At 56.8% G+C, this 51,770-nt stretch carries 43 protein-coding genes; 24 read left to right on the forward strand and 19 right to left on the reverse strand.

The window, feature by feature from the left end; all coding sequences use genetic code 11:
- The first annotated feature begins 246 nt into the window (after positions 1-246).
- The 3 genes from BUB78_RS16620 to BUB78_RS16630 all read left to right on the forward strand — a co-directional run bounded on the left by BUB78_RS16620 (position 247) and on the right by BUB78_RS16630 (position 5,616).
- A complete protein-coding gene (locus tag BUB78_RS16620; protein WP_073199998.1) occupies positions 247-3,168 on the forward strand; it encodes a right-handed parallel beta-helix repeat-containing protein in 2,922 nt (973 codons plus the stop codon).
- Positions 3,169-3,442: 274 nt separating this feature from the next.
- Complete coding sequence (locus BUB78_RS16625) at positions 3,443-4,849, forward strand: hypothetical protein (protein ID WP_139279382.1); 1,407 nt, start codon at positions 3,443-3,445, stop codon at positions 4,847-4,849.
- Positions 4,849-5,616 (forward strand): glycosyltransferase, encoded by a 768-nt coding sequence (locus BUB78_RS16630; RefSeq protein WP_073200002.1) that lies wholly within the window; start codon positions 4,849-4,851, stop codon positions 5,614-5,616. Before BUB78_RS16625 ends, BUB78_RS16630 begins: the two co-directional genes overlap by 1 nt.
- A 4-nt stretch (positions 5,617-5,620) precedes the next feature.
- On the opposite strand, the gene BUB78_RS16635 is transcribed toward BUB78_RS16630, so the two are convergent.
- Genes BUB78_RS16635 through BUB78_RS16665 form a run of 7 tightly spaced genes read right to left on the reverse strand, consistent with a single transcriptional unit; the run spans position 5,621 to position 12,099 of the window.
- A complete protein-coding gene (locus BUB78_RS16635; RefSeq protein WP_073200004.1) occupies positions 5,621-6,601 on the reverse strand; it encodes a glycosyltransferase family 2 protein in 981 nt (326 codons plus the stop codon).
- Positions 6,594-7,637, reverse strand: a complete 1,044-nt coding sequence (locus tag BUB78_RS16640) for a glycosyltransferase (protein WP_073200005.1) — start codon at positions 7,635-7,637, stop codon at positions 6,594-6,596. The genes BUB78_RS16635 and BUB78_RS16640 overlap by 8 nt, the downstream gene beginning before the upstream one ends.
- Complete coding sequence (locus BUB78_RS16645; protein ID WP_170865091.1) at positions 7,634-9,130, reverse strand: O-antigen translocase; 1,497 nt, start codon at positions 9,128-9,130, stop codon at positions 7,634-7,636. Before BUB78_RS16645 ends, BUB78_RS16640 begins: the two co-directional genes overlap by 4 nt.
- Positions 9,130-10,011 (reverse strand): hypothetical protein, encoded by an 882-nt coding sequence (locus BUB78_RS20455; RefSeq protein WP_139279383.1) that lies wholly within the window; start codon positions 10,009-10,011, stop codon positions 9,130-9,132. The genes BUB78_RS16645 and BUB78_RS20455 overlap by 1 nt, the downstream gene beginning before the upstream one ends.
- The gene (locus BUB78_RS16655; RefSeq protein ID WP_073200010.1) at positions 10,008-11,108 is read right to left on the reverse strand and encodes a DegT/DnrJ/EryC1/StrS family aminotransferase; all 1,101 of its coding nucleotides are present in this window, start codon (positions 11,106-11,108) and stop codon (positions 10,008-10,010) included. The genes BUB78_RS20455 and BUB78_RS16655 overlap by 4 nt, the downstream gene beginning before the upstream one ends.
- Complete coding sequence (locus tag BUB78_RS16660) at positions 11,105-11,545, reverse strand: sugar 3,4-ketoisomerase (RefSeq protein WP_073200012.1); 441 nt, start codon at positions 11,543-11,545, stop codon at positions 11,105-11,107. The genes BUB78_RS16655 and BUB78_RS16660 overlap by 4 nt, the downstream gene beginning before the upstream one ends.
- The gene (locus BUB78_RS16665; RefSeq protein ID WP_220084022.1) at positions 11,542-12,099 is read right to left on the reverse strand and encodes a GNAT family N-acetyltransferase; all 558 of its coding nucleotides are present in this window, start codon (positions 12,097-12,099) and stop codon (positions 11,542-11,544) included. Before BUB78_RS16665 ends, BUB78_RS16660 begins: the two co-directional genes overlap by 4 nt.
- A gap of 243 nt (positions 12,100-12,342) precedes the next feature.
- On the opposite strand from BUB78_RS16665, the gene BUB78_RS16670 reads away from it, so the two are divergent.
- From BUB78_RS16670 to BUB78_RS16690, 5 genes are all read left to right on the forward strand, one after another.
- Positions 12,343-13,497: a Coenzyme F420 hydrogenase/dehydrogenase, beta subunit C-terminal domain gene (locus BUB78_RS16670; RefSeq protein ID WP_245813547.1), complete on the forward strand. Its 1,155-nt coding sequence runs from the start codon at positions 12,343-12,345 to the stop codon at positions 13,495-13,497.
- A 95-nt stretch (positions 13,498-13,592) separates the two neighbouring features.
- Positions 13,593-14,762 (forward strand): polysaccharide pyruvyl transferase family protein, encoded by a 1,170-nt coding sequence (locus tag BUB78_RS16675; RefSeq protein WP_073200016.1) that lies wholly within the window; start codon positions 13,593-13,595, stop codon positions 14,760-14,762.
- 215 nt (positions 14,763-14,977) lie between these two features.
- Positions 14,978-15,460 (forward strand): glycosyltransferase family protein, encoded by a 483-nt coding sequence (locus BUB78_RS16680; RefSeq protein WP_073200071.1) that lies wholly within the window; start codon positions 14,978-14,980, stop codon positions 15,458-15,460.
- Positions 15,457-15,966 (forward strand): glycosyltransferase, encoded by a 510-nt coding sequence (locus BUB78_RS16685; RefSeq protein WP_073200019.1) that lies wholly within the window; start codon positions 15,457-15,459, stop codon positions 15,964-15,966. The genes BUB78_RS16680 and BUB78_RS16685 overlap by 4 nt, the downstream gene beginning before the upstream one ends.
- A 28-nt stretch (positions 15,967-15,994) precedes the next feature.
- Positions 15,995-17,359 (forward strand): nucleotide sugar dehydrogenase, encoded by a 1,365-nt coding sequence (locus BUB78_RS16690; RefSeq protein ID WP_245813549.1) that lies wholly within the window; start codon positions 15,995-15,997, stop codon positions 17,357-17,359.
- A 3-nt stretch (positions 17,360-17,362) separates the two neighbouring features.
- On the opposite strand, the gene BUB78_RS16695 is transcribed toward BUB78_RS16690, so the two are convergent.
- The 6 genes from BUB78_RS16695 to BUB78_RS16720 form a co-directional block, all read right to left on the reverse strand.
- Positions 17,363-17,995: a rhomboid family intramembrane serine protease gene (locus BUB78_RS16695; RefSeq protein WP_245813551.1), complete on the reverse strand. Its 633-nt coding sequence runs from the start codon at positions 17,993-17,995 to the stop codon at positions 17,363-17,365.
- A 117-nt stretch (positions 17,996-18,112) separates the two neighbouring features.
- On the reverse strand, positions 18,113-19,708 hold the full coding sequence (gene xrtD, locus BUB78_RS16700) for a VPLPA-CTERM-specific exosortase XrtD (protein WP_073200021.1): 1,596 nt from the start codon (positions 19,706-19,708) through the stop codon (positions 18,113-18,115).
- A gap of 184 nt (positions 19,709-19,892) precedes the next feature.
- The gene (locus tag BUB78_RS16705; protein WP_139279384.1) at positions 19,893-21,305 is read right to left on the reverse strand and encodes a hypothetical protein; all 1,413 of its coding nucleotides are present in this window, start codon (positions 21,303-21,305) and stop codon (positions 19,893-19,895) included.
- Between the two features lie 9 nt (positions 21,306-21,314).
- Positions 21,315-21,923, reverse strand: coding sequence for a polysaccharide biosynthesis/export family protein (locus BUB78_RS16710; protein WP_073200026.1), 609 nt, complete (start codon positions 21,921-21,923; stop codon positions 21,315-21,317).
- A gap of 144 nt (positions 21,924-22,067) precedes the next feature.
- Positions 22,068-24,494, reverse strand: coding sequence for a tetratricopeptide repeat protein (locus BUB78_RS16715; protein WP_073200028.1), 2,427 nt, complete (start codon positions 24,492-24,494; stop codon positions 22,068-22,070).
- A 129-nt stretch (positions 24,495-24,623) separates the two neighbouring features.
- Positions 24,624-25,268 carry a sugar transferase gene (locus BUB78_RS16720; RefSeq protein ID WP_245813552.1) on the reverse strand — a complete coding sequence of 215 codons (645 nt, stop codon included), beginning with the start codon at positions 25,266-25,268 and terminating at the stop codon, positions 24,624-24,626.
- 571 nt (positions 25,269-25,839) lie between these two features.
- On the opposite strand from BUB78_RS16720, the gene BUB78_RS16725 reads away from it, so the two are divergent.
- Genes BUB78_RS16725 through BUB78_RS16740 form a run of 4 tightly spaced genes read left to right on the forward strand, consistent with a single transcriptional unit; the run spans position 25,840 to position 29,989 of the window.
- Positions 25,840-26,703, forward strand: a complete 864-nt coding sequence (locus BUB78_RS16725) for an ExeA family protein (RefSeq protein ID WP_073200033.1) — start codon at positions 25,840-25,842, stop codon at positions 26,701-26,703.
- Positions 26,700-28,259 (forward strand): GumC family protein, encoded by a 1,560-nt coding sequence (locus BUB78_RS16730; protein ID WP_073200035.1) that lies wholly within the window; start codon positions 26,700-26,702, stop codon positions 28,257-28,259. The genes BUB78_RS16725 and BUB78_RS16730 overlap by 4 nt, the downstream gene beginning before the upstream one ends.
- Before the next feature lie 30 nt (positions 28,260-28,289).
- Entirely contained in the window at positions 28,290-29,102 is an 813-nt protein-coding gene (locus BUB78_RS16735; protein ID WP_073200037.1) for a tyrosine-protein kinase family protein, read from the forward strand.
- Positions 29,102-29,989, forward strand: coding sequence for a glycosyltransferase family 2 protein (locus tag BUB78_RS16740; RefSeq protein WP_084732922.1), 888 nt, complete (start codon positions 29,102-29,104; stop codon positions 29,987-29,989). Before BUB78_RS16735 ends, BUB78_RS16740 begins: the two co-directional genes overlap by 1 nt.
- Positions 29,990-30,050: 61 nt before the next feature.
- Here BUB78_RS16740 and BUB78_RS16745 read toward each other — a convergent pair whose 3' ends face one another.
- Together BUB78_RS16745 and BUB78_RS16750 are read right to left on the reverse strand one after the other, a co-directional pair.
- On the reverse strand, positions 30,051-30,893 hold the full coding sequence (locus BUB78_RS16745) for a VPLPA-CTERM sorting domain-containing protein (RefSeq protein ID WP_084732923.1): 843 nt from the start codon (positions 30,891-30,893) through the stop codon (positions 30,051-30,053).
- A gap of 303 nt (positions 30,894-31,196) precedes the next feature.
- Complete coding sequence (locus BUB78_RS16750) at positions 31,197-32,837, reverse strand: hypothetical protein (protein ID WP_139279385.1); 1,641 nt, start codon at positions 32,835-32,837, stop codon at positions 31,197-31,199.
- A gap of 214 nt (positions 32,838-33,051) precedes the next feature.
- Between BUB78_RS16750 and BUB78_RS21265 the strand changes: the two genes are divergently transcribed.
- Positions 33,052-33,141, forward strand: a complete 90-nt coding sequence (locus BUB78_RS21265; RefSeq protein ID WP_073200040.1) for a VPLPA-CTERM sorting domain-containing protein — start codon at positions 33,052-33,054, stop codon at positions 33,139-33,141.
- A 193-nt stretch (positions 33,142-33,334) separates the two neighbouring features.
- Here BUB78_RS21265 and BUB78_RS16760 read toward each other — a convergent pair whose 3' ends face one another.
- Positions 33,335-34,336: an NAD-dependent epimerase/dehydratase family protein gene (locus tag BUB78_RS16760; protein WP_073200041.1), complete on the reverse strand. Its 1,002-nt coding sequence runs from the start codon at positions 34,334-34,336 to the stop codon at positions 33,335-33,337.
- A gap of 788 nt (positions 34,337-35,124) precedes the next feature.
- Between BUB78_RS16760 and BUB78_RS16765 the strand changes: the two genes are divergently transcribed.
- Together BUB78_RS16765 and BUB78_RS16770 are read left to right on the forward strand one after the other, a co-directional pair.
- Positions 35,125-35,550 (forward strand): hypothetical protein, encoded by a 426-nt coding sequence (locus BUB78_RS16765; RefSeq protein ID WP_220084023.1) that lies wholly within the window; start codon positions 35,125-35,127, stop codon positions 35,548-35,550.
- Between the two features lie 519 nt (positions 35,551-36,069).
- Positions 36,070-37,116 carry a tyrosine-type recombinase/integrase gene (locus BUB78_RS16770; RefSeq protein WP_073200043.1) on the forward strand — a complete coding sequence of 349 codons (1,047 nt, stop codon included), beginning with the start codon at positions 36,070-36,072 and terminating at the stop codon, positions 37,114-37,116.
- A gap of 70 nt (positions 37,117-37,186) precedes the next feature.
- Here BUB78_RS16770 and BUB78_RS16775 read toward each other — a convergent pair whose 3' ends face one another.
- Together BUB78_RS16775 and BUB78_RS16780 are read right to left on the reverse strand one after the other, a co-directional pair.
- A complete protein-coding gene (locus tag BUB78_RS16775; protein WP_073200045.1) occupies positions 37,187-38,242 on the reverse strand; it encodes a ParB N-terminal domain-containing protein in 1,056 nt (351 codons plus the stop codon).
- Positions 38,243-38,368: 126 nt separating this feature from the next.
- On the reverse strand, positions 38,369-39,766 hold the full coding sequence (locus BUB78_RS16780; protein ID WP_073200047.1) for an AAA family ATPase: 1,398 nt from the start codon (positions 39,764-39,766) through the stop codon (positions 38,369-38,371).
- A gap of 414 nt (positions 39,767-40,180) precedes the next feature.
- Here BUB78_RS16780 and BUB78_RS16785 point away from each other — a divergent pair, with 414 nt between their 5' ends.
- The 9 genes from BUB78_RS16785 (at position 40,181) to BUB78_RS16825 (ending at position 51,492) form a co-directional block, all read left to right on the forward strand.
- A complete protein-coding gene (locus BUB78_RS16785; RefSeq protein WP_073200050.1) occupies positions 40,181-41,191 on the forward strand; it encodes a replication initiator protein A in 1,011 nt (336 codons plus the stop codon).
- A gap of 260 nt (positions 41,192-41,451) precedes the next feature.
- Positions 41,452-41,661, forward strand: a complete 210-nt coding sequence (locus BUB78_RS16790) for a hypothetical protein (RefSeq protein WP_073200052.1) — start codon at positions 41,452-41,454, stop codon at positions 41,659-41,661.
- A 349-nt stretch (positions 41,662-42,010) separates the two neighbouring features.
- Complete coding sequence (locus tag BUB78_RS16795) at positions 42,011-42,715, forward strand: VPLPA-CTERM sorting domain-containing protein (RefSeq protein WP_084732924.1); 705 nt, start codon at positions 42,011-42,013, stop codon at positions 42,713-42,715.
- Between the two features lie 140 nt (positions 42,716-42,855).
- On the forward strand, positions 42,856-44,202 hold the full coding sequence (locus BUB78_RS16800; RefSeq protein WP_073200055.1) for a leishmanolysin-related zinc metalloendopeptidase: 1,347 nt from the start codon (positions 42,856-42,858) through the stop codon (positions 44,200-44,202).
- A gap of 329 nt (positions 44,203-44,531) precedes the next feature.
- Positions 44,532-46,256 carry a type I secretion system permease/ATPase gene (locus BUB78_RS16805; protein WP_073200085.1) on the forward strand — a complete coding sequence of 575 codons (1,725 nt, stop codon included), beginning with the start codon at positions 44,532-44,534 and terminating at the stop codon, positions 46,254-46,256.
- Positions 46,257-46,267: 11 nt separating this feature from the next.
- A complete protein-coding gene (locus BUB78_RS16810; RefSeq protein WP_084732926.1) occupies positions 46,268-47,581 on the forward strand; it encodes an HlyD family type I secretion periplasmic adaptor subunit in 1,314 nt (437 codons plus the stop codon).
- Positions 47,582-47,738: 157 nt separating this feature from the next.
- Positions 47,739-49,127 (forward strand): efflux transporter outer membrane subunit, encoded by a 1,389-nt coding sequence (locus BUB78_RS16815; protein ID WP_170865094.1) that lies wholly within the window; start codon positions 47,739-47,741, stop codon positions 49,125-49,127.
- Between the two features lie 173 nt (positions 49,128-49,300).
- On the forward strand, positions 49,301-50,287 hold the full coding sequence (locus tag BUB78_RS16820; RefSeq protein ID WP_073200062.1) for a glycosyltransferase family 2 protein: 987 nt from the start codon (positions 49,301-49,303) through the stop codon (positions 50,285-50,287).
- Entirely contained in the window at positions 50,284-51,492 is a 1,209-nt protein-coding gene (locus BUB78_RS16825) for a glycosyltransferase family 4 protein (RefSeq protein WP_073200064.1), read from the forward strand. The genes BUB78_RS16820 and BUB78_RS16825 overlap by 4 nt, the downstream gene beginning before the upstream one ends.
- Here the strand turns inward: BUB78_RS16825 and BUB78_RS20965 are convergent.
- The coding region (locus BUB78_RS20965) for a hypothetical protein (RefSeq protein ID WP_220084024.1) at positions 51,489-51,770 on the reverse strand (282 nt) is incomplete at its 5' end. The two genes, BUB78_RS16825 and BUB78_RS20965, sit on opposite strands and share 4 nt — an antisense overlap.

Here is a 51,770-nt window from a genome sequence, read left to right on the forward strand (position 1 = left end):
GTAGCTACCATCGAGAAACTCCCCACAAATCAAAGAAGCCTCTGAATCGCAGATCAGGCGTCATGCCGTAAGTGTGGGAGCGGCGCACCGCTTACTGATGTCCCCTGAGGGGTGGCAAATTTCTGCCATTTTGCCAGCGCCCCGAAATTACCTCATTGTAGTCACGCGCCTGATCAGATTATTGCGAATATTCCCGTGTATCACAAAGTTGCAGCGGTAGTGCTGGGAAAAACTCACGGAGTTGCTATGTCTGACCTGATCATTAATGTCTCCACGCAGGATGAGCTTTATGCAGCGCTTGATAAAGCTACCGGGGGCGAAACGATCGTTTTGAGCCCGGGCGATTATGGTCGGATAGAACTGAGTACGGGGCAAACTGGCGGCGTAGACGCTGTTTATGGTTCAGAGGTGAAGATTATTTCTGCCGACAGCGAAAACCCGGCATCCCTGTCCGGACTACATCTCTTCGGTGCCGCCAATCTGTCGTTCGAGAATATTAAATTTGACTATACAAGTTACGAAGCCGCGCCGGTGTACTCTTATCCATTCGAGATCACTCATAGTGAGAACATTGCAATACGGAATTCCATCTTCGATGGCGATCTTGCTTATGGGTTTGGCACGGAGGCCGATGGCAAGGGCACTGGTAAAGGCTTGCAGGTTGCAGGTGTCGACAACTTCGTTCTTGAAGGGAATGAGTTCTACAACTGGCATCGTGCTGCCGTTTTTTTCAGTTCTGACAATCTCACAATCCTGGACAATGAGGTCTATGGAATCAGATCAGATGGGTTCGATTTTAATGAGATACATTCCGCTCTAATTGAGGGGAACCATTTCCACGATTTCGATGCTGCGCCTGGGACCGGGGATCATGGTGACATGATCCAGTTCTGGACCAACGGCAACACCACTCCAACTACTGACATCGTGATCCGGGGCAACATTCTTGATGTTGGTGATGGAGACGGCACACAAAGTATTTTCATGCGCAATGGCATGGTTGACCAAGGTGTGGCTGGCGCAGAAATGTTTTATCAAAACATTCTCATTGAGGAAAACCTCATCCTCAATAACAGTTCACACGGTATCACGGTTGGTGAGACAAATGGCCTTATCATTCGCAACAACACTGTTCTTGATGCGGATACCTCGCTTTCGTCCAGCGTCAACACCCCTAAGATAAATTTGGCGCCTCTGTCCACCAACGTGACAGTTGAGGGGAACGTAGCTGCCGCTATCACTGGCTATGTTGATCAGCCGAACTGGGCTGTATCGAACAATGTTCTTGTTCAGAACACGGATCCCAATGCTCTGGGATATTACGAAAGTGAATTTATAAATTCATCGCTCAGTGGAGACATCACCGGCTATATCGTCGATCCGAATGGCACAATTGCACAACTTGATGCTGGCGCAAGTCGTCTGCATCTTGACACTACTCCGGATACCATTCGAGCGGCATTTGATGCCTCAAGTGATGGTGACGCCCAAAATACAGTCATTTTCGACGCGGGTTTCACATACGGGCCGACAGGTAAAATGTCCGCCTCCGACGCCCAGTTCATCTGGGACTTTGGCGATGGGACCACTGCTGTAGGTCAGGTGGTAAGCCATGAGTATGTCAATGCCGACCGCTATGAGGCAACTCTGACAGTGGTCATGCCGGACGGAACAACGGCCAAGGCCGTGAGTGAAATCGGCATTATGGGGGCGGATGTCCTCTCCTACGATCCGCTGACCGGTCTGTTCAAGGCCGAAGGATACGGCATAGCAACAGAGATCGAGGGTAGTGATAGAACATCGGTAACTCTTGACAGCAGCCAAGGCGTGGATCTCGGCGGTGCCGGTGCGCAGCTTGGAATTGGGAAAGAGCACCTGTCCAGGCTTTTTGGTGCCAATTCGTTTGACATGTCGATGACGTTGCGGGCCGATACACTGGGCAGCATCGGTGAGGTGGCCCGTGTTCACGGCAGCTTTGTTCTCTCTATTGCCCCCCGCGGTGAGGTGAACCTCACTTTATGGACGGACACGCAAGCAGCGCAGGTAAACACTACCGGTGTCACTGTTAACGACGGTATGGACCATGAAATCCGGGTCGCTTTCGATGGTGCGACGAACAGCCTGATGATCTATGTTGATGACCAGCTTGCTGGAGCAACTGAAGTTGAGGGGGCGATGCGCGGAGATTATCCGCGACCTCTAGAGTTTGGCAATCCTTGGGGCGACGCTGAGGATAACTTTGATGGCACGCTGACGGCTTTTGATCTGGAAGTGGGTAATCAGGATTTTCCGGAGTACGCGGGGGAACCGGCGGTGATTATTAGTGTTTCGGAGCCACTCAGCACCGTTTCGGCTGAAGATACCGGTGCGAACGATCCAGTGCAGGATAATTCTCCGACCACGGGTTCACCGCTGGAAGAGCCTACGGCGACCCCGGAAGCCACAGAGGACCCGGACGCGGTCAACAGTGCAGATGAACCGGTTGATGAGGTCCCCACGGAATCGAGCGCTCCGACCACAGTGCCGGAGGACGCGAATACGGAGGTGCCGGTTGATGACACATCTCTGCAGCCGCAAGAGCCTCTATATACAGCCAAGTTCTCAGATGTGGGCCTTAGCGAGAGCGGGATCGCGCTGCTTTACGACGCGCATGTCGTGCAAAACCCTGACGGAAATTCAGCGGTCGTACTGGATGGTAAAGGGGATTTCGTCTCTTTGGGTCGCATTGAGGCCCTTGAAGATTCACAACAGCTCAACCTCTCACTTGACTTTCAGCGCTCGGATTTGAACGGTGGTACTGAACGTATGGTCTGGAACCATATGAAGTTTGGGATTTCGGTGAAGGACGACCTCTTGAGCATTCATGTGGCCAGCCCAGGCGAGCACTTCCACAAGGGGTTCGAAATCGCTAATGCCGCAATCGACGATACTGAGCTGCACTCCCTTAACGTGGCGGTTGATGCCGAGGCGGACCGCTTGCAGGTGGTGCTTGACGGTAACGTGGTGCTAGACGAGCGGGGCGCTGATTTGGATTTCGTCGGTGCTGGTGGCTATGAGTGGGGCTGGACTATCGGCAGCGCTTGGCAACGAGACTATGAAGGTAGCGTTAGTGCGTTTGAACTCGACGACGTGGCTGTCTTCATAGACGATGCAGCAGCGCTTCTATAACTGGCATTACTCTACAAAGAGCGACAAGTTTTGCGGTATTCCATTCGGTTCTGGTTGGGTACGAAACATCCTTCCAGACTGATGGATCTTGCGAAAATATTGGGGTATTTAAAAAAGGAACATGTCGCCATTGACTTTGGTAAACATTTTCATTTGCGCGAAAGTATGCAACTGGATATCTCCTTGAGCCATTGGACGCACGCAGGAGACTGATTGCCGTATCTTAAGGCCCTCGTTACCCAGAGTGTATCCGCGAAGATGAAAAGGCAATAGTGTGTTAGCTGAACGTACCGGACGGCATGAGGTGCCGAAGCAACAAAACAGACCTCATGGTACTGCAGGCAGCCAAGCCCGCCTTTCTATCTGGGTTTGGCTTTTCATTATTGGCCTGATCATTCCGCTTTTCATATACGTCGGACCTCTTCGTCTTTCAGTCTACCGTCTGGTTCTGCTTGTAATCTTCTTTCCAGCCCTCTTCTTTTGGCTGAGTGGGCGCGCCGGGTCCATCCGGCTTCCGGATATTTGTGTTCTGGGTATCTGTCTGTGGTCGACTGTCTCCTATTCCGTTGTGCATGGCTTTGCGCCTATGATTGAGACGATCGGTATCTTTTGGGTCGAGACATTAGGAGCCTATCTCGTCGGGCGTTGCTATATCCGCACGCCCGAGGCGTTTTATTCGGTTATACGGTTATTGTTCTGGCTGGGGATACTTGTCCTTCCTTTTGCGATCTACGAGGCCATGACGGATAAGAACCTTATTCTCACTGTTTTTGGAAAAATTGGTCCCACCTATTTTCCGAGTAACATGGATCCCCGTTGGGGCTTAGATCGGGTTCAAGGGCCGTTTCCTCACCCAATCCATTTTGGCGTGTTCTTTCTCTCGCTTTCAGGAGCTGTCTACTATGTGCTCGGCTATGGTCGACGTTGGATTGGGCGGGTTACGCGAATGATTTTTATCAGTTTTCTTGGAGCGGGCTGTCTTTCCTCCGGACCGCTGGTTGCTTTGATAGCGCAGATCAACATTATCATTTGGGACGGAGTAATGAACTCTGTAAGACAGCGCTGGTATATTCTCACCGGACTCTCGGCGCTTGGGTTCATTATCGTCGACATGATCTCAAATCGCACACCGTTTCACGTGTTGGCTACCTATCTCGCCTTCAATGCGCAAACTGCATATAGCCGAATATGGATATTCCAATGGGGAACGAAAAATATATTCGACAACCCAATTTTCGGGCTTGGCTTGAACGATTGGGAGCGCTCACCCTACATGACAGACAGCATCGACATGTTCTGGATCGTCGGCGCGATCCGCCATGGTATTCCGGTTTGGATTCTCTCGTTGGTTCTTTTCTTCTCGATATTCCTTTCTGTCGCCTTCCGAAGCAACCTGAGCGAACGTGTGAACTGGTACCGTACCGGCTACCTGGTGACGATGTTCGGGATGTTTATGGCTGGATGGACTGTTCATTATTGGGACATCACTTACGCTTTCTTCATGTTCCTCTTGGCGAGTGGTGTGTGGATCCTCGATTGGCAGGGTGAGGAGGATGGAGTGCAGGTACGAAATTCTGAACCGGTGGTTTTGGGCTACACGCGATTTCCCGCAGGAGGGCTCAGTTCCACGAGAACAGCCGGGTCGCATCAGACTGCAGTCTTAGAAAAAGGTGACGCATAATGGACTGGTGCTGCATTGCCGCTGTCAATGATGAGGCGATTCTGTCGGAGAACCTCTGTACCTCCCCGGCTCTACGGTCAGACCCCGAGCGTCTGACCGTCCTCATGGACCAAAAATCCGCGACAATTGCTTATAATGCAGGACTAGAAAGGACAACCGCGCGCTACTGCGTGTTTGCGCATCAAGATGTCTATCTGCCTGACGGATGGGTAGAACGCTTGGCTGAAGAGATCGCATCTCTCGACCGCATGGACAGCAACTGGGCCGTAGCCGGACTGTTCGGTGTATCTATTGAAAATGGGGAACATGTCGGACGAGTCTGGTCGAGCGGCATAGGTAAGGAGTTGGGGAATTCATTCGAACTACCGATTGCAGTTCAGTCAATTGACGAGCTTCTGATCATCCTTGATCGAAGCAAGGGGCTCTGCTTTGATGAAAAACTGCCCGGCTTCCACCTCTACGGGACCGATATTATCCAAGAGGCCCGCGCCGCAGGTTTCGGAACCTATGTCATACACGCCCCGGTTGTCCACAACAGCCAACGGGTTAAGACTCTTCAGGGGCCGTTTTTGCACGCGCATGACTATCTATCGAGAAAATGGCGGGCGAACTTACCAATCGTAACCCCAGTGACCAAGATTACCTATTCCGGTCTGAAAGCACGTTGGCTTGCACTCAAACTGACTATCAGACGTAGGAGAGAGAAGGTCGGACAGAGACCGCGGTATGATCCCATGGTAATTGCCAAAAAGCTTGGCTATGAGTGATTGCCTATCGAGCGAGCTTCTTTCTTTTCTTAAGAATGATACCGTAGCCATAAGACCTAAACAATAATGCAATCAGGGCTTTCGCGCTTCCTCGTATTTTTGATGGATGATACGAAATAGATTTTCGCAAGCTTGTCTTTTCACCTGGCGCACACTGTTTTTTTTGAGCTGCAGCCAGCGTGAAGTATGCGCCACTTAACGAGCGTGCGACAAATTTTGTCTGGCTCTTGTTGAGACCCTCGCCCAGAACGCTTTGAATATACGCGACCCGTGCTTCGGCGGCCTCTACTGGGTTCGTTTGCTCAATATCCGTGAGAGGCGCAATATCCTCATCCAGCCGCCGCGCGACTCCGAGAGTGTCTCCTGTAACTATCCAAGGCCCTGCGAGGGCCAAATGGCAAAATAGTGGAGCGTCCTCATAGATTCTTACACTAGATTGAAAACCACCCACTTTTTGGAGCGCGGCTTTGTTCAAAGCTGTCACCGGTGGATGAATGCCAGATATTGCGTAACGCAAGCAATCTTGAACCAGTTGCCCTTTTCCCTTGGGGAAGTGCCACTTTCGTAGTGTAAATACGCTCACTTCATAGTCTGTCGAGACGAGGTCCATGTCGCCTGTGTGCCCGATCACGGCTTGGGAAACACTATTGAGGTCGCGATGCAGTATAGCCAGTCGTCCCGGGTACCACAGATCGTCAGAGTCTAAAAAAGCGACCCATTCTCCACACGCGTGCCTAATACCTGCGTTGCGTGCCGCACCTGCACCGGCATTGGATTGTTGAATCACAAAAATACGGTCACCATATCCTGCGAGCACCTCTAGCGTGTCGTCTGTTGACCCGTCGTCAACCACGATCACTTCATCCGCAGGTGGATCTTGCGCCAGCACGCTGTCGATCGCCTCGCCTACGCAATGAGCACGGTTGTAGGTGGGGATGACGACAGAGACGGATATCCGGCGGCCGGTAGCAGTAGATTCAAGCATCCCGGGCCGCCTGCGATACTGCAGATTTCTGTTTCTGGCCTTGTGCTATGCGCCAATCACTATAGCTAATATATAGCCTATCGAAGGTGTAACGCAGCCAATCCTTGATAGGACGCAATGTCTTCTGCCCATACGATATGTGGAAGGCACGGAAAACCATCGCAACTCTTTCGATATACCTTGCTTCGGCCAGCGCCACTTGGAAACCAACAATTTCTGCGCGGATATGGCATGTTTCCTTGATATCCCCGCCTTCAGGCAAATCAAACTTTTCAATTTCTCTGCAAATATAGTGGTCTATCTCAGTATCCCATTTGCGCAGTTTATGTGAAATTCCATAAAGGTATCCTGTCGCGCTCAGGTTTCCGGTTGAGCCTGAAATCCCTTCATTATTGTGAAGAACGAGGGGTTCATCAATATATCCAATGCCACCGAGTGTGGACGCCCTGAAAGGAATGATCCGATCCTCTGTCGAAAGGCCGCTTCCAAGTGGACCATATTTATCGAAGACTTCTCGGCTCCACGCTGCTGATGCTCCGATAATATGCGATTTCTCAGCAATAATTGTTCTTGGCGTCGGGGTCTTTATTATCCGCTCTGGTGGCCTGCGCAGTCCGATTGGCTTTCGCTCGGCTGTGGTTGACATAACCGCACTGTGAACAAGGCTTAACGTCTTCTGGCTTTCCAGCCATGCCCTCGCCAGCCTCTCGGTTCTGTCCGGAACTGAGATGTCATCGCCCGCATTCACCACGATGAATTCGCCCGAGACCAGCTCCATAACCCGATCGATATGTGGCACCAACCCCAAGTTCGGCTCGTTGCGATTCAGCACAATCTTGTGCGGCCCGTCATAGGCGGTGGCCATTTCCTGCATGATCTCATAGGTGCGATCGGGCGATCCGTCATCTGACAGGATAATCTCCAGTGGCTGATAGGTTTGCGCGAACGCACCCTCAATCGCCTCGCGGATGAACCGTTCCTGATTATAGGCAATGACCACAAAGGTCACCAGCGGTCGCTCGGTCGTTTCGGTCATTTGATATCCCTTATCGGCCAACCAATCATTTCATATATTCGTGCTACCCTTGAAACAAGGCGTCCATGAGACCCGATTTTGGTGATTACTATATGTCCACCGACAAAGGCGGTGATCAGTCCCAGAGCTGCCGAGGCCCCTGCCCCTGCAAGCGGTGCCGCGCGCGCCAGCGCCAAAAGCGCCAGCGCCAGCCCGGCATGGCCTGCGACCAGCCCCAACGACAGCCCTTCCCAGCGAAACCCGTGCAGCTGGCGAACAAGGATTGCGATCACCGCGAAAAGGATCACATAGGCCAGCAGAAAGGCGATCCCGGTCACCTCGAGCCCCAGAAAGGGCAGGCCGAACCAGATCGCCGGCAGGAACAGGACGTTGAACAGCAGTTGCGTGACCAGAAAAATCCCCGACCGTGCCGCCGCCACGAGTGCAAAGCCAAGCGGCCATGACGCTAGCTTGAACACATTGCCCACCGTCTGCCATTGCAGAAGCGTCGCGGACGCGTCAAATTTGGCCGAATACAGCAGGCGGATCAGCCAGGGCGCGCAGCCGATCAGCACCAGAAGCAGCGGGCCGCCAAGCGCCAGCCCCAGCTGGATCTGATCGTTCATCAGCTGGTTGGCGGCGTCACGGTCATGAATCACCTCGGTCAGGCGCGGGAAATAATCCGTCCCCATCGCTTGCAACAGAAAACCCACATAGATCATCGACACGCTCCAGGCTGCGGCGAACTGCCCTGCGGCCTCAAGGCCAAGTTCCTGCGTGATCCGCGTCCGCACCAGCAAAAGCGTGCCCGTCGTTGCCAGCCCGCCAAGCGTGAATACCACCCCTAGCGCGACCATCGGCCGCCAAGCCTGCCATATCTCGCGCGGCGTCATTCTGACGCTCGTCGGTGGAGGCAGGCGGCGTGTATAGTGCCAGGCCACCAGTATGCTGGCCAGGGGCGGCAGCAGGATCAGCCAGATCAGCCCTGACAGACCCAACAGCCAGACGGCCAGCAGTCCACTGGCGCTGCCAAAAAGCGTGCTCCAGACGGTTACCCGGCCCAGATCGCCGATCCGCCGCATCCCCTGCAAGAGCGCCGTCTGCGACCCCGCCACCAGAAACAGGAACACTGCCACGCCCACCAGTCCCACCTCGGTCGCATGATCGGTGCTATCCAGCAGCCAGAGCGCCAGCGTGTCGCGCGCCAGCCAGATAGCGGCCATGGCAACCAGCCCCTGAAGCACGAGCGCGCCAAACAGCACCCGGCGCACCCGTGACAGTGTCACTTCCTCTCCCTTGGCGCTTGAGATTTCCCGAACACCACTGGTTCCAAGCCCCAGCCCCGCACTCATAGAGGCCATCTCGTGCAGGTTGTTGAACACGCTCAAGAGCCCGATCCCGGTGGGGCCCAGCAGGATCGCCACCAGTTTCGCGCGGACGATGGTGATGAGGATCCGCACCGCCTGCGCGCTGCCGATGATCGCCATGGATTTCAGAAGGCCACGGGCGGACATCAAGCACTTCCTTCTATTTCGGCAATGATTTGTCTCAAGTATTTCGTGAGCTTTATCGCACCTTCTTCGTTAGGATGATCCGTGTCTCCCATTCCTTCATCACCGACTACATTTCCCTCAAAGCAATCGATAATCTTAGTGTTCTCCAGTTTAATCGAATAAAGGTCTTTGAAAAGTTCATGCTTTGAAGGCAGGCATGCGCGGTAATCACTTCGCGCAGGTGGTATTACAATGTACAACGAGTGCTTATTAAGGCTTATAAGTTGCAGAAGACGCTCGAGCCAAATAAGCTGGTTTTGATGCCTGCGATTTTCTTTAAGATGAACAGCCGCACGCTTTTCGACGTCGACGTCCTCAAGAAAAAAAGTCTTCTTTTTGTATCCAAACTGCCCTTCTGAAAACTCTTCAGAAGAAATCTTTCTGCACTTTTGGACAATACGCATCTCTGCAAGCTTATTAATGCAGCTTCTATCTTGGTAAGGAACGCTCAGGTAATATTTATATGCGACTGTACGATATCTCTCACTTGTATTGATCAGAGAAAAGCCAGGTGAAAACACTCCAAAAAAAAGAACCACTCTCCTTAAGTTTCGCAACTTTTTGTGATGGGTGCTATAAAGTTGAAAGGCAGTATAAAGGTCGCCACTGGTTAGCCCAAGATTGAAAGACCCCGGGAACTCTGGGGTGAAGAGCCCATAGTCGGCATGTGAATCTCGAAGCGCAAGCGTCTCAATGTGCTCCGAGTTTTCTTGAAATGCATAGCTCTTACCTGCAACATATTTCAGAAACGTGCTGTTATCAAAGCGGTTTAAGCGATGTCTTCTCAGACGCCTTAATAATCGTCTGAAAACTGAATTAGATCCATAAATAACAATACTCACCTTGCACCAGAAATTTTATTGAAGTGTTGGATTACCTTGTCGATTTCCTTCGCCATCTGCGGCCCCATCGGCAGGCTCAGAACCTCGCCCGCGAGCTGTCGCGCCAGTGGCAAATCGTCGGGCGCCAGCCCCATTCCCGCATAGGCGGCCTGCATATGTGGCGGGATCGGATAATGGATCAGCGTGCCCACCCCGGCATCAGTCAACCGCGCCTGCAAGGCGTCGCGCGCCGGGTTGCGCACGACATACAGATGCCAGGCCGGATCGGCCCAATCGGGCACATGCGGCAAGATCAGGCCGCTGTCGACCAGGCCCGCGTGATAGGCTGCGGCCACGGCCCGGCGACGATCGGTCCAGGCGTCAAGATGGGCAAGCTTAACGCGCAGTACCGCCGCCTGCAGCGGATCAAGCCGCGAATTCACGCCTTGTACCTCGTTAACGTATTTCTCTCGGCTGCCGTAGTTGCGCAGCACCCGCACCCTGTCGGCCAGGTCGGCGCGGTTGGTGGTTACCGCGCCGCCATCGCCAAGCGCACCGAGGTTCTTGCCGGGATAGAAGCTCCAGCAGACGATATCGCCATGCGCACCGATGGTTTGGCCCTTGTAGCGCGCGCCATGGGCCTGTGCGGCATCCTCGACCACGGCCAGGCCATGGGCGCGGGCGATCTCTAGGATAGGGTCCATATCGGCGGGCTGGCCATAAAGATGCACTGGCAGCAGGACGCGGGTACGCGGTGTGACCGCGTCCGCAATGCGGGCGGGGTCGATATTATGGGTGGTCGGATCGGGCTCCACTGGTACGGGCATTGCCCCCACCGCCGATACTGCAAGCCAAGTGGCAATATAGGTGTTCGAGGGCACGATCACCTCATCCCCCGGCCCTACATCCAGCGCGCGCAAGGCTAGGATCAACGCATCGAGCCCATTGGCAAGCCCCACCGCGTGATCCGCCCCGCAATAGACGGCCCATTCCGCCTCGAACGCGTCAACTTCGGGGCCAAGGATATACCAGCCACTGTCAAGCACCCGGGCCACGGCGGTGTCGATTTCGGTTTTCAATTCCAGATAGGCGGCACGCAGATCGAGAAAGGGGATCATGGGTACACACTGTCCCGTACAGCCGCTTTGAAAGTGTCGTAGTCGCGAATGTAATCCCCCTCATCATACGGATGCGATGCTAGGACCATGCAAACGGCCCCTTGGCTAAAACTGTCCATTTCCCGCCAGATCAGCCGGTCGATCAGCACTCCCTGACGCGGGTCGCGCAGCCAGTAATCCGTTGTCTCGGAACCGGTGTCGATGCGCAGCCTGAAACTGCCCGAAAGCGCGAAGACCACCTGTTGCAAGGCACGGTGGGCATGGCCACCGCGCTCAGAGTCGACCGGGACGTTGTAAAGATAATAGACGCGAGCAATGGAAAACGGCACATGGTTACCCCCTTCCACAAAGGTCAGGTCGCCCCTAGGGTCCGAGATTACCGGCAGGCGGATCAGCCGCGCGCTGCCCGGCAGTTTGCCTGATGCAGCCTGTGTCATGTCGGCTGCTCCTGCAAGATATTCATGAAACTGTCCCTATTCCTGCGGAAATCGTCCCGGCTCAGCATAAAATAAAGGTTCTCAGTATCCGCGCCGGTCTCTGTCATGCCGAAGCGGCGGTAAAAGGCGGTAGCATGGGTGTTGTCTTTGCGGACATCAATCAGCGCCCGGTGCAGGCCCAGACCCTCAAACCCAATCCCGAAAGACAGCACCGCGCTTTCCAGCGCCGCCTTGGGCGGCTTGTTGTGGTCAAGGATCCAGCTGCCCCAGGTAAAACTGTCGCCCGCGATGTCGTAAAGTCGCACCACCCCGCAGGGTGTTCCATCCAGGCGTTCGATCACATAGTAGAATTCCGCCCCCGCCGCCTCGCGGATCTTGTAGTTCTCAATCCAGCGGCGCTGATCCGTCACTGTTCCGGTGACGGGCGACAGGTGGCTGTTATAGGCAGGATCGGTACGCAGTGCATGGATGAATCTTGCATCTTCCGGCACCACCAAGCGCAGCCGGAGGCACAATCCGGTTATTTCGAGGTTATCTACCATCCATTCCGCCATGCACTGCTCAATATCGCAGGACGGTAAGCCCTAAGCGTCAGACGGTAAACCTAAAACCTGACCATGGTAACAACACAGTTCCGGTTCGATACAGGACGGGTTGCTTTTTTATCACGCCCGTCTAAACGGGAACAGACCCGCTCAGACAAAAGTCGAGGTTCCCGATCAATGCCTGCGTCGAGAAAACCACTCAACCGTGTTCTTTCTGGCAATCTTTGCGCCGGCTGTGGAGCCTGTGCCGGGATGTTCCCTGACAAGCTCGCGATGGAAATGTCCCCGCCGGGTTTCCTGCGGCCCAAGCAGATCGCCCCGCTGACTGAGGTAGAGGATGACCGTCTGGCCAGTTTCTGCCCCGCACTCGGGCAGACAATAGAAGCGCAGGGGCGCACGGACGATATCCTCTGGGGGCCTTATTTGGAGATGCGGACCGGTTGGTCAACAGACCCCGACCTGCGCTTTTCCGGGGCGTCTGGCGGGGCCCTGTCTGGCCTGCTGCTCCATCTTCTGGAAAGCGGCGAAGTGGATGCCGTGGTGCAGATTGCCGCCTCTGCGGACACCCCCATTGCCAACCTGACCGTGATCAGCACCGACCGCGCCGGAATTCTGGCGGGCGCCGGATCGCGCTATGCCCCCTCGGCGCCCCTGGCCCAACTGGGGGAGCTTTTGGCCTCGGGGCAGCGTTATGCCTTTGTGGGCAAACCCTGTGATGTCGTCGCGCTGCGCGCCTTGGCCAATGATAAGCCAGAGGTGGCGGCGGCCTTTCCCATCATGCTTTCCTTCTTCTGTGCTGGCGTGCCCTCTGAGACTGGCGGGCGCGAGGTTCTTGCGGCTATTGGTGCAGAGCCAGAGATGGTGGCGCGCTTTCGCTATCGCGGTCAGGGATGGCCTGGGCGCGCAACGGCAGTACTAAAAGACGGCAGCGAACGCTCGATGACCTATCATGACAGCTGGGGTGGAATTCTCTCGAAACATGTCCAGCACCGCTGCAAGATTTGTGCAGATGGCACGGGAAAGGCCGCCGATATTGTTTGCGCCGATGCTTGGGAAAGCGATGCCGCCGGTTATCCGGTCTTTGACGAAGCCGAGGGCATCAGCCTGATCGTCAACCGCACGGAACTGGGTGGCCGGGTTCTCAAGGACGCCGTCGCCGCTGGACGCATCGAAACCGCAACTTTCGATGTCGAGCAACTGGCCGCGATCCAGCCAGGCCAGAGAGAGCGGCGGCGCGCCCTGCTTGCCCGGCTTCTGGCACTGCGCCTCACAGGTCAGCCCATACCGCGTTATCGTGGCCTGCATCTCTGGGGTGCGGCCCGGCAGAACCCGACCTTGCGTAATCTTAAGAACTTTCTGGGTATGCTGCGCCGGGCTCTCCGGCACTGTCTTTCTGAAAAGGGTTAAGTGCGGCAAAGATCTCCATCTCTGCCTTATCAGCATCACAAGTTTATGCTAACGGCTTACGAATAGTATTTCTTCGGTCTTTTCAGGATATATTAATGCTCAAGATTGGCCTTATTTTCCATTCCGCCAGCAATGACAACATGGGGGTCGGGGCTCTGAGTGTATCCGAGGTGGCGATCATTTGTCGAATTGCCGAGGCGCGCAATATCCCTGTCACGATCAAGGTCATCGACAGCATCGCAGAGCGCCCAGCTTACGTAACTGGCGAGGATGTCGAAATCCGGCCGACCCGGCCATTGCGCAAGCCGCTGGATTTCTTCAAGGCTATTCGGGAATGTGACATGGTCATCGACATCGGCGGCGGGGATAGCTTTGCAGATATCTACGGCCCTCGTCGCCTGACCCAGATGTTCCTGATGAAATATCTGACGCATTTGGCCCGCAAGCCTCTGGTTCTGGCTCCGCAGACATTCGGGCCGTTCAGGCATCGCCTCTCGACCTTCCTCGCGCGCCAGACCATCCGACTCAGTGCTATCACCACGACACGGGACAACTTGTCCACCGCCTGCCTGCGCGAGATAGGGCTCAAAGGGGATATCATCGAAGCCTCGGACGTGGCGCTGCGTCTACCTTACGATTTGCCGCCAAAACGGGTCGAGAGCGGGCCGGTCAGGATCGGGATCAATGTCTCGGGCCTCTTGATGGACGGCGGCTATACCCGCGACAACATGTTCGGGTTGACGATGGATTACCCGCAACTGATGCGCGACATCCTACAGCGCTTTGCCGATCATCCCGACAATTGTGAGATCCATCTCGTGCCGCATGTGATCTCGTGGAAACGCGGTGCACTCGAGGATGATTACGCCGCAAGCGTCAAGCTGAGCGAGAAATTCCCCTCTGTCACGGTCGCCCCAGCCTTTACCTCACCGTCAGAGGCCAAGAGTTATATTGCGGGTATGGATTTTTTCATGGGCGCGCGCATGCATGCCTGTATAGCGGCTTTCTCATCCGGGGTGCCGGTTGTGCCTATGGCTTATAGCCGCAAGTTTGCAGGCCTGTTCGGCTCTTTGGGATATGACGAGACGGTTGATTGCACCACCCAGAGCGCCGAGGATATACTGACGCGAATTTTCGATGCCTATGACCGCCGGGACGCACTAGCACAGACACAGAAAACCGCTCTCAAAACCGGGCTGGAAAAACTGGGGTTTTATGAGGCGGCCCTTGGTGATCTGATGGAGCGACTAAACAGAAAGTCCTAACGTATCAATGTTGTAGTCGCTTTCTGGTTACCACAAGCACTGGCGCCACCGACTGTCTTCTGTACAGGCAAGGCAAGGTAATCAATGAATTGCATAGTATTTTGGGCTATCGTACTTTCCCTTTATGCTTAGTTAAATATATCAAGTGTCTCCCGCCGGTAGGCGCCTAGTGCGCTTTTTGAAAAAGCCTAAACTGAATGAGTAAGGGGCGTGCCATGAACAGAGAAAAACATGTTATGGCTGTTGCTTCGGCAGGCGGGCACTGGGTGCAGCTGATGAGATTGCGTCCCGCATGGAAGGGGCTTCGCGTGACTTATGTCACAACGGACCCGGACTTCTGCCAAACAGTATACCAATACGCAGAGGACGACGGCGAGCCGCTCCCGGGTTTTCACACTGTGGTTGAGGCAAACCGTTGGCAAAAATGGCGCCTGATCAAACAGCTTCTAGGTATTGTTTTTATCATGGTGCGAAAGCGTCCCGATGTCGTGCTGTCAACCGGTGCCTCACCGGGATATTTTGCTTTGAGAGTCGGACGCCTGTTTGGGGCCAAAACTGTCTGGATCGACAGCATGGCCAATGCTGAAGAACTTTCCATGTCCGGACAGCGCATCGGCAAACATGCCGATCTGTGGCTCACACAATGGGAGCACCTTGCCAAGCCGGAAGGACCAAAATATCTGGGATCAGTCCTGTGATATTTCTGACAATAGGCACACATGAGCCGTTTGATCGGCTTGTCAGGGCAGTAGATGTCTGGGCCGATCAGACCGCGCTGAAACATGAGATATTTGCACAGATTGTTTCACCAGCCTCCGGTGCCTACCGGCCGAAAAACTTCGAAACGGTAACGCACCTGCCGCCTGCGGAATATGAGGCGCGGATCAGCCAGGCGGATCTGATTGTGTCGCATGCCGGAATGGGATCAATCCTGACGGCCTTTACCCATGGAAAACCGATCGTCATCATGCCGCGGCGCGGTCATCTGCGAGAAACCCGCAATGACCACCAATATACAACTGTTAAAAACCTGACGAAACGGCCAATGCTGTTTGTGGCCGAGGATGAAACCCGATTTTCCACCGTGATGGACCAAGCTATCGAAAATATCGCCAGCGGCACGCCGCAGCTCTTGTCACCCGTTGCCGATAAAGACTTTACGGATGCCCTACACCACTTCCTGATCTCTTCCACAAAGCGCTGATTAAGGGTAGCAGCAAGGAAAGTAGGTCGTGCAAAATTTTGGAGATGAATTTACCGTGTCAGAAAATTCCTTTGTTGAGTTGCTCTCTAAGATCGAGACCTTAACCGCCAAAATCGCGATCCTTGGTCTTGGATATGTTGGGCTGCCTCTGGCGGTAACGACAGCGCGCAGCGGGCTACACGTCACCGGCTTTGATGTTGATCCAGCGAAGATTGAAAAGCTTTATGCCGGAAACAGCTATATCGGTGCCATTTCCGATCAAGAACTGGTCGATCTGCGAGACGAAGGCCGGGTTGCCTGGACGACTGATTTCACTCAGCTGGCAGACATGGATGTCTTCGTCATATGTGTCCCCACACCCCTCACGGCACACCGCGAACCGGACCTCTCTTATGTCATCTCGACAACCGAAGAGATTGCGCGCCACATAACGCAAGGCACGCTCGTGGCCTTGGAATCCACGACCTACCCGGGCACGACCGATGAAGTTCTGACCCCGATACTGGCCCGATCAGGATTGAAACCCGGACATGATATTTTCATCGGCTTCTCTCCAGAGCGAGAAGACCCCGGAAATGCCGTTTACAATACCAACACGATCCCGAAGATCGTTGCCGGAGATGGGCCCGAAGCAAGCCAGCTTATGGAAGCCTTCTACCGAAAGGTCGTTCAGGACGTCGTTCCCGTATCCAAGACCCGCACGGCCGAAGCCATCAAGATCACAGAGAATATCTTCCGGGCTGTGAACATCGCCCTCGTCAATGAGCTGAAGGTCATCTTTGATGCCATGGACATTGATGTCTGGGAGGTGATCGACGGGGCCGCGACCAAGCCCTTCGGCTTTATGCCTTTCTATCCCGGCCCCGGACTTGGCGGGCACTGCATTCCGATCGACCCGTTCTATCTGACCTGGAAGGCCCGAGAGTACCACCTGTCTACGCGCTTCATCGAACTGGCGGGCGAGATCAACTCCAATATGCCCGACTATGTGGTCTCGAAGCTGCGTGAGGTTCTTGACCGTCGCCTCGGGCTCGGGCTTTCACGGTCACGCATCCTGATCATCGGGATCGCTTACAAGAAGAACATCCCGGACATGCGCGAAAGTCCGTCAGTACGGCTTCTGTCATTGTTGCGCACGGCTGGAGCGCAGGTTGCGTTCCATGATCCCCATGTTCCGGAAATCCCGCGCATGCGCGAATATCCGGAGCTTCTTGGGTATAAATCCATAGCGTTCGACAATATCGATCCTGCCAATTTCGATGCCATTCTGATTGCAACCGATCATGATGATATCGATTATACGGCTCTTGCTGCGATGGATCTTCCGATCGTTGATACGCGCAATGCAATGCAGAAGCGCGCCCTGCCGATGACTAATGTGACGAAGGCCTGATCGTTAAGACTGATCAATCTCTCGTACCCACCATCCTGCGGCCCATCCTGCCAGAAAGCCGCCCAGATGGGTTTCCCAGGCGAGGTTGCCGTCCATCGCCCAGTACATGATGACATTGAGCAGGGTGAGAAGCCCGATCACCCGCAGCACCGGCCCGATACCCTCACGCGCCAGGCGGCGGGCGGTGTATTCCCAACCCGTAACGACCCCTGCCAGGCCAAAGAGCGCGCCCGAGGCCCCCACCATGGGCTGCACTGCCGCAGACAAAAGCGCAAAGCCCAAAGCCCCGCCCAGAAGCGAGAGCGCATAAATCAAGGCAAAGCGCAGCTGACCCACGCGTTCGATCACCAGTTGGCCAAGTGACACCAGCGTGATCATGTTGACCAGCAGATGCATCACTCCGCCATGCAGAAACCCGTAGCTGGCGAACATGGTGACGGGCTGGGCGGCATAGTTTGGCTGCCAATTGTCCAGAAGGCCCCGCCAGAACCCACCATTCTGATAGGCCAGCCCCCGCCAGCGCGGCGAACCCCAGAACCCGTGATCGGCCCCCTGAAGGATCACCTCGATAGCCACGCAGATCACGACGATTGCAATCAGCGACCCATGGGCGGCAACCCATAGGATAAGAGGCAAGCGTCGTGGTGGGGAAGGTCGGTTCTCCATCACCACTGGATGCGCCATCGCTGCAAGAAACTCAAGCACAGCTTCGCGACATCAACCCTGTGCTGCAGAGTAAAATATTCGGACAGATCACCCGGGCACGAAGCGCGGCAGCTTGGGCAGGCTCTCTCGCATCAGCTCTTGCAGGCGCGCATCGGCGGCGCCTTCGGGTTCACCGTTGAGGATCGGGGTGATGTAGCGCACGATGGCGCCGTCGGTGCGGTCGATCATGAGGCTGTCATAGACCACGCTCATCTTGGCCTTGAAATCGTTGGTCATGCGCTTGCCGCGCTGTTCGAACCAGTAATAGACAAGCTGCTGCGACAGCCCCTTCTGGATCACCGCGCGGTTTACCTCAAACGTGCCGTAGACTGTGCTGCTCATGTCCACGGGCACCGTCTCGAAGCTGTAGATTTCCCAGCCGCCGGCCGGCAGGCAGACCTCGGGCGAATGGATGCCGCTACCTTCAGTCTGCTTGTCGTAGAAGGCCATGAAGAGCGACACCGGCGCGGGCTCGGACCGCGCGTTGAAGGAGGCCGCAAGATAATCGGTTGCCCCCAGTACCTGCTCGATATTGGGTTCGAGCATCGAGAAGGTCCCCGACCACTCTCCGATCTGCCGCGGATAGAGCGCAAAGGGATCGCGGTCCACCGCCACGGGCTCCTTGCCCTGTTGCAAGACCCATCCCGCCGAGACCGCAAGTGTCAGGATCCCCCCCGCCATCAGCGCGCGCGAGGCGCGGATGCTGGTGATACGGGTCAGGATCGCCCCAAAACCGGTGGTATCGAGATCAATCGCCTCCGATAGGGGCTTGGGGTTCGGCGTCAGCCGCTGTAGCGCCACAGCCATGATAAAGAGGATCGCGATACAGGCGCCGAAGATGATCCAGCCCTCGAAGAAATGCAGAAAGCCTTCGGCCTGCCCGATCCCGTAGCTGTTGACCAGCACGCCGATCATTCCGATGCGGAATGAATTCATCAGCACCGTCAGTGGCACCGCCGCCAGGAGCAGCACCGCCTTGTGCCAGACCGGCCCGTGATAGAGGATGGCGAAAAGGTAGGAAAAGCTGAGGATCGGAAAAAGATAGCGCAGCCCCGAACAGGCCTCGGCGACCTGCAGCTTATAGACACCAAGGTCAATCACATTGCCTTCGAGAAAGACCGGCACCCCCATCAGCGCCACGAACCAGACGCCGATCTCCGAGGAAATGGTCTGGAGCACGATGGTCAGCTTGAGATAGACAAAATGCGGCAGGGGCAGCATGAAGATCAGATGTACCACCCCCAGCTGATGCAGCTTGCCCCGCTCCCATCCAAAGATCGTCAGCACCACCCCGCCGACCCAGATGATGAAGGCATAAGAGACGATATCCGGGATACGCGTCAGATTGCCCGCGATCGCCACCAGAAGCGCGAGCGTGATGACGACAAGTCCCGAGGCGCGGTCATGCACGACCGGTTTAGGCGGCGGCATGCGCCGCATTTCCCGCAGGAAAAGATAGAGCGAGACGAGCGGAATAAGCGGCCCGTGACTGTACTCGGCGGTGGACCAGGCCTGTGCCAGTGACACAAAGCCGATCCAGAAGATCGGCACCGAGCCCACCAACAAAAGCGCAAACCAGAACAGGCCGACCGGATTGAGCGGGCGGGCAAGACCCCCTGAGGCGGAATAGTCTGTAACGGACATTTTCACGTTCTCCTGTAACCGCTTAGGCACTGCTTATTATGCCTGAAACACTCTTGTCGGCTGCAATCCATCCCTTGGATGTTCTAGCGAAAGATCGGGCAAAAAGCGATTCAAAAGCCGCGTAAACGGCGTGTCGGCACGCCTTTGAACTATCTGTTTTCTGTTTAGCGACAATACCTGAAGATCAGGGGCGGATAACGACCTTGCGTTCCAGCGTCAGAAAGACCCGGTTCGATGTGGCACTGCCCACTCCGGTTTCGTCCCGTATGCGGTATTCATAGCCCGAAGAGAGCCGCCAATCCCGGGTCAGATCGCGGGAGTAGGTGGCGCGCAGATCGGCGCGGGTGGTGTCGTTCACGGCCGGGCCACCTGCCTGGGCCACTTCGGCCAAATTCGCCGAAAATCCCAGATCGGACAGAGAGTTGATCTCATAAGTATAGCCAAGAGAGGCACTTGTGGTGCGTAATTCGTTCGACCGCGAGCTGGTGGCGACCCGCCGGTCGAGCGTCGCCGTCAGGGTGCTGCGCGGCATCTCGTGGCTGAATTCAATGCTTCCCACCGGACGGATCGTGTCAGAGACATCGCTGGTCGCCCCAAGGCTGATTGCCAGCGCGCCGCGCGGCAAGGGCATTGTGCGGCTGGCCAGCCAGGTGGCGGTCGTGCCATTCACGCTGTCGCTAAGGTCGAATGTCGTGCCGACCGTGCCCCGCGTCAATTCCCGGTCCAGGGCAATATTGCCGATGATTCCGGTCTCGGTGTCCGAATTGCGCGCGCCCAGAATGGTCTCATGGGTCTCGATCTGCTGAAGGCCGAGCGAAACATCAAGCGTGTCGATCTTTGACAGCGCCTGCGTAAGTCCTAGGTTGAAGCTGGTAGTTTGCCGATCGGTCTGCGGCACGTCATCAGCAGTATAATCCCTATAACGCAACACGACCCGCGCCTCGGTTGCCGGGCTGAGGGTGAACCGCGTTGTGCCGGTAAGACTGATTGTTTCGGTATCGAACAGATCCGGATCGGTGGTGCTGCTATACGTCTGCTCACGGTAGCGCCCCTCGACAATGAAGCCCACCGGATCGTTGAGTCCGGTCTCGAAACTGAAGCGGGTCGATATCTGCTCGCGGTCACCCTGGTCTTCGGCGAGATCGTTTTCGTCAAGCAGATCATCATCGAAAAAGCGGTTCTGATCGAACGGATCAAGTGAGTTGACCGACGCGAGGCTATAGTCGGCCCCGAAGCTGAGGGCGCTGTTCACCCCCTCCCGGTCATAGCCGAGCCGCGCGCTCCGATCATCGAGGGTGCGGCTGCCGCCCGGCGGCTCATTGGCGCGCAGCAGCCCGCTCAGATCAAGGCTTAGCACATCATTGGCGCGCCGGTTGCGGTATCCGAAAGACAGCCTGTTGTCGAACAGCTCGGCACTGTCCCCGCCACTGGGGCTCAGGTTGTAATTATCCGTCGCGCTGAATGTGGAACTAAGCCCGAAGGTTAGCACAGGGCCACCCTCCTCCGGGCTGCTGGCCTGCTGCGCAAGCGTCAGCCCCGCACCCAAGCAGAGCACAGTCAGGCACCCGGAGCCAATCAGGGCATGCGCGCGTATCACAACCCGTCCTTATTCGAACAGACGGCGCTCGGGCACAACGATCACGTCCCCCGGGGCCAGTACCGTCGTGCCACTGATGCTGTCGCTTCCCCCCATCGTGCGATAGTTGAAGCGATAGACGGTTTCATCTCCACCCGCAGGGTCGACGCGGCGCAGTTGGATGCGTTTCTCGGCGGCAAAGCGGGACAGCCCCCCCGCCTCAGCCAGAAACTGGATCAGCGTGGTATCGGGCAGGATCTCTTTGCGACCGGGGTTATTAACCTCACCCAGAATATAGACATTCATCAGATTTGGCTGAGCGGCGGCGCGCGACGAAGATTTCGGCGCCAGAGCTGCAACCGACACCAGAACGGTCGGCGAGACGGCAAAGTTCGAGGCCATTTCCTTTGACAGGGTGCTGGCCACGGTATCGACACTACGCCCGCCAACCTTGACCGTGCCCGCCAGCGGGAAGCTGATAGACCCATCGGGTAAAACAAGAACACTGCGATTGAGGCCCGGATCTTCGAGAACCTCGACCTGCAGAGTATCTCCCGGCTTGATGCGGTAGAAGTCCTGCGCCATGGAAACGCTGGCAGATCCAATCAGGAAAAGGATCGCTGTTAAAAATCTGATCATCCTGTGCCTCTGTCCCATTTTCATTTTGTGTGGAATTTAAGCTATTTAGCGGCTCAGAAAAATACGTAAAGTCAAGAAAACTCGACGCTGCGGCAGATTTGCAGCGCTTTGAAGGTATTTTCTCGTCAGCTTCCCATATCTGTCTTATTCGACAGACGCAGACAATCGGTCAATTTCGCCTTTGACTTCGTCCATGAATGCTAGTTCCGGACCGTTTTCTGCGGCCTCAACCACCTTGCGGAACTGCGCCAGGGCATCGGCATCGCGCTTGAGTGCGACATAGGTGCGCGCCAGATGGTACTGCACTGTCGGGTCGGCAGGCAGACTGGCCGCCGCCGGTTCCAGCGCAGCAAGCGCGGTATCCAGATCTCCGCGGCGGAAGGCGATCCAGCCATAGGTATCCTGAAAGGCCGGAACGTCACGGTCGCGCAGACGCCGTGCGATCTCATGCGCGCGCGTGAGGCTGTCGGCATCCTCACTCCCCGTCGCCAGCAGGCTTGCCAGATTGTTGGCAATGATCAGATTGTTGCTGTCAGCGGCATAGAGCCGCTCATAAATGTCAATCGCGCCCTGAATATCACCTTCGCGCTCAAGAACGCCAGCCAGAGCCCAGTTGAGTCTCAGGTTGTCAGGATTGGCCTCAAGCCCGTCCAGAAGGGCCTGCCGGGCCGTCGCCACGTCTTCCTGTAGGGCATGGATATTATAAAGAGCGAGCCAGAAGCGCTGATCCTGCGGGTTCTCTGTTGCCAGGTCACGAAAGGTCGTCTCGGCCGCTTCAATGTCGCCGCCTGCCACCTGCACCGAGGCCACAAGGAAACGCGCCTCGGGGTCTCCGGGGTTTGCGTCCAGTATCTCACGCGCATATTGCAATGCCGCATCCAAATTGCCCTGAGCCAAGTGGGTCCGCACGATCAACGCTGCCGCCCCCATACCGGACGCGCCTTCGCCTGCAAGCGTGTCAAGAAAGCCCATCAACTCATCTTCACGGTCTTGCGCCGCCAGCTGGCGCGCCGTCAGGTCATTGGCGACCCGCTGTGCATTGGCACCATCCTCGCGCCTCAGGGTCTCGATGACCTGCGTCAGACGCGGCCAATCCCGGTCACGTACGTAGATATCGCCAAGTCCTCTCAGCATGGCGATATGGTTTGGGGACAGGCGCAGGGCATTGATCAACACGGTTTCTGCTGTTCGCAGATCGCCCTGCGAAATCAGGTGACTCGCATAGCGCAGCGACTCTTCCGGCGCGTTTCTGGAGGCATCAACAGCACGGCTCAGCATATCCGCCATCAGATCACGATTGCCCGCACGTTCATGGGCATGCGCCATGAGGCTCATTGCACCGGCATCGTTCGGGGCCTGCCCCAGTGCCGCGCGCAAGGTGACGATGGCCTCGTCGACACGATCGCTCTCGATCAGCCAGCCGGCCCGCAGTTTCATCGCGTCGACCTGGTTTTTGTCCTCTTCCAGAACTTGCTCGACCAAGGCCCTGGCTCCGACCTGATTGTCGGTCACTTCAAGCATCCGTGCAAGCATGACCATGATGCTGCGCCGCTCATCGGATGGCTCCATCGCGTCAATCAGCTCTTCCATCTCGGCGATGGCCGCGTCACGCTCGCCCAGATCAAAGCGAAACCCGGCCCGCAGCGCGATCAACCGTTCCCGTTCAGGTGGATCACTTGCAATGATCCGGTCCAGCTCGACCTTGGCGGTTTCAAGGCTGCGCACCTCGGACAGGAAGCGGATATAGGTGATGATGTCATCGGGATCGCGCGGCTCCTGATCCGCGCGGGTTTTGAGGAATGCCTCGGCCGCATCGACATCCCCCTGGGAGATATACCAGCGCACCAAGGTCGCCGGTATGCTCGGATCTTCGGGAAACCGGGTGATCATCTCTTCGAGCTGCGCCCGGATTTCGCGTGTTTCGCCCAGCTGATTGAGAACGCCGAGACGAATTGTATAAAGCTCCTGATCGTCAGGCGACTCGGCAAGGGCGGCATCAATGGCAGAGAGGGCCGCAGTCCAGTTCTGGGCCCGCATCAGATCGGTGATGATGACCTGCCGGGCGATCATCAGGTCGGGATCCTCGGCAACAAGCGCCTGCGCTTTCGTAACCGCCGCGCGCTCCGCCGTGGCATCCTTGGCCACAACTGCATCGCGATAGCTCACCGTGGCGTTGACCGCCTGCACCAAACGGTCATCGGGGTCCAGCTCCGCCGCAGCGCGTCCATGACGGCGCGCCTCTTCCCAGTTGTTTTCCCGCAGCGCCAATTCAGCAAGGGCCCGCTGTCCGGCCAGGCTGTCGGGATATTGTTCCACCAGCCGCAGGTACTGCCCATAGGCCTCGCCGATATTTCCCCTTGCGCGCACGGCATCTGCATATTGCAGCCGTGCTTCGCGATGCTGGCCATTCAGCTGGAAGACATTGCGGAATTCGACCAGGGCACGATCCACATCTCCCTTTTCCAGCAACTCAAGCCCGGATTGAAAATGTTTGTCCGCACGCTGTTCTGCATTATCGCAGAAGGACAGCGTGCCCGCAGTGGCCAATGCCAGAAATGTCAGTTTGATCATAGTATTACCATCGCATTTCGGGACAGGTTCGACAAGCCAAGTCGGACATTATTACAGTCCATTCAGACCTTATCAAACCACCTCCGGTACAAGAGAGGCGTAAAGTATCGCGGTTCGATTGGTCGCGCGTCAATATCCGGTGCCGCGCAGCACCACCGAGACAGTCCTGCACAGGATGGACAGATCCCCCGACAGAGACAGTGACATCAGATAATCGCGGTCAAAGGCGGCGCGTTGGGCAAAGCTTGACTGGTTGCGGTCGGAAACCTGCCAGGGCCCGGTGATCCCCGGCCGCAGTTCGAAATAGGCCGTGCCGGGATAAATCGCCCGCTGTTCCACCATCATCGGACGCGGCCCAACAAGCGACATGTCGCCCTTGAGTACATTCAACAGTTGCGGCAGTTCATCGAGAGAGGACTTGCGCAGAAAACAGCCAAGCGGCGTGATGCGCGGATCATATTTCAGTTTCTGGCTTTCATCCCATTCGCGACGGGCCTCGGGGTTTTTGCAAAGATGGTCTTCCAGCAAGGCGTCGGCCCCCGGTACCATTGTGCGGATCTTGAACATGTCAAAGACACGACCGCCACGCCCGAGGCGTTTCTGACGGTAGACGGGGTTGCCCCCGGCAATCGCCACGAGAACCATCATGCCCAATATAAGCGGCAGGGAAATCGGCAGGGAAATCAAGACAAGAGTAATGTCCAGGCAACGCTTGGCACCATTGCGATAGAATGCGCGGCGGCTAATACGGCTTTCAGGTCTAGCAACCCGCATTCTGGCAGGTTTTTCAGATAAATCTTCGAAAGTCATAATTAATGGCCTCTACAAACTTTTTGAGCGAACTGGCACTCAGGACCCAACACGGTAAAATCCGTTTTGATAAAAACATTGGATGAGCAGCACATATCCGCGATCACACCCCCATTACCAGTGAACTACTCCGGACTGCCTAAAACAAGACATGATTTGGCCAGAATTCAAAGAAGCGCATCTAAGCCGCTGAAAAGATATAATTTTAGTATTTTCCCGATAAGGGCGTTACACATGACCGCGACCTCATATCTGGTGGTTGTTGCCTGGCTGTCAACAAATGTTCGTGAGTAGGGGGAATAGTTCATGAACAGCCCCAACCGATTCGTGAGGGGACGTCGCCGAAAAGAGCGATCCGGCGACACAATACGCCTTCCAAATATCTCACTCCCGCCATCAAAGTGCATGATTTGTCTGTTGAATTATTGGCATGTAAAGGACAGGTACAATGAAAACAGACGGAATTTCATGTTCTACTGTGGTGGCACTCCTAGCCGTGCAGTATGACACCAGCCTGCGGCACCAGTTTTGAAAGATGCATATGAAACCGGAGACCCTTTACGCAGATTTTTTCGGCTTGTCCGAGCGGCCCTTCACGCTGCTGCCGGATCCTGCCTTTCTCTTCTGGTCCAAGGCGCATCGCAATGCCTATACGATTCTGGATTACGGGATATTGTCGCGCGCACCGATAACCGTGGTCACCGGAGAAATCGGATCAGGCAAGACAACATTGGTGCATCACCTGCTCAAGAGCACCGAAGAGGCGATCACGATCGGCCTCATTTCCAACGCGCAGGGCGGGCGCGGAGAGCTGCTGCAATGGGTGCTCAACGCCTTGTCGCTTGAGGTGCCCGAGGGGGCAAGCTATGTGCAGAAGTTCCAGAAACTACAGGATTTCCTGATCGCCGAATATGCCGCAGAGCGGCGCGTCGTGCTGATCTTCGACGAGGCGCAGAACCTGTCAATGGAAGGGCTGGAAGAGCTGCGCATGCTCACCAATATCAACGCCAACAAGGATGAGCTGATACAGCTCATTCTGGTCGGGCAGCCCGAGTTGCGCGACATGATCCGCAGCCCCAAGATGAAACAGCTGGCGCAGCGTGTGTCGGCAAATTTCCACATCCCGGCAATGGATGAAGAGACGGTGACGGAATACATCCAGCACCGGTTGCGCACCGTCGGCGGGCAGGGGGATGAATTCAGCATCGGCGCCTGTAAAATGGTCCATGAGCAGACCGGCGGGGTGCCGCGACTTGTCAATCAATTGTGTGATATCGCAATGGTTTACACATGGAGCAAGGACGAGAGAAAAGTGACCGAAGACATTCTTCAGAGCGTGCTTGACGACGGATTGTTCTTTACAGCCTCCTTTGCATCGGAAGAGAGTGACAAGACATGAGTGACCTGAAATACTATTTCTCGATCTTCCTGCGCCGCCTGCATTATTTCCTTGTGGTCTCGGTGGTCATCTCGGCTGTGGCCGTTATCGCAGCCTTCACTCTGCCGCCTGCCTATGAATCGCAAACCCGACTTTTGCTGGAAGGACCACAGATCCCCACGGAACTGGCCGCATCCACGGTCAGGGTGGGGCTGTCCGAGCAACTCGAGATCATCGAACAGCGGCTGATGACGCGCGCTAATTTGCTCGATGTGGCCCGCAGCCAGCAGGTGTTCGAGGACATCCCGACAATGAGTGCCGATGAAATCGTGGCGGCGATGCGGGCGCGGACTGTAATCCAGAGGTCCGGAAGCTCACGCAACCCAGGACCGATCCTGACACTCACCTTTGAGTCCCGCAGCCCGAGTATCGCGGCCGGCGTGCTCAACGAATACCTGACCCTGATTGAGCGGCAGAACGTGGAGTTCCGCACCTCGCGCGCGGGTAACACAATGGAGTTCTTCGAACAGGAAGTCCAACGCCTGGGTCAGAATCTTGATGCGCAGAGCGCCCGAATTCTCGAATTCAAGACCAGAAATTCCGGGGCCCTGCCGGAAAGCCTCGGGTATAGCCTCGACCAGAAGTCCACATTGCAGGAACAGATCCGCCAAATCAACCGGGACATAATCACCCTCAGGAACCAGAGCGAGCGACTTGTACAGATATTTGAGGCGACCGGACAGCTCGGGGCTAATGAGAGCGCGCGCCTGTCGCCCGACGAGCAGCGCCTGCAGGAAATGCGGGCCCAGCTTGACCAGGCCCTTTCCATCTACTCGGAGGAGAACCCCCGGGTGAAGATGCTACAGGCTCGCATCGATCAGCTAGAACAGCGTCTCGACGCGCGAACCGCGACAGAGACACAAGAACCGGCACCCGACGCACCGACGCAGCGGCGCGGCTCGGCTACGCTCGATTTGCAATTGAGCGAGATCGAGACACGCATCTCGATGCTGCAGGAGCAACGCGAAGATATCACCGCAAGACTAGCGGTTCTGGAGGATTCGCTGGCCAGCACCCCGGCCAATACCGCGAACCTCGAAGAGCTGAACCGGACCTATGCTAATATTGAGGCCCAGTACAACACGGCCGTTGATCGTCTGGCCCAGGCCAGTACCGGCGAACGGATCGAATCGCTGTCACGCGGACAGAAGATTTCGATCATCGAGCCACCGACCACGCCCAACAGGCCCACAAAGCCGAACCGGATGCAGATCGCCGGGGGCGGTACAATGTTTGGCGTCCTGGCAGGGATCGCTCTTGTTGTACTGATCGAATTGCTCAACCGTACAGCCCGGCGGCCGGAAGATATAATGAAACGCATCGGTGTGCGCCCCTTGGCAACCATCCCCTACATGCGCAGCCGGTCCGAAATCTTCAAGAAGCGCCTGGTCAAGCTTCTGGTCTACCTAGTGATCCTCGTGGGCTTTCCCGCAGCGGTCTATGCGGTGCATCTTTATTATCTTCCGCTCGACCTGCTGGCCGACCGGGCCATGAACAAGATCGGCGTCCGCTGGTGACCGGTTACAATTATATCAGGAGCGCTTGAGATGGAACGTATTCAGCAAGCCCTGGCCAAGGCCCGCGCGCAGCGCCAGACGGGCAGTGCCACACGAACAGAACGCAGCACCACGCCTGAAATCAGCCAATCGGTTGAAGAGGCCTGGGCGGCACTTACGCCCTTCAAGCTCAATCGTGACCTGCTCAAGCGCCGTCTGGTGGTCGCCGCAGAACGTGGTCGGGATGCCGCACCGTATGATCTCTTGCGCACCAAGATCATCCATCAGGCGCAGAGCAACAACTGGCGACGGGTGGCAATCGTCTCTCCCGATATCGGAGCCGGTAAAACCACCACTCTGGCCAATCTGGCCTTCAGCTTTGAGCGGCAGCGCGATATGCGCGTGCTTTGCCTTGATCTCGATCTGCGCCGCCCGACCCTTCACAAGATTCTGTCGCAGACGCCCGACCATTCCATGGCGGATGTGCTGGATGGCCATGTGCGCTTTGCCGACCATGGGGTGCGCCTTGGAGAGCGGGTGGGATTTGGCTTCAACAACAGCCCCGCATCCAATCCGTCGGAAATCCTGCTGAGCAGGGCGGCGCGTGATGCGCTGGACGGGATCGAACGGGACTATGCGCCGGATCTGACGTTCTTCGATATCTCGCCGCTCAATGTCAGCGACGACAATATCGCCTTTTTGCAGAATGTTGATTGTGCGGTGATTATTGCTGCCGCCGAATCCACCCCGATGAAACGTATCGACGAGGCCGAACGGCAGGTAGCAGAATTGACCAATGTGATGGGTATCGTGCTCAACAAGTGCCGCTATATCAGTGATGCCGAGGAGTATGATTACTATTGATGGCAAACACAGGGACAGGAAAAGCAATCCCCGAGATTGCGATCATCATCCCGCATTACAATGATGTGGTGCGGCTGGAGCGTTGCCTTGCCGCGCTGCAGGAGAACGATCTGTCGGGCTGTGAGCTCCTCGTGGTCGACAATGGCTCGACCCAGCCCCTCGGCGAGATCCAAGCCAGATTTCCCGATATCCGCTTTATCACCGAGACCGAAAAAGGCGCGGCTGCGGCCCGCAATCGTGGCGTATGCGAAACCTCTGCCCCGCAGCTGATGTTCATTGATGCCGATTGCGTGGCCGCCCCCGATTGGGTGCGCGTGGGCCGCGCGGTGGCGAACCGGGCCGATCTGATCGGGGGCCGCGTCGAGGTGTTTGACGAAACCCCACCGCCGCGCAGCGGGGCCGAGGCCTTCGAGACGGTCTTTGCCTTCGATTTTCGCCAGTACATCGAGGTTCAGGGATTTTCCGGCACCGGCAATCTGATCACCCGGCGGGATGTGTTCGAGGATGTAGGCCCCTTTCGGGGCGGGGTGTCCGAGGATACCGATTGGTCCTTTCGCGCGACCGCCAAAGGATATCGGCTGATCTACGAGGACGGGCTGCGCGTGGGGCACCCCTCGCGGCAAGACTGGGCCGCACTGCGCGGCAAATGGCGGCGTCTTACCAAAGAACAATTCGGCCTAAAGGTACATAGCCCCAAAACTCGTCTTTTTTGGGTTCTCAAGGCGCTTGCAATGCCGGCCAGTATCCTCGTCCATCTGTTCCGAGTACTAACAAGTCCGAAACTCTCAGGCCTGCCCGACCGTTTACGCGCGGCGGGCACGCTCATTCGCCTGCGTCTCCTGCGCATGGTCTGGATGCTGCGACAGGCCATGGGGCTGGATATCTGAACGGCAAAAGAAAAGGGCCGCGTCATGCGGCCCTCTCTCGAAACATAATCCGTAGCTTGCGTTATGCAGGCTTGCGGCGGCGACGCATCGCGGCCAACCCACCAAGCGCACCGAACAACAGGAAGCCTGCTGCCGGAAGCGGAACAGCCGCAATAACTGTTGCTGTCAGGCTGGTTTGATGACCTGCCTTCACGCTACCAATGTCAATTTGGGAGTACATAGTAAACGGGTCAGACAAAACTGCTGAGGTACTGGTATCAGCCGAGAAAGAGTCCGTTCCGTCAGCGCCCGGGCTAAACGAAAGGGTTGCAGTTGGCGTGCCGCCAGCACTGCCGAAGCCGCTGACAGTGCTATTCAACTCACTACCACCCAAACTGAACGAGAGGTTGCTTGCATCCGGACTATTAGCACCCGCACTGAATACGGAGGACGTAATCACTCTGAGCCCGCCGGTCGAACCACCGGCAACATCAAGCGATGTCTGTGTCAATTCGGATTCTCCTAATGCATCTGTCGATGCTGCATTAAGACCGGATATAGTATATCCACCAACCGTGTGCAGCCCCGAGATGATGATCCCATTCACTACACCGTCAAGGTCAAGACCAATATCACCATCATTAATAGTGAGATCGACACCAGCAGTGCTGAGGTCATCAATCGTGATTGTCAGTGCACTCGCTGTAGCGCCTACTACTGCAAAGCCTGCAGAAAGCGCCAAAGCGGACACACTGCTCTTGCTCAAAGCATTTCTCATAAAACTCATTTTACATTCCCCTTTATCAGGATAAATCTTTATCATTATCAATATACACGGGCTGAGGCGATCTGGGAACAGAAAAGTCAGAAATCTGCCACGTTTTGGCCCCAATTCGGATGTATTTCGCGGCACCCTATCAACCATGAGTTGACTCACGTCGGGTGAATTCCTCAAGCCGCATCAATTCATGAGTTCAGGCCCGATTGTCGTCAAATCAAGAACAAACGCTCCATCTGATCGCGAACGCGAATCGCCTCTTCTGAAACAGAAAACGGCCGCAGGAAGCGAACGTTTTGGCGTTTTTTTTAGATGATTACGGTCAGGCTGCCCGCTTGCGCCGCCAGAGCGCGGCGAGGCCAAATGTCCAGTTGATTTTCACCTGTTGGAGATAACCACCGCACGCGGAGTCTGGCCCCATGGCCGGGAGGCAGGGACGATTCATCCAGCCTATTCCCCCTCTTCGCCAGGCATTTCCTTCAGGACAATCCGGGGAGCCGCCCCCGACGGGCGATTGACCATGTGGCGCACCGGCATCGGTCCACCTTGTGTAATCTTCCGGCCTTTCGCATCAAACCGCATGCGCCCCACCGGCCCCTGCCGCTCCCAGCCCAGCAAAGCGCCCGCAGCATCATAGCTGTAATCGTCGCGCCAGTCGGCCTGCGCAAAGAGCACCGGGTCGGCATAGCCATCGGGCGGTACCTGGCGGTCGATGCTCTCGATCCGCATCGCACCATCGGGGCCGGGGCCGTAACGGCGCGTCTCGTGCTGCGGCAACAGGATCGAGATCAGGCCGGGCGCGCTGTCCTGCGCACCGCTTTGGGCAAAGACGCCGATATCCACCCGGTTCGAGCGAATTTCAGGGCGCCCCGGCACCGGGCGCGGCAATTGCCAGTCCACGGTGATCCGGGCGCGCAGGCCCCGGTTGTCCAGCGGTTCGATCCGGGTGCGCGCCCGATCGCCCCGCAGGACCTGCCAGATGAATGTCGGTGCGCGCCCGTTCGGATCGCGCGTGGCCTCGGCCGAGACGGTCATGCTGCGGCGATAGGCGTGGCTGCGCCAGATCCGGGCGATGGCGGCGGGCGTATCAAAAAGCCGTTCACTCAGCCCCTCGCCGAAATAGTCGATGCCCTCGACGGCATCCTCTTCGGACAGCACCGCCAGCCGCACCATCGGCGGCACCGTCTCGGGCGTCAGCGCATTGGCCAGCTGCACCATGCGCATCAGGTTGATCTGATCACGGGGGATCACCGAGGGGTGCGCCAGTCCCGACAGGTAGGCGGACCGGCTGCGCACCGCCGTGAGACTGCGGCGCAGGACCATCTGCACCGTCGGGGCCAAAAGCTGATTTCGGTACAGGAACGCCTTGGTCTCGGGCCGGAACGCCGCAAGGATCATGGCAAGCGCCTCAAGATGGGGCCGGTCCGAGCCTGACGAGCCCTGCGAGATCAGGAAATAAGGCGTATTGGCCGGGATCAGGTCCCCATGTTCACGGTCATGGTCGCGATGCTCGGGATAGACATGAATCTGCCCGGCAAGATAGTTCTGATAGAGGTGCTGAGCGCCGCCGGGCTGGCCGAGGGCCAGACGCGGCAAGGAGCGCCAGAGCGGCCCGTCTCTGACCGCAGTAGAGGAATTGCCAATGAGCGGCGCATCAAAGAGGACTGACCCCGCCAAGCCGTAATCAAGCCCGGCCTCACGCGCCTCTGTATCATAGGCCACATGGGTGAGCTGCGGATGCGCCTCGGGCGGCAGCCGCGAATGGCCACGGTCGCGGTTTTCATAGAGATCGCCGTGATTGCCCGCCGCGCGCCCCTCAAAGACCAGCTTCCAGAGCAGGCGATGCCCGGCCTCATGCGCCTTGGGGCCCAATACCGGCTCACTGGTCTCAGGGAATGTGATCCGCGCCAGAAGTCGCCCGGCCGGGCCGGCCCGCAACAGCGACGATAACCGCACGAGAACCGTGCCATCTTTCGCCAGCACCGGATCAGCGCCCGCCCCCTCTTTGACCTGAGACAGTGCGGCCCCGGGGACGAGCCCCAGCCCGGCCAGACACCGGAGCAGCTTGCGTCGAGAGAAGGTAGGGAACATCAGCCAGATCAAACCCCGAAAACCAGGAGCGCCGCCTGCGGTGGCACATATTACATCCTGACGGAAAAGCATCTTTACATGCAAGTTCAGAGATCACATCAAAGCGGATCCGCTCACGACATGGGTCTTCTCGACGGATGGCGGGGCTCTGTCGTTCCAGAACGCGGGCGGCGACAATATTGGTGCGATCCTTTCGGACGTCACGCTTTCGGTCGTGCCCCTGCCTGCAGGTTTGCCGCTTCTTGCAACGGGCCTTGGCCTGATGGGCCTTATCAGCCGCCGACGCAAGGCAAAGAAAGCCTGAGCTGAATCCAGGATTAATCAGGTCGTTCGACCAGCGCGCGGGTGCAGAGCCCGCACGCCACAAGAGCGCCTCTTGCAGGCCCGCCAGCACGGGCTTGCCCTGACCCTACGGAAAATCTGGCTGTCCGAACGGACGCGGGCCATCCTCGACGGATGACGCAGTACCGATATGCAGCGTCGTGCCCAGACAGGCCTTAAACGTCATAATACGTGCGGTACCACTCTACGAACCTCTTTACGCCGGTCTCGACATCCGTGGTCATTTCAACGCCGGTGAGGTCACGCAGAAGCTGGGTTTCGGCCCAGGTGGCGGGCACATCACCAGGCTGCATGCCCATCATGTTTTTCCGGGCCTCGCGTCCGATCGCCTTTTCGATGGCCTGGATGAAATCCATCAGGGCCACCGGCTGGCTGGCGCCGATATTGACGGTGCGGAATGGCGCCACCGGGCTCAGGCTGTCGTGATCCCCGACAGGGACGTCCCCAGGGGGACACTCGGCCAACCCGAGGATCGCAGTGACGAGATCGTCGATATAGGTAAAGTCGCGCCGCATCTCGCCGTTGTTATAGACGTCGATCGACTCGCCGTTCAAAATCGCGCGGGTGAATTTGAAATAGGCCATATCCGGGCGGCCCCAGGGGCCATAGACGGTAAAGAACCGGAACATGGTGATCGGCAAGCCGTAGAGATGCGCATAGGAATGCGCCATCGCCTCATTGGCCTTTTTGGTGGCCGCGTAAAACGACATCTGGGTGTCGACCTTATCCGTTTCGCGATAGGGCATTTGCGTGTTGGCGCCATAGACCGAGCTTGTCGAGGCCATCAGCATATGCGCCGGTGGATAGGCGCGGGCGGCCTCAATCAGCTCGTAGGTGCCGATCAGGTTGGCCTCAAGGTAATCGCGCGGGGCCTCAATCGAATGGCGCACGCCGGCCTGAGCGGCCAGATGGATCACCAGGTCAGGGCGGTGTTCGGCAAACAAATCCAACAACAAGCCGGGCTGTTCCAGCTTGCCGTGCACCGGCACAAAGGCCTCATGCGCCATCAATTGATCAAGCCGGTGCTGTTTTAGCGCAGGATCGTAATAGGCATTGAGAGAATCAAGACCGATCACCCGCCATCCCGCGTCCAGCAGGCGCAGGCTCAGGTGATATCCGATAAAGCCGGCCGCGCCGGTAACAAGAGCAGTTTTCATAGGTATGCTGGTAGCCATCACATGTCGCCGGTGTCAAACGCTTCCCCGCCCCGGCAGGGTGCTTCCCTGTTTTCAAAGGTGCATATCCAAAGGCCGATCCCGCTTTTGCGGCTGAGTTCATAGGCAACCCGTGCTGCGCGCGCCTGTTGACGCAGGGCTGGCGGGTGGCAGGGTCGGATGCAATGACCGATTATACGACGTGGCGCTGATACAGCACACGATTGGCACATCTTGAAAGGCATGCAGGCTTCCGTTTCGTGCAAGATCATGTGGTGAGCCTCCCCCTTCAAAGAAGGATTGCGACATGGGACTACCTGAATCGGGATATCTCTTACCGCAAGCGACCACGCTAACTGAGGTGTTGGATTGCTTAAAGGATAAGAAAGCTTCGCCTGAGGCAACGTCGCGCTCTGCTCCTAATGTGGTTCCTTTTGCAAAAGTATCGGCAGCAGAGCCAACAGGAAGCGCCGTTAGCGCCATCTCTGTGAAAAGCCCCTTGTGGGGGGTGGATAAAATCGCCTGCAAGCTATTCAAACCGCAAAGGCGGCATCCTATAAACGGGAAAGTTTCCAAATGATTTCGGTAAAATCCTGAGGTGAGGCATGGGCGGAAAAGGTAGCGGGCGGCACTGGCAGTTCGGGGCAGAGACAACAGAAAGCTATCGCTCGATTGACATTCGGTGGCTTAAACGCGAGGGGCTTCTGTCCGCAGGGGTAAGCCGTTACCTTACGTGGTCCCGTGCTGGCCGAGTTACAGGCTCGATCAATGTCAGGTATGAACCGGGCCGCGTGATCCTGGACTATAGCCATCGTGATCATGGCGGCGAATGGCAGGCCGAAAAATATCCGGTCTATCTCGATACCACGCCCTGCCACCTGGGCGGCGACCGGCAGTGGTTCCTATGCCCTGCCCGTGGGTGCGGTCGGCGGGTCGCCATACTCTACGGCGGCGCAATCTTTGCGTGCCGTCACTGCTACCATCTGGCCTATCCTTCTCAGCGTGAAAAGCCGGGTGATCGTGCGGCGCGGCGAGCTGACTACATCCGCGACAAGCTTGGCTGGAAACCAGGTATTCTCAATGGTCCTGGCTGGAAGAAGCCTAAGGGGATGCACTGGCGTACCTATGAGCGGCTTTGTCGGGAACACGACGCCCTCTCAGATCGCGCCCTGATCGGGATCATGGAACACCTCGGACTCCACTCAGGCCATTTCTAAAATAAGCGGATTTAGAGGTGTGCGAAGTTAGCAGGAAATAGAGGATATTTGTTCGCCTACCAGTCAGCTCGAAAACCCACTGGTTTTCTGAGGCTTAATCGGTTTCAACGCGAAGTTATGACATTGGCAGGATATGCCAGTTGTTTGCGGGTTTTGTCCGAGTTGCGCTAGCACCAAAGGCACCAGCTTGGGTGCGCCGACTTCTATGTACGCCCTAGCCCTATGGGGCTATTCTCAGACTCAACAAGAATTGGGTAAATTGCTGTTAATAATCAAAATATATTTATTTTGCACAGTACTGGCCAGTTTTTAAAATTATAACATTATACATGATAAGCTACAGTTATCACTTCTATTGAACGCCCGAATATATTCGGGCAAAATCGACTGGAAAAATTAGCCGAAGAGCCTTCGGAATATGTGCTTAGATCAGATCGACCTGCCCCGGATAATGGGCTGCTTTCCTGTCCGCTCTCAAGGGGGTCAGGCGGTGCCGCCTTGCGGCGACAAGGTTCATCCATGACCCCCCTGCCCCTCTCCGCCCAGACCCAGCTCACTGCGGCCGATCAGGACGCGCTGACCGATCTCTATGTCCGCGGCACGCCGGAGAACACACTCCGGGCCTATGAGCGGGATCTCGTTTACATTACCGCCTGGCGGAAAACCGTCTTCGGCAGCAATCCGGAATGGCCTGAACACGAGAGCGTGGCGCTGCGCTTCATTCTCGATCACGCTCGGGATCTGGCGGCGCTGGATCCCTCGGAAAGCGCCAGAATGGCCGCAGAGGCGCTCATTGTGGCGGGGTTGCGCAAAAGCCTCGCCTGCCCTGCCCCGGCGACGCTGGACCGGCGCATCGCCTCCTGGCGTGCCTTCCACCGCATGAAAAACCTCCCCTCCCCTTTTGACGCCCCCATGGTGCGCCAGGCCCGCGCCAAGGCGAGACGGGCGGCAGCGCGTCCAAAAGCGGCAAAATCCGCAAAACCCATTGTTCGGGACATGCTGAAGCAGATGCTTGCCACTTGCGAACCGGGCCTGCGCGGTACGCGCGACCGGGCAATCCTTTTGTTCGGCTGGGCCAGCGGCGGTCGACGTCGATCAGAAATCACCGGGCTCAGGCGCGAAGATATCGACCTGGAGGAGTTCGAGACCCGAAGCCTTGCCTGGATACGGTTAACAAAAACCAAGACCACGACCCGAGAGACAACCCCCAAGCTGGTTCTCAAGGGCGTATCGGCCCGAGCGTTGGTTGCCTGGATTGACGCAGCCGAGATCGAAGACGGCCCCCTCTTTCGTCCGATCAGCAAATCCGGGCGGCCCCTGAAGCGGGGCATCACAGGTGACGGAATCTATCAGATCGTCAAGCGAAGGCTTGAGCTTGCAGGCCTGCCACGTGAACTGGCCAGTCCACACGGGCTCAGGTCGGGTTTTCTCACACAGGCCGCGCTTGATGGTGTACCTATTCAAGTTGCGATGCGCTTAAGCCTGCACGCCTCGCTCGCCCAGGCATCCGCCTATTATGCCGATGTCGATCTCGACCAGAATGAAGCAACTGATTTGCTGGAATAGAGACGAAGGGAGCCACATTCCAGAGGCCAAATGTTTCGCATGCGAAACATTTTCGCCCGTCGAAACACTTTCACGTATCCGTATTTTTTCTAAGCCAGGCCTCTAAACGGTCCCGAAAGACTGGATTAACTGCCGGGCCAGAAAGCTGCAACTTCCCACCCTTCTGGGAGAGAAAAATGCCAGGACATACTTCTTCAGCCGGGTTAGAGACTGAATTTTCCGTATCAGGCGATGGCGCCAACGCCTCAGACACCGGGGGTGTCGACGGAGCACGGACGGATTCCGTCGAGTTCTCGACCGTATTGACGAAATCTGACAACAGTCTCTGTTCCGCCTCAAAACTATCCGGACAGGCGGATTTAAGGTGCTCTATCAGTTGCGCCCCTGCCCTCTCATTCGCCTCAAGAGCCTTGACAAGCGCCAATCCCAGGCGTTCGTTCAAAGCTTGAGGAAAGCAGATATTATCCCCCAAAACCCTATATAGACTCAAAAAAGAGCCTATCTTGGAGCGTTTCGAGCGCGAGGCTGTGGCAAAGAGAGACTGCAACGCAAGCTTGGAGGAAGGAAACACCCCCGCTTCGACCGCTTTCGCCGCAATACGTGCCCGCTCGTAATAGGACAGGCCCAGCCGGATTTCGTTTTCCTCCACCATCGCCACATAGGCCTCTTCCGAGCTTTTGGGCTGGCGCAGGAAGGCAAGCACAGTGGCAAAGCGGTCGTCTCCGGTTTCATCATGCAAGCAGCGCAGCGCAGTCAGACGGCGCCAGCCGGAAATCAGACCATATCGTCCCGCCCCCATGTCGACGACTTCAATCGGGTTGCGCTGTCCATTCCGGCGCAGGCTATCTATCAGTGCTGAAAAATCCGGTTCGTCAGCCGTACCCGGGTGGGCACGGTCACGCATCAGCCAGGCGGCATCAATCGTATCGAGGGCCAGCCGCACGACCAGCCGCCCCTCGTCGCGGGCACTGCTAAGCTCCCGGCTCACCTCTTCCAGCGCCGCGCTGACGGATGCGTCGCCGGCCACCCGGGCAATAGGCGCGGTTGATGAGGCGGGGGCAGAATGGGTTTCCGATGTCGTCAGGAAATCCTGAAGCGGACCGCTGAGGCGCTTACGCTTTGCCATAAAATACCTCCGTAAAAGAAAGGCGGACGAGCGCAAATGTTTCGCATGCGAAACATTTTACCGGTGTCCATGTTGGGTTTGACGCACAAATCGGAGGGGTCGCGCTCACCACGCACGAGAGCATATTCATTCGGCAACCTCCGATTTCTCTTGCGCCAGCTGATCGCGACGCCACACGCCAAACAGAAGTTTTTTAAAAGCCGCATAGGTCGCATCAAAGGTTTCGCGGCCACGAATATATGTCTCGCGATTGAAGTCGCGGTAATCGGCCTCATAGATGCCGCTCACTTGTTCCCCGGCCTGTCCAATCAGAGCAGTATAGTCCTGCCGCTGCGGGGCGAGGGCGCGGCCAAGGTAGGCCTGCATGAGCCCTGCCAGCTCTGCCTGCTGCCCGGCGTCATAACGGGTGACCAGCGCGCGCACGGCATCCCACTCGAAACGAACGCCATCACGGCCAAGCGCGCGGGCTGCCATGTTCTCACCATCCTCAATGGATTGAAATGTGGAATGGAGCATTTCGAAAAACCGCCCCGTCGAGTCGAATTCCAGAAAAGAGGCCCCGAGAGGCACCAGAAGGATATCCGCAGCCGCAAGTCCGTTGATTGTCAGATAGCCCAAAGCAGGGGGCGTATCGAGAAAGATCAGATCATAGTCCTGCAGGATGCCATCGGCCTCCAGACTTTCTGTCAGCGCGTCCCAAAGCTTCCAGCTGCGCGCCGCCATGCGCCAGACGGGAATCTGGAATTCAGACCAGTAGAGGTTCAGCTGCGCACCAATGAGATCGATATTGGGCCAGTGGGTCTTTTGAATGAGATCGCGGGAACCGATCTTCATGGCTTCGGCCAGTGTGTCATCAAGCGGTTGCGGGGCTTCGTTGCGCTGCATCCGCAGACGGTTTTCTTCTTGCAGGTGACGCCCGTAATGCCGGGCGAGGAGGGGAAAGACCGTGCCCCATTCATCCTCGACCTTGCCGCCAAAGATCGATGTCATCGAGCCTTGGCTGTCGAGATCAATCACCAGAACGCGATACCCGTCCAGAGCGGCCGACATCGCCAGATGTGCTGCTGTTGAGGTCTTGCCAACGCCGCCCTTGAAGTTGGCGACGGCCACGATCTTGGCCGGCAGGCCCTCGGGGCGCCACGGCTGATACTCCTTGGTCTTGGAGCCTTCCGCAGCAAAATGCGCCCGCAGACGCAATACCTCGTCGAGGGTAAACCATTTGGCCCCGCCGTCGGTTTCCGTCTGGCCCTGCGGCAGATCCGGATTGGCCTTGAGCACGCGCCGAAAGTGCGCGGTTGCAATCGGGATGAGGTACCGCGTGATTTCCCAGGTCGAAAAAAGCCGCAACTTTCGTGTGCCGCTATCGTCAAGCCCACGAGATGCCAGATCGCGCCTTCCCCGAAAGCAGGCCTCGGAAATTTTGCCGAAATCAGCCGTCTGTTGGGGAGGGTCCAGATCGGCCATGGCGGCATCAGGAGAAATGTTGAAATAGGGGGGCAGGGGGGCATTGCCGTCGCGTGCCATTTTGTGCCTCATGTGCTCTGTTTTGAGATATGTACCACTAATATGCGCACATGGAAATGTTTTCATGCCTTTAAATGGGAAGCTACCGTTTCAGCAGGCATGATTCTCAGTAAATTCATAGGTTTGACCCATTTTTACCGTCTGTTTGACGGCGGGGTACAAAAAATTTCCAGTTAATTATCTGTTATTTAGTAGTTACGCCTAAATCCGGTCTTGGTAAGCCATTGATCTGAAATTTGAATTTTACTTTCTTGTGGTCCCAGGCGATTCCGATCCCACGATAGGGTGACTCTGATCCCACGTTCAAACGATTCCGATCCCACGATACGGCGGTCCGGAATGCTGGACCTAAACTCTGGTCCTGCATATGGTGGTGATAATGAAACCCCGAAACAAATAGAGCAGGCGCGGGACATGGGCGGTTACGCTGTATCACAGGGGCGAAAGCTGCTGCCCGAGCGCCACCCGACGGCGGATTTCTTCGTCTGTGACATCCTGGATGCCCTTCCCAAGGACGATCTGGCCTCGATGGAGCATCCGCTTTTCGCGCTGTCGACCCGGGCGGATCTGCGGGTCCTTACCTATGCCCATAATGACGTGACGGTGACGGTCACGCCGTCGGTGCGGGGGCGGGCCACGCTTTTTGACAAGGACATCCTGATCTATTGCATCAGCCAGCTGATGGCGGCGCTCAACGCCGGCCGCCCGATCAGCCGCACCCTGCATTTGCGGGCTCATGATCTGTTGGTTGCCACCAACCGGGAAACCTCGGGCGATGGCTATCGTCGTCTGGTTGAGGCGTTCGAGCGGCTGGCAGGCACGCGCATCACCACCAATATCACCACAGCCGATATCGAGGAGACGACCGGTTTTGGCCTGATCGAGGCCTGGCAGATTCAGCGCCGCACCCGGGGCGGGCGCATGATCTCGGTGCGGGTCACTCTGGCGGACTGGCTCTTTCGGGCGGTGATGGCAAAATCTGTGCTGACACTCAGCCGCGACTATTTCCGTCTGCGCAAACCGCTGGAGCGGCGCATCTACGAGTTGGCGCGCAAGCATTGCGGTCATCAGCCAGAGTGGCGCGTCTCGCTGCCGGTCTTGGCGCACAAGTCGGGTTCGGCCTCGCCGCTGCGGGTGTTCCGCCGCATGATCCGTGACATGATAGCGGCCAACCATCTGCCCGATTACGAACTGGCAGAGGAAGCGGGGGACATGATCCATGTACGCCCGCGCCGAGTGGTGTTGAGCCCCGGCGAGGCACCGCACCTGAGCCCCGAGGCGCTTGCGGAGGCGCGCCGCCTGGCGCCGGGCCTGGATGCCTATGCGCTCGAGGCCGATTGGCGCGGCTGGTGGGTCGCCACCGGGCGCCCCCGCCTGCGCAGCCCCGACGCGGCCTTTCTGGGCTGGGTGCGCAAACGGGTCTGAGGCGGGTGCGGCTGATCTGTCAATAAAACCGGGTGATTTCGGTTCTTTTAATGCTTTTGAGGCCTCAAAAGGGGCCATGTGTTGCGCGAAGGACTCGCACGAGCGGAAAATTATCTGATCTCGGCGAAACTGTAACGGTTTAGTAACATAATTTTGCCCTAATCGTGCTTAGCTTTGGTCTCAAAGCAATATTATGTTTACAGGAGCGAGTTGAAAACATAACCTCAATCATAGGTTGTGAAATCAAAGGGGAGCATCAGATGATCGTTGGACTTATCCTTGTCGGAAGTGTCATTGGGGCCGTGTCTGCCCTGACGGTTCTGATCCTGGGACATTCGATCTGGACGGCTTTTCTGATCTATTCCGCCGTGGGCGCGCTGAGCGTGCTGGCGGGAGGCGCAATTCTGGCTCTGCGCGCAGGGTCACAAGACTGGATCACAGATGCCACGGCCCGACCGCAGGGCAGCTAACAGGCATCCTCGCCCGTAAAACCGAATCATCCAAAATAAGATCCTGACACATCAGTCATGCCATGAGCGGGACCTATTGTTTCGTCTAACGCAACTGATTCAGGTTTGGCGTGTATTGATTTTGAATCTGCCCTCAATCTCCCCTCATGGTTGCGTTCGATTTGAAATACTTTGAAATACTTTGACTCACACAGAGATTAAGGCGAAAATGAGGCGTCGCTGTATAGTCAATTCAAGTTGACCATGAATACAGCAATCCGGAGTTAGCTCCGGTGATTTAATCTGCGTCTTGATAACAGGGCGTGGTAGATTAGGTGAATCGCGACGTGTAGGCGTCGAGGAGGTGAAAATGTTTAATATTTTAAAGGTTTCTGGTCGGATAACTTCGGCGGCGATTTTCGGGCTTGGCTTGATGTTTTCCGTGTCCGCAGCGCAGGCTGCGACACTAAGCTTTTCTCAGATCACGGCAAATGGCGGAACTGGGGGCGCGGCGCAGTTGGGTGTGACTTACACCGATGACACAGATGGTGCGTTGTTCGCCTTCAGCGTAATCGCGGGTGACAATGATGATCTTAACGTAGCAGAAATTTACTTTGACGACCGCACCCCGCTCTTTAAAGCGCCGATGACCGCGGCTAATATCATTAGCCAAACTGGTACAGATTTCACAGCTGGGTCGGCTAATCCTAAAAGCCTTCCGGGTGGCAACGCCGTGAACTGGAATACGACAGCCGGGCTTCTCGCTGATTCTGCAGCAGGTAATACAGCTGGTATTCAGGTAGGTGACGAGTTGGTGTTGAAACTTTTTTACGATGGCACCTTTGCCTTTGCGGACCTGAGCGCAGCGCTTACCAGTGGACTTTTCCGCATGGGAATGCATGTGCGTTCTCATGACGGAGGTTACAGTGAGGGCTATGTGAACAACATTCCGGGCGGCGGCGTTAAACCACCATCACCACCACCCGTGCCACTGCCAGCGGGTCTGCCTCTGATCCTCACCGCACTTGGTAGTCTTGTGGCCGTGGGCCGTCGGAAGTCCCGAAAAGCGGCGTAAATCCGCCAAAAATGGCATGAAGATGCATTAGAATTAAGGCGCCTTTTCTTCAAGGCGCCTTGTTTCTGTCCTTAATTTCGACGTAATCTGCCCGAAAAATGCGCCCCTAAGAGACGCAGTAAATCGAGCGGAGCACTGAGATGGCAAAAGATAAAGACGACGTGATCCGGGGTCTCCCCACGGATCGACTGGCGGATATTCTGCCAGGCGAATTTAATCCGGATGTCGCGATGGCCTTCTTCGCCGGTGGCGAAAAGGCAGTTGCCGAGAAATTCCCCGATATTGCTGCTGACCCGATCCCTGGGCTGGAAACTGCCGCGCTCCATGCTGAAACGGCTCTTTCGGCGCTCGGTTCGCCAGATATCCCCAGTCCACCAGAAGATGTTCCCGACACGGTGCCGGGACTGGAGACGGCAGGATTGCATTTGGAAACAGCTCGTTCGGTGCTTGATCACCTGAGCCTGGATTTGCCAGACGTTCTGCGTGGGCAGGTTGAAGAGCCCGTGAGCGCTTTCGGCGACGAACTATCAGGTGCCGGTGCGAAGCCAATCGACGCGGGCAATGGCAATGGCAAGGGCAAAGGCGGGGGTAAGACTAAGGATGAGCCCGTGACGACAACTGAGCCCGTGACGACAACCGAGCCCGTGACGACAACTGAGCCCGTGGCGACAACTGAGCCCGTGACGACAACCGAGCCCGTGACGACAACTGAGCCCGTGGCGACAACTGAGCCCGTGACGACAACCGAGCCCGTGGCGACCACCGAGCCCGTGACGACTGAGATTAACCTGGGTTCAACCGATCCAAATACCTATGTCAGCGGGCTCGATACACCCGAAGGATTCAACATCGAGTTAACGTTCAGTGGTGCATGGACAGAGGATCTGAAACAGGGGCTCTACACCGCTGCGGAATATTTCAGCGACATTATCACCGGTGATCTGCCCAACTATAACGGAATCGATGACATCCAAATCTCGGCAAGCCTGACCAGTATCGATGGGACGGGCGGCTTTTGGGGTTGGGGCGGTACTTCGACTCTGCGCTCTGACAGCCTGCTGCCGAGTGAGGGTTACCTGAAGATCGACTCTGCCGATGTGGGAACTATGCAATCGTATGGGCTCTGGGAGGATGTCATCCTCCACGAGATGGCGCATGCGCTCGGCTTCGGCACGCTCTGGAGTTCGATGGGTCTGATCGATGATTACAATGGCGACCTGCGGTTCAATGGAGCCAATGCCATTGAGGCGTATAATACCGATTTCAGTGGGACAGCCCTTAATGATCCTCTCTCGGATCTGGGCGTTCCGGTCGAAACCCATGGCGGGGCGGGCACTGCGGGCGTGCATTGGGACGACGACACCTTTGCCAATGAAATCATGACCGGCCAGTTGAACTGGAGCAACGAGATGTCAGACATGTCCATCGCCGCTCTGGATGACATGGGCTATGTGACGATCTACGACGACGCGTTCATCATTGCCTGATCTTGCTGCGCATTCCAGGTTTCACGGGCGGCCAAAGCCGCCCGTTTTCGTTTTAGCCCCGCGCCGTCCAGCCCCCCACCCAGATGAGTTTCCCAGGGCAGAACACCGTTCAGCCATCACCGGCCAAGATGGCGGCTCAACATCCCCTGTAATTTCTGGTAATCCGTCGGTTCTTAAGCAAAAACCAGCCCAAAACCTGGTTCGCGCCATGAATTAGCCATGCTATCATGGGAAATCTGTAAACAATCACGGCGCAAACACAGGATTGTAACCTGTTGAGGTGCGGAGCCGGCGGGCATAACAGGCAATGACGGGGCAGTATGCAAAAGATGAGGGCTGAGGCCAAGAATTCCTATCTCGGGGCTCTGCGGGGCTTGCGTGGCACATTCGTGTTGGTGGGGCTGTTCAGCGCGATCATCAATCTGCTGATGCTGACCGGGCCGGTCTATATGCTGCAGGTCTATGACCGGGTGCTCTCATCCGGGTCGGTCTCGACGCTTCTGGGGCTCTTTGCCATTGTAATCCTGCTCTACAGTTTTTTGGGCCTTTACGATTTTCTGCGCGCGCGGCTCTTGTCTCGGGCTTCCCTGCGGCTCGACGCGAAAGTCGGCGAAGAGGCTTTCCGCTTTGCCTTGCGCTCAGGCGCGATTGGGGCGAAATCCCGCATCGATCCGGGGGCGCAGCCGGTGCGTGACCTCGAATTGGTGCGCGGTTTCATGAGCAGCCCGGCGATCACCGGGCTTTTCGATCTGCCCTGGATGCCGCTCTTTCTGGTGCTGGTGTTTCTGATCCATCCCTGGCTTGGCTTTCTGACGCTGGCCGGGGCAGGGGTGGTGGCGGTGGCGGCACTGCTCAATCAGTTTCTGGCGCAGAAATCCATCAGCCAGGTAATGTCGATGGAAGGCGCCGAGCGCAGCCTCGTAGGCCAGGCGCGCGCCGATGCCGAAACCATCAGTGCGCTTGGTATGCGCGAGCGGCTGGTCGCGCGCTGGCGGGCGCAGCATGATGCGGCTCTGGCGGCCGGGCAGGTGGGCAGTGATCGCTCCGAGGGGTTTGCCTCTTTCTCGAAATCCTTTCGGCTTCTGTTGCAATCGGCGCTTCTGACCATGGGGGCCTTTCTTGCCCTGAGGCAGGAGATCACGCCGGGCATGATCATCGCCACCTCGATCATCGCGGGGCGGGCGCTCGCGCCGGTCGACCAGGTGATTGGCCAGTGGCGTGCGATTGGCCGCGCTCGGGAAGCGCATAAACGCCTGCGTGAAATCTTTGGTCAATTGCCGGCTGACAAGCCGCGGATTGATCTGCCTGCTCCCGCGGGCGAGCTTCGTGTCAACTCCCTGACCAAGCTGGCCCCGGTGGGCCCCGAGAAGGGCGCAGATCGTCCACGCATCCTTGACCGGGTCAGTTTTGCTCTTTCGGCTGGGGACGGTCTGGGCGTGGTCGGCAACAGTGCTGCGGGCAAATCCACGCTGGCGCGACTTCTGGTCGGGGCCTGGGTACCCGAGGCAGGTGAGGTGCGGCTTGACGGAGCGACGCTTGATCAATGGACGCCAGAGGCGCTCGGGCGTCATATCGGCTATCTGCCGCAAACCCTGCAGATGCTGCCGGGCAGCGTAGGCCAGAATATAGCGCGCTTCGATCCCGAGGCTAAGGATGCCGATGTGATTGACGCCGCGCGCATCGCCGGTGTGCATGAGATGATCCTGGGCCTGCCCGACGGCTATGCCACCCATATGGATCAGATGACCCGCCCCTTGTCAGGCGGACAAATCCAGCGTCTGGGGCTGGCGCGTGCCATCTTTGGGGCACCCCGCCTGATCGTGCTGGACGAACCCAACTCCAATCTTGACGCCAATGGCGATGATGCCCTGTGCCATGCCATCCACACCATGCGCGAGCGCGGCAGCGTCGTGGTGGTCATGGCGCATCGGCCCAGTGCCATCGCTGCGGTCAACAAGGTTCTGTTGCTGCATCAGGGGCGTGCGGCCAAGTTCGGCGACAAGGATGAGGTGCTGGGCGGCACGTCTCGTCCGGTGTCGGTCGTAGCACAGTGAAAGGGGCAGGAATGTCAGCAGAAGCCTTTGACACACCCGTCCTGAAAACCGACATGTCCAGGACGGGCCGTATCGGCATGCTGGCGGGGCTGATCCTGATGGTGGCGGCTTTTGCCTGGGCCTATCTCACGCCGATCAGCGGGGCGGTTATCGCCTCGGGCTCGGCAGTGGTGCGCGGCAACCCCAAGATCGTTCAGAGCCTCGATGGCGGCATCATCGACGAAATCCGGGTGTCGGATGGTGATCTGGTACATGCGGGCGACATGCTCTTGCGGCTGGATCCGACACTGTTGCGCATCAATCTGGAAATGTATCGCAACCGCCTGGCAGAGACCCGTGCCAAGATCAGCCGCCTGCGGGCCGAGCAGCTTAGCAGCAAGGTTCTGGTCTTTGACTATGACACCGAGTTTCTGGAGGACCTGCCGCTGGGAATTATCAATGCCGGTCAAAAAGAGATTTTCGAGGCACGTCTCGAGGTGATGAAGGGCCGCAAGGAGCAACTGCGCGAAAAGATAGTGCAGTTCTACAACCAGATTTCGGGCGTGGAGGGTCTTATCCAGGCCAAACGCGATCAGCTGGCCTTTGTTGAACAGGAACTGGGGGATGTCAGTGCGCTGCACGCGGAGGGGCTGGCCCGCGAGGGCCAGGTCTTCGAATTGCAGCGGTCCCGCTCGGGGCTTCTGGGGGAAATTTCCGAACATCAGTCCGAAATGGCGCGGATCCGTAATTCCATTCGCGACACCGAACTCGAAATTCTGCAGTCCGACCGTCAGTTCAAGGAACAGGTCGTCACTGATCTGGGAGAGGCGGTAACGCAGGGCGAAGAGTTGTTGCTGCAGATCGTGACAGCCCGCAAACAGCTGGAACGGATTGATATCCTGTCGCCGGTGGATGGCATCGTGCATGAAATGCAGGTTTTCAACGCAGGCGGCGTGGTGCCGCCGGGCGAAACGATCCTGCAGGTGATCCCGGTCTCGGAAGGGGTGGATTTCGAAGTCAGGGTCGCTCCCGATGCGATTGATCAGGTTGGCCAGGGGCAGCGCGCAAAGGTGGTCTTCTCTGCCTTCAGTACGCGTACCGCGCCCGAAATCTTTGGCACGGTCTCGGGTATATCCCCCAGCAGTGTCACCGATCCGTCGACGGGGCAGAGTTTCTATCGGGTGACTCTGTCGATCCCGCCTGAGCAGCTGGCGCTGCTCGAAGGACATGAGATATTGCCCGGCATGCCGATCGAGGCCTTTCTGCAAACCGGCGAGCGGACGGCGCTGAGCTATCTCACCAGACCGCTCGCCGACCAGATGCGTCGTGCTTTCCGCGACGATTAAGGCGGGGGGTGTGATGCAGTGATGGCACAGCGGGCCATCATTATTAAGGACATCTTGTTTTAAAACGATTTTCAGGCAATGCTGCAGCAGAGCAGCCGCATGACGACAACCGGATATCAAAAACCGGGCGCATGGGGCGATGAGGCAGGATGTTTTTATGACTGGCAAGAGCTGGTGCCACGCGCCACGCGCATTCCTTGTTCTGGCTGGGCTGTCAGTTCTGACAGGCTGTTCGGATGACCCGTACAAGCCCCCGGTCTTTCCCTTTCTGTCCTCCTACAAGGCCGCCAGGAGCGGCGCTCCGGTTCTGCTCAGCAATGCCGACTGGTGGAAGAAATTCGATGATCCCACCCTGAACGCTCTGATTGAGACTGGGCTTGCGGGCAATCTCAATCTCGATCTGGCCAAGGAGCGGGTGATCGAGGCGCAAGCGATCCAGCGCGCCGTGCCGCAATCGGCGTTCCTCTCGCCTCGGGCCGGGGTAGGATATGAGCGCGGAGAGACTGGGGAGAGCCGGACTCGGGCCAATGCCAGTCTCGGGTTCGAGTGGATCCTGGATATCTACGGCGGACGACGGGCCCAGATTGACGCCGCTGGTGCGCGCATCGAGGTGGCTGATGCAGAGGTGGATGCAGCCCAATTGCTGCTTTTGCTCAATATCGCCAATGCCTATGTCGACCTGCGCTATCAGCAGACAGCGCTTCAGCTGCGCCGCTCAGAGTTGAAATCGCGCCGCCAGACGCTGAATCTGATCGAGCGCCTGCAACAAGGCAGTGCCGCCACCAAGGTCGATGTGGTCCGGGCACAGGCGCTTGTGTCCGAGACCCGCGCGGATATCCCCGAAACCAAGGCTGCGATCGACGCGGCCAAGAACGAGCTGGCGGTGCTTCTGGGCAAGGTGCCCGGCGCGTTGCAGATCAATCTCGATGGCCCCGTACGTCAGCCGCGCGTATCACTTTCGCCTGAGGTGGGCATCCCGGCTGACCTCTTGCGCAACCGCCCCGATATCCGGGTGGCGGAGCGCAGCTATTACGCCTCCTTCCGGGACGTGGCCGGGGCCCGGGCAGATCTCTATCCTCAGCTTTCCCTGAGTGGAACTATCACAAGCGCAACACTGTCGGCAGCACGCCCCGAGTATTTCTTTGGCCCTGTGTTGCAGTTTCCGATCCTGCCCAACAGCAGCAACCGCGCCAAGGTCGAGCAGCGTCAGTCGCTGGTCCGGCAGGCCCATACCCAATGGCGGCTGACGGTACTCGAGGCAATCCGCGATGTCGAAACTTCTCTGGCGGATTACTCCGCGAGCCTCTCGGCACAGCGCGCCGCCGAAGAGACCGTGCGGCTTTATAAAGAGGTCGTGACCCTGACCCGCCAGATCGTCACCGGCGACGGGGCCACCATCCGCGACCTGATCGACGCCGAACAGAACGTTGCCACCGCCAACACCACCCTCGCCGCCACCCTCAACCGCGTCGGCCGCAGCTTTGTGGCCTTGAACGTGAACCTCGGGTCCGGTCATGGGGTGGGTAAGGACAAGACCGGAAATTAATGGGACTATTGAATCAGTAAATATGATTACGTCGAATCAAATTTATGCCAATTGAAACCAGATTGTGGACATGGCCTCCGGATTCAGCATCCCGACCCAATTCAAACTGATCAAAAATTGAGGTAGAACGTAATGTCACCTTTCTGAGGCGACAATAGAACGGAGCAAGTGAAATGAACCCGCAAAGTACGGGTGGTCCGAACCCGGAGCGACACATCGATCTCTCGATCGTTATCGTTAACTGGAATACCAGAAAAATGACCCGGGAGTGCTTAGCCTCTGTTAGCAGCGGCTTGGGCGATTTAGCTGCCGAAATTCTTGTTGTCGACAACGCGTCGACCGATGGATCCGCTGACATGGTGGAAGCGGACTTTCCTGAAGTTGCGCTCATCCGAAACTCAGAAAATCGAGGGTTTGCCGCCGCCAACAATCAAGGTTTCAATATGGCGCGTGGAAAGCACGTGCTTCTGCTCAATACTGACACCCTGGTCCATGGAAACGCGCTGCCTGCCTCCGTGGTTTGGCTGAATGCACACCCTGATGTGGGCGCCATGGGTTGTCGCGTATTAAATACGGACGGAAGCGTTCAACTGACATGCTCAATGTATCCGTCTGTTCTCAATCAAATTCTTCAACTTTCGGGATTGTCCAAACTTCGTCATCCGCGTTTCTTTGGCCGTCACTCAATGACCCACTGGTTGCGCGACAGTGAGCGGGAAGTTGAGGTGATTTCGGGCTGCTATCTATTGGTGCGCCGGAGTGTGATTGATCAGATCGGTCTACTTGATGAAAACTTCTTTTTTTTCGGAGAAGAGACAGACTGGTGTAAAAGGATGAGAGATGCCGGATGGCGCCTCATGTTTGCTCCAGTCGGAGAAATTACCCATCATGGAAGCGTATCAGCCCGTAAACTCGACTATCACCGAGACGTATTGCTATCAGAATCCATCGTTCGGCTGCATCGGAAACACGCAGGTGTTTTTGGGGGTCTTGTCACCTTTGGGATAATCAGCATGTTCAATGCGACCCGCGCGCTATACTGGAGCTTTGCTGCAGTTTTTTCGAGTTCCGAACACGCACGCGCACGCGGCAAGCACTTTCGCGCTGTATTGAAAGTTACCAGCCGTGTTTGGCCCAAGTCGGAGAGGGCCGCTAAATGAAGGTTATACTCTTTGCGCCAAACATAGATTCAACGGACGTTGGTGAAGCGCTCATTGCTTACAAATGGGCGGAAAAACTTTCAGAAAAGGTAGAACTCACAGTATTGGCCTTTCAGCGGCCAGGGCGGCCGTTCCTTGCAGAGCAATTGCCGCAGGCTGAAGTGATTACTTGGCCGGAACCCAAGCTCTTTTTGCGCTTTGAGCGTTTCAATTCTGGGCTTAAGCTTGGCTATCCCCTGCTTTATCGAGCCGCTCGGCGTTGGCTACGTCAACAGATGGATAATGGTCGGTATTTCGATATTGGCCATCAACTCATGCCGCAAGCAGCGCGATACCCTGCACTTTTCTATGGGCTTGGTATCCCCTACGTGGTGGGGCCTCTTGGAGGGTCCCTTTTAACACCCAAACATTTCATTTCTGAGACAGGGACGGATAGCTGGTTCACGCGGATGCGTGTCATTGATCCTTGGCGTTTCCGCTTCGACCCTTGGTTGCGGCGATCCTATGAAGAGGCTGATCTCATTCTCGGCGTGGCTCCTTACATGCAGGAAACTCTTGGTGCTATTCCGCTCAAGCGCTTTGAAGCGATGCTAGAACTTGGCGTTGACAATCTCGCACCGAAGCGGCTGGTTGGAGAACAGGCAGGTCTTAGACTGTTACACGTCGGAAGGGGTGTTCGCACCAAAGGGCTTCGCGATGTTGTGAGAGCGATAGCGTATCTCTCCGATTTGCAAGATGTAACTTTGACTTCCGCCGGGCAGGGTCCGGAAATCGATCTGGCGCGTAAAGAAGCCGAAAAACTAGAAGTTTTGCATAGAATAACGTTTTTGGGCCAAGTGCCTCACGACAAGGTGAGAGCGCTGTATGACGTTTCAGATTTGTTTGTTTTCCCATCATTCAGGGAACCCGCCGGTGGAGTTCTTTATGAAGCAATGAGGGCAGGCCTGCCTGTCATTACGGTCGACTATGGTGGACCAAGCTTTGTCACGGATGATACCTGTGCGATCCGCTTGCCGGTATCGACGCCCGAGGCACTTGCCAAAGACATCGCGAAAGCCGTGCGTAATCTTTATCAGGACCGCTCTCGGTTAAAGGCCATGGGATCTGCTTCTCGGGCCCGAGTCGTCACTGAGGGTCTGTGGGAGAGTAAAATCACGCGATTGGTTGGTTTGTACAAGGAAGTCCTTACTGGAAAATTGCATTAGCAGGGTTGCAGTGACCGGCTGAATTCATCGTGTTCAAAGGTAGAGTTTTCCTGGCAAATTGACCGAGGAAAATTCGGATGAAGAACGGACGATTCAGTGACGGCCAGGTCATGGCAGTTTAGAAGCAGGCAGAAAGCGGTGAGCCAGTTTCTGAGGAGATATAGCTGAAAGTTGATGATGTCCGTAAGCGGTGCGCCGTTCACACCGGATTGACGTAGTTCCAGGGCAGCAGCAGGTTGATATCGGTTTGTTTGTGCCCGCCTGCTATGGCTTTCAGG

Source organism: Roseovarius marisflavi (assembly GCF_900142625.1).
GTDB classification, from domain to species: domain Bacteria; phylum Pseudomonadota; class Alphaproteobacteria; order Rhodobacterales; family Rhodobacteraceae; genus Roseovarius; species Roseovarius marisflavi.

Excerpts from the sequence above, each read along its gene's own strand:
- BUB78_RS16620 (WP_073199998.1), top strand. The coding sequence starts at position 247 with ATGTCTGACCTGATCATTAATGTCTCCACGCAGGATGAGCTTTATGCA.
- BUB78_RS16630 (WP_073200002.1), top strand. The coding sequence starts at position 4,849 with ATGGACTGGTGCTGCATTGCCGCTGTCAATGATGAGGCGATTCTGTCG.
- BUB78_RS16635 (WP_073200004.1), bottom strand. The coding sequence starts at position 6,601 with ATGCTTGAATCTACTGCTACCGGCCGCCGGATATCCGTCTCTGTCGTC.
- BUB78_RS16640 (WP_073200005.1), bottom strand. The coding sequence starts at position 7,637 with ATGACCGAAACGACCGAGCGACCGCTGGTGACCTTTGTGGTCATTGCC.
- BUB78_RS16645 (WP_170865091.1), bottom strand. The coding sequence starts at position 9,130 with ATGTCCGCCCGTGGCCTTCTGAAATCCATGGCGATCATCGGCAGCGCG.
- BUB78_RS16655 (WP_073200010.1), bottom strand. The coding sequence starts at position 11,108 with ATGATCCCCTTTCTCGATCTGCGTGCCGCCTATCTGGAATTGAAAACC.
- BUB78_RS16660 (WP_073200012.1), bottom strand. The coding sequence starts at position 11,545 with ATGACACAGGCTGCATCAGGCAAACTGCCGGGCAGCGCGCGGCTGATC.
- BUB78_RS16665 (WP_220084022.1), bottom strand. The coding sequence starts at position 12,099 with ATGGCGGAATGGATGGTAGATAACCTCGAAATAACCGGATTGTGCCTC.
- BUB78_RS16670 (WP_245813547.1), top strand. The coding sequence starts at position 12,343 with ATGTTCCCTGACAAGCTCGCGATGGAAATGTCCCCGCCGGGTTTCCTG.
- BUB78_RS16675 (WP_073200016.1), top strand. The coding sequence starts at position 13,593 with ATGCTCAAGATTGGCCTTATTTTCCATTCCGCCAGCAATGACAACATG.
- BUB78_RS16680 (WP_073200071.1), top strand. The coding sequence starts at position 14,978 with ATGAACAGAGAAAAACATGTTATGGCTGTTGCTTCGGCAGGCGGGCAC.
- xrtD (WP_073200021.1), bottom strand. The coding sequence starts at position 19,708 with ATGTCCGTTACAGACTATTCCGCCTCAGGGGGTCTTGCCCGCCCGCTC.
- BUB78_RS16710 (WP_073200026.1), bottom strand. The coding sequence starts at position 21,923 with ATGATCAGATTTTTAACAGCGATCCTTTTCCTGATTGGATCTGCCAGC.
- BUB78_RS16715 (WP_073200028.1), bottom strand. The coding sequence starts at position 24,494 with ATGATCAAACTGACATTTCTGGCATTGGCCACTGCGGGCACGCTGTCC.
- BUB78_RS16720 (WP_245813552.1), bottom strand. The coding sequence starts at position 25,268 with ATGCGGGTTGCTAGACCTGAAAGCCGTATTAGCCGCCGCGCATTCTAT.
- BUB78_RS16725 (WP_073200033.1), top strand. The coding sequence starts at position 25,840 with ATGCATATGAAACCGGAGACCCTTTACGCAGATTTTTTCGGCTTGTCC.
- BUB78_RS16730 (WP_073200035.1), top strand. The coding sequence starts at position 26,700 with ATGAGTGACCTGAAATACTATTTCTCGATCTTCCTGCGCCGCCTGCAT.
- BUB78_RS16735 (WP_073200037.1), top strand. The coding sequence starts at position 28,290 with ATGGAACGTATTCAGCAAGCCCTGGCCAAGGCCCGCGCGCAGCGCCAG.
- BUB78_RS16740 (WP_084732922.1), top strand. The coding sequence starts at position 29,102 with ATGGCAAACACAGGGACAGGAAAAGCAATCCCCGAGATTGCGATCATC.
- BUB78_RS16745 (WP_084732923.1), bottom strand. The coding sequence starts at position 30,893 with ATGGTTGATAGGGTGCCGCGAAATACATCCGAATTGGGGCCAAAACGT.
- BUB78_RS16750 (WP_139279385.1), bottom strand. The coding sequence starts at position 32,837 with ATGTTCCCTACCTTCTCTCGACGCAAGCTGCTCCGGTGTCTGGCCGGG.
- BUB78_RS16760 (WP_073200041.1), bottom strand. The coding sequence starts at position 34,336 with ATGAAAACTGCTCTTGTTACCGGCGCGGCCGGCTTTATCGGATATCAC.
- BUB78_RS16770 (WP_073200043.1), top strand. The coding sequence starts at position 36,070 with ATGACCCCCCTGCCCCTCTCCGCCCAGACCCAGCTCACTGCGGCCGAT.
- BUB78_RS16775 (WP_073200045.1), bottom strand. The coding sequence starts at position 38,242 with ATGGCAAAGCGTAAGCGCCTCAGCGGTCCGCTTCAGGATTTCCTGACG.
- BUB78_RS16780 (WP_073200047.1), bottom strand. The coding sequence starts at position 39,766 with ATGGCACGCGACGGCAATGCCCCCCTGCCCCCCTATTTCAACATTTCT.
- BUB78_RS16785 (WP_073200050.1), top strand. The coding sequence starts at position 40,181 with ATGGGCGGTTACGCTGTATCACAGGGGCGAAAGCTGCTGCCCGAGCGC.
- BUB78_RS16790 (WP_073200052.1), top strand. The coding sequence starts at position 41,452 with ATGATCGTTGGACTTATCCTTGTCGGAAGTGTCATTGGGGCCGTGTCT.
- BUB78_RS16795 (WP_084732924.1), top strand. The coding sequence starts at position 42,011 with ATGTTTAATATTTTAAAGGTTTCTGGTCGGATAACTTCGGCGGCGATT.
- BUB78_RS16800 (WP_073200055.1), top strand. The coding sequence starts at position 42,856 with ATGGCAAAAGATAAAGACGACGTGATCCGGGGTCTCCCCACGGATCGA.
- BUB78_RS16805 (WP_073200085.1), top strand. The coding sequence starts at position 44,532 with ATGAGGGCTGAGGCCAAGAATTCCTATCTCGGGGCTCTGCGGGGCTTG.
- BUB78_RS16810 (WP_084732926.1), top strand. The coding sequence starts at position 46,268 with ATGTCAGCAGAAGCCTTTGACACACCCGTCCTGAAAACCGACATGTCC.
- BUB78_RS16815 (WP_170865094.1), top strand. The coding sequence starts at position 47,739 with ATGACTGGCAAGAGCTGGTGCCACGCGCCACGCGCATTCCTTGTTCTG.
- BUB78_RS16820 (WP_073200062.1), top strand. The coding sequence starts at position 49,301 with ATGAACCCGCAAAGTACGGGTGGTCCGAACCCGGAGCGACACATCGAT.
- BUB78_RS16825 (WP_073200064.1), top strand. The coding sequence starts at position 50,284 with ATGAAGGTTATACTCTTTGCGCCAAACATAGATTCAACGGACGTTGGT.